General features: G+C 30.5%; 40 protein-coding genes, 2 pseudogenes and 1 riboswitch. Of the genes and pseudogenes, 35 read left to right on the top strand and 7 right to left on the bottom strand.

Going from position 1 to position 41,877, the window contains the following annotated elements:
* The first annotated feature begins 172 nt into the window (after nucleotides 1-172).
* Nucleotides 173-274, top strand: a riboswitch (purine riboswitch).
* A 441-nt stretch (nucleotides 275-715) separates the two neighbouring features.
* The 5 genes from FYJ33_RS12305 to FYJ33_RS12285 all read left to right on the top strand — a co-directional run bounded on the left by FYJ33_RS12305 (nucleotide 716) and on the right by FYJ33_RS12285 (nucleotide 3,936).
* Nucleotides 716-2,020 carry an NCS2 family permease gene (locus FYJ33_RS12305; protein WP_154532020.1) on the top strand — a complete coding sequence of 435 codons (1,305 nt, stop codon included), beginning with the start codon at nucleotides 716-718 and terminating at the stop codon, nucleotides 2,018-2,020.
* Nucleotides 2,021-2,292: 272 nt separating this feature from the next.
* Nucleotides 2,293-2,820: a phosphatase PAP2 family protein gene (locus FYJ33_RS12300; protein WP_154532019.1), complete on the top strand. Its 528-nt coding sequence runs from the start codon at nucleotides 2,293-2,295 to the stop codon at nucleotides 2,818-2,820.
* A 59-nt stretch (nucleotides 2,821-2,879) separates the two neighbouring features.
* Nucleotides 2,880-3,290, top strand: a complete 411-nt coding sequence (locus tag FYJ33_RS12295) for a nucleotidyltransferase family protein (RefSeq protein ID WP_277644195.1) — start codon at nucleotides 2,880-2,882, stop codon at nucleotides 3,288-3,290.
* A complete protein-coding gene (locus FYJ33_RS12290; protein WP_154532018.1) occupies nucleotides 3,287-3,724 on the top strand; it encodes a HepT-like ribonuclease domain-containing protein in 438 nt (145 codons plus the stop codon). The genes FYJ33_RS12295 and FYJ33_RS12290 overlap by 4 nt, the downstream gene beginning before the upstream one ends.
* An 11-nt stretch (nucleotides 3,725-3,735) precedes the next feature.
* Nucleotides 3,736-3,936 carry an NUDIX hydrolase gene (locus FYJ33_RS12285; RefSeq protein ID WP_235900841.1) on the top strand — a complete coding sequence of 67 codons (201 nt, stop codon included), beginning with the start codon at nucleotides 3,736-3,738 and terminating at the stop codon, nucleotides 3,934-3,936.
* 82 nt (nucleotides 3,937-4,018) lie between these two features.
* Here the strand turns inward: FYJ33_RS12285 and FYJ33_RS12280 are convergent, their stop codons facing one another.
* Nucleotides 4,019-5,179 carry an iron-containing alcohol dehydrogenase gene (locus FYJ33_RS12280; protein ID WP_154532016.1) on the bottom strand — a complete coding sequence of 387 codons (1,161 nt, stop codon included), beginning with the start codon at nucleotides 5,177-5,179 and terminating at the stop codon, nucleotides 4,019-4,021.
* Nucleotides 5,180-5,446: 267 nt separating this feature from the next.
* Between FYJ33_RS12280 and nrdJ the strand changes: the two genes are divergently transcribed.
* From nrdJ to FYJ33_RS12255, 5 genes are all read left to right on the top strand, one after another.
* Nucleotides 5,447-7,534, top strand: a complete 2,088-nt coding sequence (gene nrdJ / locus FYJ33_RS12275) for a ribonucleoside-triphosphate reductase, adenosylcobalamin-dependent (RefSeq protein WP_154532015.1) — start codon at nucleotides 5,447-5,449, stop codon at nucleotides 7,532-7,534.
* A 352-nt stretch (nucleotides 7,535-7,886) separates the two neighbouring features.
* Nucleotides 7,887-8,246: an alkaline phosphatase family protein gene (locus tag FYJ33_RS12270; protein WP_154532014.1), complete on the top strand. Its 360-nt coding sequence runs from the start codon at nucleotides 7,887-7,889 to the stop codon at nucleotides 8,244-8,246.
* A complete protein-coding gene (locus FYJ33_RS12265; protein ID WP_206046693.1) occupies nucleotides 8,243-9,061 on the top strand; it encodes a histidinol-phosphatase HisJ family protein in 819 nt (272 codons plus the stop codon). The genes FYJ33_RS12270 and FYJ33_RS12265 overlap by 4 nt, the downstream gene beginning before the upstream one ends.
* Before the next feature lie 108 nt (nucleotides 9,062-9,169).
* Complete coding sequence (locus FYJ33_RS12260; protein ID WP_154532012.1) at nucleotides 9,170-9,841, top strand: hypothetical protein; 672 nt, start codon at nucleotides 9,170-9,172, stop codon at nucleotides 9,839-9,841.
* Nucleotides 9,842-10,126: 285 nt separating this feature from the next.
* Nucleotides 10,127-10,612: a CinA family protein gene (locus tag FYJ33_RS12255; RefSeq protein WP_154532011.1), complete on the top strand. Its 486-nt coding sequence runs from the start codon at nucleotides 10,127-10,129 to the stop codon at nucleotides 10,610-10,612.
* 158 nt (nucleotides 10,613-10,770) lie between these two features.
* Here FYJ33_RS12255 and FYJ33_RS12250 read toward each other — a convergent pair whose 3' ends face one another.
* Nucleotides 10,771-10,956: a hypothetical protein gene (locus FYJ33_RS12250; protein WP_154532010.1), complete on the bottom strand. Its 186-nt coding sequence runs from the start codon at nucleotides 10,954-10,956 to the stop codon at nucleotides 10,771-10,773.
* Between the two features lie 217 nt (nucleotides 10,957-11,173).
* Entirely contained in the window at nucleotides 11,174-12,229 is a 1,056-nt protein-coding gene (gene cax, locus FYJ33_RS12245) for a calcium/proton exchanger (protein WP_154532009.1), read from the bottom strand.
* 195 nt (nucleotides 12,230-12,424) lie between these two features.
* Here cax and FYJ33_RS12240 point away from each other — a divergent pair, with 195 nt between their 5' ends.
* From FYJ33_RS12240 to FYJ33_RS12230, 3 genes are all read left to right on the top strand, one after another.
* Nucleotides 12,425-12,928 carry a COG2426 family protein gene (locus FYJ33_RS12240; RefSeq protein ID WP_154532008.1) on the top strand — a complete coding sequence of 168 codons (504 nt, stop codon included), beginning with the start codon at nucleotides 12,425-12,427 and terminating at the stop codon, nucleotides 12,926-12,928.
* Nucleotides 12,929-13,073: 145 nt separating this feature from the next.
* On the top strand, nucleotides 13,074-13,508 hold the full coding sequence (locus tag FYJ33_RS12235; protein ID WP_206046692.1) for an HD-GYP domain-containing protein: 435 nt from the start codon (nucleotides 13,074-13,076) through the stop codon (nucleotides 13,506-13,508).
* 142 nt (nucleotides 13,509-13,650) lie between these two features.
* Nucleotides 13,651-14,115, top strand: coding sequence for a hypothetical protein (locus tag FYJ33_RS12230; RefSeq protein WP_154532007.1), 465 nt, complete (start codon nucleotides 13,651-13,653; stop codon nucleotides 14,113-14,115).
* A gap of 172 nt (nucleotides 14,116-14,287) precedes the next feature.
* Here the strand turns inward: FYJ33_RS12230 and FYJ33_RS12225 are convergent, their stop codons facing one another.
* The gene (locus tag FYJ33_RS12225; protein WP_206046691.1) at nucleotides 14,288-15,112 is read right to left on the bottom strand and encodes an Rpn family recombination-promoting nuclease/putative transposase; all 825 of its coding nucleotides are present in this window, start codon (nucleotides 15,110-15,112) and stop codon (nucleotides 14,288-14,290) included.
* Nucleotides 15,113-15,238: 126 nt separating this feature from the next.
* Between FYJ33_RS12225 and FYJ33_RS12220 the strand changes: the two genes are divergently transcribed.
* The 12 genes from FYJ33_RS12220 to FYJ33_RS12165 all read left to right on the top strand — a co-directional run bounded on the left by FYJ33_RS12220 (nucleotide 15,239) and on the right by FYJ33_RS12165 (nucleotide 27,884).
* Complete coding sequence (locus tag FYJ33_RS12220) at nucleotides 15,239-15,526, top strand: hypothetical protein (protein ID WP_206046690.1); 288 nt, start codon at nucleotides 15,239-15,241, stop codon at nucleotides 15,524-15,526.
* 114 nt (nucleotides 15,527-15,640) lie between these two features.
* A complete protein-coding gene (locus tag FYJ33_RS12215; RefSeq protein WP_154532004.1) occupies nucleotides 15,641-16,996 on the top strand; it encodes a sucrose-specific PTS transporter subunit IIBC in 1,356 nt (451 codons plus the stop codon).
* A gap of 187 nt (nucleotides 16,997-17,183) precedes the next feature.
* On the top strand, nucleotides 17,184-18,182 hold the full coding sequence (locus FYJ33_RS12210; RefSeq protein ID WP_154532003.1) for a LacI family DNA-binding transcriptional regulator: 999 nt from the start codon (nucleotides 17,184-17,186) through the stop codon (nucleotides 18,180-18,182).
* 27 nt (nucleotides 18,183-18,209) lie between these two features.
* Nucleotides 18,210-18,371 (top strand): TetR/AcrR family transcriptional regulator, encoded by a 162-nt coding sequence (locus FYJ33_RS12205; protein ID WP_154532002.1) that lies wholly within the window; start codon nucleotides 18,210-18,212, stop codon nucleotides 18,369-18,371.
* Nucleotides 18,372-18,383: 12 nt separating this feature from the next.
* Nucleotides 18,384-18,578 (top strand): hypothetical protein, encoded by a 195-nt coding sequence (locus FYJ33_RS12200; protein WP_154532001.1) that lies wholly within the window; start codon nucleotides 18,384-18,386, stop codon nucleotides 18,576-18,578.
* Between the two features lie 119 nt (nucleotides 18,579-18,697).
* Nucleotides 18,698-19,267 carry an L-2-amino-thiazoline-4-carboxylic acid hydrolase gene (locus FYJ33_RS12195; protein ID WP_154532000.1) on the top strand — a complete coding sequence of 190 codons (570 nt, stop codon included), beginning with the start codon at nucleotides 18,698-18,700 and terminating at the stop codon, nucleotides 19,265-19,267.
* A gap of 158 nt (nucleotides 19,268-19,425) precedes the next feature.
* Nucleotides 19,426-21,681, top strand: a complete 2,256-nt coding sequence (locus FYJ33_RS12190; protein ID WP_154531999.1) for a DEAD/DEAH box helicase — start codon at nucleotides 19,426-19,428, stop codon at nucleotides 21,679-21,681.
* Between the two features lie 31 nt (nucleotides 21,682-21,712).
* Nucleotides 21,713-23,830: a Z1 domain-containing protein gene (locus FYJ33_RS12185; RefSeq protein ID WP_154531998.1), complete on the top strand. Its 2,118-nt coding sequence runs from the start codon at nucleotides 21,713-21,715 to the stop codon at nucleotides 23,828-23,830.
* Between the two features lie 23 nt (nucleotides 23,831-23,853).
* Nucleotides 23,854-25,785: a hypothetical protein gene (locus FYJ33_RS12180; protein WP_154531997.1), complete on the top strand. Its 1,932-nt coding sequence runs from the start codon at nucleotides 23,854-23,856 to the stop codon at nucleotides 25,783-25,785.
* Between the two features lie 3 nt (nucleotides 25,786-25,788).
* Nucleotides 25,789-26,643: a hypothetical protein gene (locus FYJ33_RS12175; RefSeq protein WP_154531996.1), complete on the top strand. Its 855-nt coding sequence runs from the start codon at nucleotides 25,789-25,791 to the stop codon at nucleotides 26,641-26,643.
* Nucleotides 26,633-27,394 carry a DUF6339 family protein gene (locus tag FYJ33_RS12170; protein ID WP_154531995.1) on the top strand — a complete coding sequence of 254 codons (762 nt, stop codon included), beginning with the start codon at nucleotides 26,633-26,635 and terminating at the stop codon, nucleotides 27,392-27,394. The genes FYJ33_RS12175 and FYJ33_RS12170 overlap by 11 nt, the downstream gene beginning before the upstream one ends.
* Before the next feature lie 97 nt (nucleotides 27,395-27,491).
* Nucleotides 27,492-27,884, top strand: coding sequence for a (deoxy)nucleoside triphosphate pyrophosphohydrolase (locus FYJ33_RS12165; protein ID WP_154531994.1), 393 nt, complete (start codon nucleotides 27,492-27,494; stop codon nucleotides 27,882-27,884).
* A 53-nt stretch (nucleotides 27,885-27,937) separates the two neighbouring features.
* Here the strand turns inward: FYJ33_RS12165 and FYJ33_RS12160 are convergent, their stop codons facing one another.
* Complete coding sequence (locus FYJ33_RS12160) at nucleotides 27,938-30,922, bottom strand: DUF3427 domain-containing protein (RefSeq protein ID WP_154531993.1); 2,985 nt, start codon at nucleotides 30,920-30,922, stop codon at nucleotides 27,938-27,940.
* Between the two features lie 212 nt (nucleotides 30,923-31,134).
* On the opposite strand from FYJ33_RS12160, the gene FYJ33_RS12155 reads away from it, so the two are divergent.
* The 10 genes and pseudogenes from FYJ33_RS12155 (at nucleotide 31,135) to FYJ33_RS12115 (ending at nucleotide 41,020) form a co-directional block, all read left to right on the top strand.
* Entirely contained in the window at nucleotides 31,135-32,811 is a 1,677-nt protein-coding gene (locus FYJ33_RS12155) for an SWIM zinc finger family protein (RefSeq protein WP_206046689.1), read from the top strand.
* Nucleotides 32,812-32,976: 165 nt separating this feature from the next.
* Nucleotides 32,977-33,111, top strand: a complete 135-nt coding sequence (locus FYJ33_RS16880) for a hypothetical protein (RefSeq protein ID WP_328598696.1) — start codon at nucleotides 32,977-32,979, stop codon at nucleotides 33,109-33,111.
* 18 nt (nucleotides 33,112-33,129) lie between these two features.
* Nucleotides 33,130-34,224, top strand: a complete 1,095-nt coding sequence (locus tag FYJ33_RS12150; RefSeq protein WP_328598697.1) for a BCCT family transporter — start codon at nucleotides 33,130-33,132, stop codon at nucleotides 34,222-34,224.
* A gap of 187 nt (nucleotides 34,225-34,411) precedes the next feature.
* Nucleotides 34,412-36,427: a putative bifunctional diguanylate cyclase/phosphodiesterase gene (locus FYJ33_RS12145; protein ID WP_154531991.1), complete on the top strand. Its 2,016-nt coding sequence runs from the start codon at nucleotides 34,412-34,414 to the stop codon at nucleotides 36,425-36,427.
* A 94-nt stretch (nucleotides 36,428-36,521) separates the two neighbouring features.
* Nucleotides 36,522-37,001 (top strand): S-ribosylhomocysteine lyase, encoded by a 480-nt coding sequence (locus tag FYJ33_RS12140; RefSeq protein ID WP_154531990.1) that lies wholly within the window; start codon nucleotides 36,522-36,524, stop codon nucleotides 36,999-37,001.
* A gap of 217 nt (nucleotides 37,002-37,218) precedes the next feature.
* A complete protein-coding gene (locus FYJ33_RS12135; protein ID WP_154531989.1) occupies nucleotides 37,219-38,163 on the top strand; it encodes an L-lactate dehydrogenase in 945 nt (314 codons plus the stop codon).
* Between the two features lie 635 nt (nucleotides 38,164-38,798).
* Nucleotides 38,799-39,386 carry a DUF1062 domain-containing protein gene (locus tag FYJ33_RS12130; protein ID WP_154531988.1) on the top strand — a complete coding sequence of 196 codons (588 nt, stop codon included), beginning with the start codon at nucleotides 38,799-38,801 and terminating at the stop codon, nucleotides 39,384-39,386.
* 307 nt (nucleotides 39,387-39,693) lie between these two features.
* Nucleotides 39,694-39,969, top strand: a complete 276-nt coding sequence (locus FYJ33_RS12125) for a CD3324 family protein (protein ID WP_154531987.1) — start codon at nucleotides 39,694-39,696, stop codon at nucleotides 39,967-39,969.
* A gap of 100 nt (nucleotides 39,970-40,069) precedes the next feature.
* Nucleotides 40,070-40,414 (top strand): annotated as a pseudogene (locus FYJ33_RS12120) (DUF6544 family protein); the annotation flags it as partial.
* Between the two features lie 183 nt (nucleotides 40,415-40,597).
* A complete protein-coding gene (locus tag FYJ33_RS12115; protein ID WP_154531985.1) occupies nucleotides 40,598-41,020 on the top strand; it encodes a YjdF family protein in 423 nt (140 codons plus the stop codon).
* Between the two features lie 267 nt (nucleotides 41,021-41,287).
* On the opposite strand, the gene FYJ33_RS12110 is transcribed toward FYJ33_RS12115, so the two are convergent.
* Together FYJ33_RS12110 and FYJ33_RS12105 are read right to left on the bottom strand one after the other, a co-directional pair.
* Nucleotides 41,288-41,638, bottom strand: coding sequence for an arsenate reductase family protein (locus FYJ33_RS12110; protein ID WP_154531984.1), 351 nt, complete (start codon nucleotides 41,636-41,638; stop codon nucleotides 41,288-41,290).
* 91 nt (nucleotides 41,639-41,729) lie between these two features.
* Nucleotides 41,730-41,877: pseudogene (locus FYJ33_RS12105) on the bottom strand (IS30 family transposase); the annotation flags it as partial.

Below are 41,877 nucleotides of genomic sequence, written 5' to 3'. Positions count from 1 at the left end.
ATTTATCATATACATAAAATAGATTTATAGGGAAGGGAAAAAATACAATTTATATGTAAAATAATGGATAATTAATAAAAAGTTTAAAAAGATATATTTTTGCCAACATTTACTTGACACAAACATTACTATAAAGTAACATGGACAAGTCAAAAAAAACATTGTATTATAGTCTATAACAAATCAAGACTATCGTATAACGCAGTCGATATGGGATTGCAGTTTCTACCAGGTTGCCATAAATAACCTGACTACGATGTGTTGTTCTCAGATGTCGTTTCATGGCAGATGAAAATTACATATCTAATATGATACAAAGAAGCTGATACAGAAATATAGTTAGTCAATATCATAAAATACCAAATAAGGACTTATAGATAAGAGAGTAGAATGAAGAGTGCAGAGATTCGGATGAAACTCCCTGAAGGGAGTTTCCAGCCAAGTTATAAGCAAACAAATACTCGAAATGACTGTTTAATCTTTGTAACTTCAGAGGTTTGGAGGCAGAACCTCCATTAAAATGAAGAAATTGGTGAGCATAGCGAACTAATTTCATCCTGTTCTCTTCTCTCTAATCGCTTATCTCTAATCTTATTAAATTCCAGTTTATGAAGAAGAGTTATATGTACTTAAAACAATATAATACGTAACAGCTAGCAATCAATTAACCTCATCATGCGATAAGCCTTGATTATTAAGGCATGGAGGAAAATAAATGAAGAAATTTTTATCTAACTACTTCAATTTCGATGAAAAAAATACTACTTTAAAAACAGAAATAATAGGTGGAATTACAACATTCCTTACAATGGCATATGCATTGTTTTTAATTCCAAGTGTATTATCTGAAACAGGAATGAATCAACAAAGTGTCTTTGTAGCTACAGGTCTTGCTGCGGTAATAGGTACTCTTATCATGGGTATATATGCAAAATTTCCAATGGTTCTTGCTCCTGGTGTAGGACTTAATGCATTTTTTGCATATAGCGTATGTCTTGGAATGAATATTCCATGGCAGACTGCAATAGCAGGCGTAATGGCTTCAGGAATAATATTTTTAGTAATTTCAATCACAGGACTTAGAGAAATAATAATTAAAGCTATACCACAGAACTTAAAGTTTGCTGTTAGTGCTGGTATAGGTTTATTTATAGCATTTGTAGGATTTAAAAATGCAGGTATTATCGTTAAAAGTGATGCTACATTTGTACAACTTGGTAATCTTACTGATCCTAATGTGTTACTTGCTGTATTTGGAATATTAGTTATCTCAATACTTATGGTAAGAGGGAAAAACACAGCAATATTTATAGGCATGGCTTTAACAATAGTTGTAGGTATGATTTTTGGAATAATACCAGTACCATCAAAAGTAATATCAATGATTCCATCAATGGCTCCGACTTTTGGAGTTTCAATCGCTAACATCAAAAATGTATTAACACCACAGATGATGCTTGTTGTATTTACATTCTTATTTATGGATTTCTTTGATACAGCAGGAACACTAGTAGCTGTTGGTTCAAAGGCAGGACTATTAAGGAAAGATGGATCAGTAGAAAATGGTTCAAAAGCATTGCTTGCTGACTCAGTTGCTACTTGCATTGGAGCAGTTTTTGGAACAACTAACACAACTTCATATGTTGAATCATTATCAGGAATAGCAGTAGGAGCAAGAACTGGACTATCAAGCGTTGTTGCAGGATTATTATTCTTAGCCTCTTTATTCTTTTCACCACTATTAGCAGTAGTAACTAATGCAGTAACAGCACCAGCTCTTATCATAGTAGGATCACTTATGTGTGCAAATCTTAAAGAAATAGAATGGGATAAGAGTGAAATAGCGATTCCATCATTCTTAACAGTGATATTAATGCCACTTACATACAGTATAGGTGAAGGAATAGCATGTGGATTCTTAACTTATGTAGTGCTTAATGTATTCAAAGGAAACTACAAAAAAATCCATCCAGTAATGTATGTATTAGCAGCACTATTCATAGTGTACTTTATAATATAATTAATAAAAGCAGCCTTAATTCAAATATATTTTCGAAGGGCTGCTTTTTAATTAATAACTAATAATTCATAGTGCATAATTAAGGATGAAACTCACGTTTGCGCGAGTTTCAAATAAGAAGGTTTGGAGGAGAATCCTCCCAATAAGCATAGAAAATAAACAAGCAAAATCTGTGACTGGTGACCTTTGCTCTGATTCATGTTTTATTTGTTGTTAAAAAGATGTTTTTTGGATATAATCTATATAAATAATAAATTGGAGGGGTTTAGTATATGGAAATGAATATTCTTCATGCACTTCAGGAACTTCACAATCCTGTGCTTGACAGTATCATGGTGTTTATAACGAGTCTTGGGAACGCGGGGGCAATATGGATTGTATTATCAATAATATTTATCTGCATTAAAAAGTATAGAAAATGCGGAATTACTATGGCAGTGGCTCTTTTGATATTTGGAATTTTCGGTAATGTAATTATGAAAAATGTGTTTGCAAGATCACGTCCTTGCTGGATAGATGATAGTGTAAAAATGCTTATAAAAATACCAAAGGATTATTCATTCCCTTCAGGTCATACAAGTGTGTCCTTTGCAGGAGCTTTCGCAATATTTTTATATTACAAGAAAGCAGGTATAGCAGCTTTTGTACTAGCATCGCTTATTGCTTTTTCACGTTTATATCTTTTTGTTCATTATCCAACAGATGTAGCGGCTGGAGTGCTGATAGGACTGCTTTGTGCAGCAGCGTCATTTTTTATAGTGAAGAAAATTTATGAGAGAAAATTTGAAATGGTAAAATAATATTTGTAAGTTAATCTATAATAATAATAAATTAAAATTTAACCATATGGGGTGTAAATGTGATATATGATAAGAATAAAATAATTGAACTTCTTAAATCTGACAAATGCAGTAAGATTTATGAAAATTATGGTATAAACTCTGTGATAATTTTTGGCAGCATAGTTACCGATGATTTTGAAGAATATTCTGATGTTGATATTGCTGTATTAAGCAGTCATAAAATTGGTCTTTCTGCAATCATGGATATAGAAGATTCGATAAGTAATCTAATAAATAGAGATGTAGATGTTGTTTTTTTAAATGGTGAAGATATAGATTTAAGATTTAAGGTTACTGTTTATGATTCTGGCATACTTATATATAACGATAAAAACGATGTATTCACTAAAGATTATAATAAAACTGATATTATATATAAAAATAATGAAGAATTTAGATATTTTAGGGAAAGAGATGTGATTGAATGATGAATACAGACAGACTGTATGATATAATTAAAAATATAAGAGAAACTCTATCTCTTATGGACAAGGCTATTAAAGTACTTAATGAGACTTCAGATGATGGTATGAGGGAGATAATCATGTCGTCTATAAAACAAAGTTTTCTTGAATATTTTATACTTATTGAAAATTACACATCCCTTTGTCTGAAGGAACTAAAACTTTATAAGATAAGTGATGATATGGATAAATCACTTATAAAACTATATCAAAATAATATATTTAGTGAAGATATCTATAACTTTTTAAATCAATATAGAAAGTATAGAAATAGAATTGCACATGTTTATAAGCAACCATCAACAGAAGAGATACTTACATTTATTAATGAAAACAGAGAGAATATAAATGAAGTTGTTGACATTATGATTTCAATGTATAAGGAAAAAATAAAATAGATGATTAGGGAATGGAAAATATGAAAGTTAATTTTTATGATTCAGTAGAAGATAAATTTTTAAAGTTTGCAGTAATAATAGCAAAGTATAATGGCAAATATGTATTCTGCAAACATAAAGAAAGAGATACATATGAAATACCAGATAAATTAACATATCCAGAAATACAGCCAAAACTTATGGAAGAGGCAAAGAAGAGAAACATACTATAGGTAAAAGGTCAAAAGTCACAGGTCACAGATAATGAAAAAACTGTGACCTGTGACCTTTTACTTATGATCTTATACAGTTGTATTATAGGCTCTCTTTTAAAATATTAATTACATCGTTCTTATTAAGTGGAACATATGCATATTGAAGTCCACCGAATTTTACTGCATCTTCTGCCATCTTTTCAAAATGAGTTTCATCTATATTAAGTTCTTTTAAAGTCATTGGAATTTTGCAGTCTTTGAAGAACTGTTCAGTCTTATCAATTGCTTCGTTGGCTACTGTAAATTTATCACCAGTATTTTGAATATGGAAGACATTCTCGCCATATTGGACAAACTTATCCACAGTCTTATCATTTAAAATATATCTCATCCATCTTGGTGTGATTATTGCAAGACCGACTCCGTGAGTGATATCATAAAAAGCACTTAATTCATGTTCAATAGGATGACAGCTCCAAGCCTGATTTTTTCCACAACCAGTAAGTCCGTTTAAAGCCAGTGAACTAGCCCACATAAGATTTGCACGAGCTTCGTAATTTTCAGGATCTTCTAATGCAACAGGGCAGTATTTTATACAAGCTTCTAAAAGACCTTCTGAAATTTTATCTTGAACAAATGTATCAATTTCAGTTGAAAAATAGTTTTCAATTACATGTGACATTATATCTGCTGTACCAGCTGCAGTTTGATATTTTGGTACTGTATAAAGGTACTCAGGATCAAGAATTGAAGCTTTTGGCAATATATATTGTGACTCTGTTCCTATTTTTTCGTTAGTTTTCATATTGGATATAACGGCATAAGGATCCATTTCTGAACCAGTAGCTGCAAGAGTAAGGATTGTTACTAATGGAAGAGCTGCTTTGATTTTAGAAGGATTAGTAACTATGTTCCAGGCATCACCTTCATAGCAAACACCAGCTGCAACAACTTTAGCACAGTCAATAGTACTTCCACCACCAGCTGCTAAAACAACATCTATATTATGTTCTCTGCATAATTTAATTCCTCTTTCCACAGTTTCTATACGTGGGTTAGGTTCAATACCACTAAGTTCAATTATAGTACAGTCTTTAAGAAGCTTATGAATACTATCATATATTCCATTTCTTTTTATGCTTCCTCCACCATAACATAAGAGAACATTTTTCCCATATCTTGAAATTAAATTAGGAAGATTTTTGATTTCACCTTTACCAAAAAACATTTCAGTAGGTGCATAAAAATTAAAGTTCTTCATTTATAATTACCCCTTTATAATTAATCTCAAACATATTATAACTCCAAATAATTTATTTTGCTTTAGAAGTTAAATAATAAAAAAATTTTTAATAAAATAAAATGTTAATGCAATGTTGAAAAATACACAATCAATACATTCACAATATCTAGTGTAAACGAAACAATAACAATACAAGATGTTGTATTTAAAGATGAAATGATTTAAAATAAATTTTATTGAGAAAAGATTTATACATACGATGATAGTGAGTTGGAGGAACAATAGATGGCCGGAATTTTATCAGATGAATTTTTAAATAAATATAGAGAAGAAGAAGCACCACTTAGCAGCATTGGTGAATTTGTATATCTAAGAACTTATTCAAGATATTTAAGTGATAAGAGAAGAAGAGAGACATGGTTTGAAACTGTACTTAGAACTACAGAATATAATGTTGGACTAGGTATTGATTTTAAAAAACAAAATAATTTAGAAATTGATATGGATGAGGAAAGAAAGGAAGCAGAAAGATTATTTGATAATCTTTATAACCTTAGAACTTTTACATCAGGAAGAACTTTATATATGGGTGGAACAGATATTGTCAAAGAATATCCACTTTCTAATTTTAACTGTAGCTTTACGATGATAGAAAGTTTTCATGATTTTGTAGATGTATTTTACTTACTTATGGTTGGATCAGGTGTAGGCATAAGAATTGACAAAAAAGTTATCAGCAAAATGGATAATGTAAGAAAAGTTAATCTTAGAAGCATTTATAATGCACAGGAAAAAGCTAATAAGAGTAAAGCTGAAATGGAACATACTGAGTTAATAGTTGATGGAGATGGGAATTCAGCAATTATTAAAGTTGGTGATAGTAAAGAAGGATGGTGTGAATCTTTAGAATATTACTTAGAAATAATTACTAAAGAAGAACACAAGCACGTTAAAAATGTGATGATTGATTATAGTTACGTCAGAGATAAAGGAGAAAGACTTGAAAGATTTGGTGGCAGAGCTTCTGGATATAAATCACTAGAAAGAATGTTTGAGAAAATTAATAAGGTAATACAAGAAACAGAAGAAGGAAGCCTTAAACCTCTTGATGTTCTTGATATTGCAACAATAATAAGTGAAAATGTTGTTTCAGGCGGGGTAAGAAGAAGTGCCATGATGGTTATCTGTGACGAAGATGATACAGATATTATTAATGCAAAGAGTAATCTTTATACAGTGGTTGATGGAAACTGGGTTGAAAACAAGGAAATTTCTCATAGAAAGATGAGTAACAATTCAGTGCTTTATAAGGAGAAGCCAACACTTGAAAAGATAAAAAGTATTCTCCATTCAATTAGAATTAATGGTGAACCAGGATTTATCAATGGCATGGAAGCAAAGAGAAGAAAGAGTGGCTTTAAAGGCTGTAACCCATGTGGAGAAATACTTTTAAAGTCACATGAATGTTGCAATCTGACTACTAACAATCTTTATGCTTTTGTTGATGATAACAATAATGTTGATTTAGAAAGACTTGAAAAAGTAATCAGACTTTCAACAAGAGTAGCACTGAGAATGACACTTGTAACTGTCGAGCTTGAATCATGGGATAAAGTAATGAAGGAAGACAGAATAATCGGGATTTCACTTACTGGCATGATGGATATGATGAATAAGACTAAAATGAATTATGCAGATCTTGCTGAACTTTTAAGAAAACTTAGAAGCTGTGTCAAAGATGAAGCAGAAAAGTACTGCAAAGAGCTTAAGATATCAGTACCCGAGCTTATGACTACAATTAAGCCAGAAGGAACACTTTCAACGTTGCCATGTGTAAGTTCAGGAATACATTTTTCACACTCAAACTATTATGTTAGAAGAGTAAGAGTATCAGTTAGTGATCCATTATTCAAAATGATAGATGAGCTTAAGTGCTATCCAATTTACAACGAAGTTGGCCAGACTGATGAAAACTGCACAACTAAGGTTATTGAATTCCCTGTTAAAGCACCGGAAGGAAGAACAAAGTATGATGTGGGAGCAATTGAACAGCTTGAATTGTACAAGATGTCAATGGAAAACTGGACTGATCACAACACTTCAATTACGGTACATGTAAGAGAAAATGAATGGGATGATGTGGCTAACTGGCTTTATAATAACTTTGACTATGTAGTAGGAATTACATTCTTGCCACTATATGAAGAAACTTATCCATTACTACCATACGAAGCTATTACTAAGGAAGAGTATGAAAAGAGAGTTTCAGAAATTAAACCAATGAATTATGATATACTTAAATTCTACGATAACGATGAAGAACACGAAATAATCGACAATGAATGTGCATCAGGAGTATGCCCGATACGATAAAAGTGATATGATTTTTAATATGTTTGAACATAATTAATTCTTTAAGAAAAGAGACTGCATAAATTAAATGATGCAGTCTCTTTTTGCGTATGCAGAGTGGTAAAAATGGGTTTGAAGTTGATACAAACAAAATAATAAAAAAATATAAGAAATTGAACTCTATTTAATTGTATGCAATTGAGTTGAATCAAATTAAATTGTGCACGATATATTGAAAAAAATAAAAAAGTTGTGTCACCATTGTTCAATGACATTTATTTGCAAAGAAAAATCTGAAAAAGGCTCGTCCACCAAGACACTATATGTAAAAAAGCTGTATAATATAGATATATAAGGAAAGAAGGGATAATATATGAGTAAGACTATATTTGTGCTACTTGATGGATGTACATATGATAGTGCACAAGAAAATCTGGGATTTTTAGAACACCTTATTGAAGGCGGTGTTGGGAGCAAGTTTAAGGTAAGGGGGGAGTTACCTTCATTATCAAGACCTATGTATGAGACTCTACTTACTGGATTGCCTGTTTGCAGTCACTTAGTTACAAACAATTTAGTTCAGAGATTGTCTTTAAAAGAAAATATTTTTACACTCTGCAGAAAAAATAATCTTAACACTGCAGCAGCTGCTTATCATTGGGTAAGTGAATTATATAATAAATCGCCGTTTAATCCGGCAACAGATAGAATTCAATGGGGGGAAGCATTTTGAGTAATTATATTTTTGACAGTCATGTTCATTCAAGAAATTCCTTTGATGGGGAGGAAAGCGTGGATACTTTATGCAGCTTTGCAGTTAATAATAATATAGATGGCATCTGCATAACTGATCACTGCGAAATTAATGAGTATGATGAAAGCTTTGAAAACAGCATAAGAAAATCTCATTCTGATGTGGAATGTGCTCAGAAGAAATATGAGGGCAGGCTCATTGTGAGAAAAGGAATTGAGCTGGCACAGCCACTGCAGAATATGGAAATAGCAGAGAAAGTTCTTAAGAAGTTTCCTTGTGATTTTATTATTGGTTCAATGCATAATCCAAAAGATGAACAGGACTATTACTATATTACAAAAGAAGAATACATGGACAAGCAAAGACTAGATTACCTGCTTACAAGATACTACGAAGAGTATTATGAAATGACAAGATGGGGCAAATTTGATGTTATTGGACATATTACATATCCTTTAAGATATATAGAAGGAGTTCATAAAATCAAAGTGGACATGACAAAGTACAATGAAATAATCTTTGAAATGCTGAAAGTGGCAGCACAAAGCGGTATTGGAATCGAAGTAAATGTATCCGGGTTCAGACAGCCTTATAATAAGCAGTTCCCAAACTTTGAACACATAAAAGCCTACAGGGATTTTGGTGGCGAGATAGTAACAATCGGTACTGATTCTCATAACAGCATCACTTTAGGATCATACTTTGAAAAAGGAGAAGAACTCTTAAAACAGGCAGGTTTTAAATATTACAGCTCATTTAAAGAGCATAAACCAGAAATGATAAAGCTAAAATAAATTAAATAAGAAATATATATGTAAATTGTTAACTTATTGATACTTTTTTATGATTCACTTTTTATATAATGTAAAAGCATACATAAATAGACAAAGGAGTAAAATGAAATGAAAAAAGCAATGATTTGTTTGATGTTATGTTCAGCACTATTTTTTGTTGGATGTAATGGAGAGAGCCAGAAAGAAAGTACTTCTAATAATTCTACAAAAGTAACGTCTTCTGAAAATACAAATAGTACTGAAGATCAGAATAATAAAGAAAATAAAGAAGGCGAAGAAAACAAAGAAAATGATTTAAACAGTAGCAGTAGTTCCAGCAACACTAAAACAGAAAAGACAACTGCAACAACAAAAAATAAGATAACAAGTACCTCTGGAAATAGTTCTGTACAAATAAAAGATAATAAAGCTGAAAGCATCTATTCAGAAGTTAAGTCTTATATTTTAAGTGAACAGAAGAAAAAACCAGAAGCAGAGAAGATAAAATGGAGCAAGGTATTTTTAGACAAAGTTGATTTCGCACCACTTTATGATAAGTATATTAAAGAAGGAGGAAATAAGAACAGTGTAGAGGATTTCGCTTTATATATATCTAAAAATGCACCAGTACAAAGTAACTGGAAGAACCTTTTTGAAGCTGATTTTGAACAGAAGTACGGACAGAAGGTAACTAAGATAAAGCATTTAGAAGGATATTTATACCAAGCATACATAAATATTGATGGTAAGGATGTACCGTACGTTGTTGTTAACTCAAGAACAGGATACTTCCATGGCTAAATATACAAAGTCACTCCTTTTTTATCTTTATAGTTTTCTGATAAAGAGGTTTGGAGACTTGTCTGCATTGGAGTTAACAATTAGGCATCGTAGAGAGCCTAATTGCTTCCTCACCTGTGACTTGTGACCTGATACCTATGAGCTTTACGAATAATTTATCTTTCCAAGATGTATTTTATGTTTGATAATTACTTGATTATAGTAGTTCTTTTTTTGCTATTTTAATTAATGCAATAGTTGTATTATAATGGTTTTATGTATCTTTAATGAAGGGAAGTTAGAACAATGAATAGTGAAGAAGTTATTAAAAAGATTATAGAGAAAAAAATCAGTATCACAACTATGGAAAGTTGCACTGGAGGATTTTTGATTAGCTGCATTACAGATGTTGAAGGAGCTTCTACTATAACTGAAGGTGGATTTGTAACTTATTCAAATGAGCAGAAGGAAAGAGTAGGTGTACCAAAAGAGACAATAAATACATATGGTGTTTACTCTAGTGAGACAGCTGAAAAGATGGCTGAGGTATGTAGAGAAAAGATGAACTGTCACATAGGAATTGGTGTAACTGGTACATTAAGCAATGTTGATCCTAATAATAGTGACAGTGTTCAGGGTGAAGTATATTTCTGTATCAAATATGATGATAAAACTGTTTCAAAAAAGATTACAGTTCCAATAGAGAGCAGGCATAAACAAAAGGAATTCATCAGAGATAATGTGTTCAACGAAATGGGTAAATTAATATACTCATTAAACGAGAATTTCTAGAATAGGTCACAGATATCAGGTCACAACAAAGGATATAATTAAATTTAGAAACTGTCCGCTAGAAAAGTTTCATCTTAATCTGTTACCTGTGACTTGTTACCTGTGACATCTATGATAAAATTAAGTTTATTATTAGTTACATACAGAGTAGAGATATATTAATTCTTCTTTAATTTCATTATCATATATGTTGGTGTTTCGATAAAGTTATCATATCTGCCTTTTTCGCTTTCTTTCCACTCTTCTGGTGGATAAGGTTCTTTCTTATAACTGTATGAATCTTCACCCTCTGTAAAATCTTCATAAGCTTTAGCCATCATGTCCCAATTTTTTTCTATGTTCACAATATAACCTCATTATTTTGTTTTTACTATTGACAAATTAGTTAGTATAATAGCACTAATTTGGAATAACAATGCTAGTTATACCTTAATTTTTAAAATAAGGGAATAATGAAGTTTCGTCCTATAGTAATCTAGGGGAAGCAAGACATATGAAGAAACAACATTAAGAGACTGTAAGGAACGACGTCGGCATTAGAATATGTCTTGCTGCCCTCTTTTATATTATAAAGAATCCAGCTGCAATAATTAGGTATACTGACATTAGCTGAATACCTTCAAGCCAGTTTGATTCACCATCACTGCATACTCTGTTTATTATTAGTACTGAAGCAATCAATGCAATAAGTTCAAATTGATTGAAAACTATACTCATTGGTTTGAAGAAAAGGCTGATAAATATTAAAACAGGAGCAACGAATAATATTATCTGCAGACTGGAACCTGTAGCTATTTCAAGTGCTACATCCATTTTATCTTTCATAGCCATAATTACAGCTGTACTATGTTCTGCGGCATTTCCTATGATAGGTATAAGAATTATTCCTACAAAGAATTCACTCCATCCTAAAGAAGCAGTAATAGGCTCGATACCGCTTACAAGAAATTCACTTTCAAAGGCAAGTATAACTGTAGCACAGACAAGAATTATGATGGACTTTTTCAAACTCCATTTTGGACCATGAGATTCTTCAATATTATTATGCTGCTCAGCTGTATATAAGTGTTTATGTGTACCAAATGAAAAGAATAAACTTAAGCCATAAATCAATATCATAATAACTGCAACAAAAATACTAAGACCCTCATATGTAGAGTTTACAAGTTCTTCTGGAAATGTATGCGTAAATAGTGCAGGAATACATAAACCAATAACAGCAAAAAGAAGCATATTTGAAGTCATTTCAGCAACTTTTCTATTAAATTTCTGCGTTTTGATTTTTAAACCACCAGCAAGCATAGCAGCGCCAGTTACAAGGAGGATATTGCCGATAACAGCACCGGCAATTGAAGATTTTACAACATCAAATAGACCTTTTTTTAATGCGAAGAAAGAAATAATAAGTTCTGTAGCATTACCAAAAGTACCATTTAAAAAACCACCGATTTTAGGACCAGCATAAAAAGAAATTTCTTCTGTGCCTTCCCCCATAAGTCCAGCAAGAGGGATAATTGACGCACAGGCAAGAATAAACATAATCGTACCTGAAGCACCCATAAATTTTGCAATAAAACTTATTGGAACAAAAATGAGTAAATATTTCAAGAATTTCATATATATCATAACCTCCTTTATGATTTGACACTGTATTATATTTTAACCAAATTTTAGATTAATATTAATTATAATAAAATGCAATAGGATCACTTGAAATATTTAAAACATTAATATATTGAGAAAATAGTGATATTATGAGAAAATAGTGGTATTATGAAAAATAAAGAAAAAATCAACAAAGGAGTATAAATTATGGCACAATCACTTATAAACTGGTTTACAAATGTATTAAGCTTTCTGCCACATGAAGTTGTTGTATTTATAATTTCAATGATTCCTATTCTTGAGTTAAGAGGAGGATTAGTTGCAGCAGCATTATTTCAAATACCGATGATAAAAGCTATAGCAATATGTATTATAGGAAACCTTATACCTGTACCATTTATATTATGGCTTATAACACCAATATTTAGGTGGATGAAGTCAACAAAGATATTTAGACCTATGGTTGAAAAGTTAGAAAAGAAATCAATGGAGAAAAGTGATAAGATACAAAAATATGAATTCTTAGGACTTGTTCTATTTGTTGGTATACCTCTTCCTGGAACTGGTGCTTGGACAGGTTCATTAATTGCAGCACTTCTTGAAATTAAACCAAAGAAAGCATTTTTAGCTGTCTGTACTGGACTTATACTAGCTACAGCAATTATGTGTTTTATTTCATATGGAATTCCATTTATAATTAAAATGCTGTAATTTAGATATTATTAAAAAAACTAATGATGCTAGGAATGTGATTTTTATTTTCTGTTTGCAGATAATTATGCTGCCAATAATAATTAAAATATACAGTAGAGTAATAAAAAAAGATATAAGAATATCAGCATTCATTTACCTGACGATGTTAACGTTAATTGCTTTTATAACTGAAATAGCACGAACAGGTCATGGATGTTTAATTGTTACAATACTTATTACAATTATTCTCAAGGTTATTTTTACAAAGGATGTGGAGAAGATACGAGTGGCTTCAATGATGCATGATATCGGTAAGCTTATGATACCTTCTGAGATACTTGACAAAAAAGGAAAACTAACTTTAGAAGAGTTCGATATTATAAAAACGCATGCTACTTTAGGTGAAGAAATATTACATAACACAAATGGAACAATAATGGAATGTGCCAAAGTCATAGCGCTTGATCATCACGAGAAGTGGGATGGCAAAGGCTATAATGGCAAAAAAGGCAGTAATATTTCTATAGAAGGAAGAATAGTAGCCGTAGCTGATGTTTATGATGCACTTGTTAGCAAACGAAGTTATAAGGAAGCATAGAAACTTACTACATTCATTCTCTACTGCATTAGAAAAGAAGATAGATTTCTGTAATACAGCTTATCACCATTGTAAATATACCTGCCAATGGCTTAGTACGTCCAACAATGCCCCATTCCAACAATAAAGGTGTGTTGTACTAATGCAAATCGAAGTAGATAAAAAAGTAATACAGGATAGATTAAAAGATTTTCAGCATATGAGTAATCTTGTAAACCCTTACTTTGAAAAAGAAAATATCCATTTATCATTTGCAGGTTATAGCAAGACATTAAGCTCTTATATAAATTGCGACAACTATGACATATATGGATTACACACATTGCTTAAAGATTTAAATTTTTGGGTTGAATACATGGGTGAGGTAGTTGCTATAAATCAATATTTATATCTGAAATATGAGAATATGTTCAAATATTATTCAGTTTTTGATTTATCACCTAAAAATCAAGTTAAATACAATGAAATTAAGCAAACATATGAAAGATTAAAGATATACACAAAGCTTTTAAGGATTCAATACAATATGTTTAAGTCATGTTCTTACAATGTATTGAAATTATATAACGAAAGCTCAAGAGCACTTATATATAGAAGTTCATTCTAAGAAAATGAGATGTGATTATTCTTTTCTGAACAAATAACCCTAGAACGATTTGAGGTAAAATTATTCTAGGGTTATTTTAAATGTCTATTTCTTTGCTTAATTTACCCATATATTCCTTATGACAACAAATAAGCCTAAGACGATACATTGAAGTATTATCTTAGGCTTATTTTTATAGTAATGTTTTAGCTTTTTCTATGACTGATTTACAATCATCACCCATTATTTTGAGAATTTCCTCTTCTGATTTTCCGGATTTAAGATACTTCATGATTTTGTAAAATTCATCATGACCCTCTTCACGACCTTCTTTCTTGCCGTCTTTAAAATTCTCATAAAACTTTTCCTGTACGCTCAAAAACTCCACCTCTAATTCTTTATTAGACTTTATTTCGAGTACTTTACGATGTATTTTTTGCACGAAGTCACAGCTATTATTAGCTGTCTCTTGATTTGAGCTACACAAATAATTAAGGAAATCACTTATATTTTTATCAACATTTTTATTTTCACCATTTGCATTTAACACTATTTTATGTATACCATCATTTAATTTAAGGTTTAGACTGTTTAATTCGCAAATATATTCAAAATCATATCTACTATAACCTTTATGAAATAAGTCAAATGGACAAATGAATATAATATAATCATTTCCTAAATTACTATAATCTTCACTCTTATCAAGAGATTGTACATCCATCGCACTTTGATAAAATCTCATTCTTGTAGGAATATTTCCTCTATCAGTATTTTGTATTTCTATATTATACTTATTATTATAGACATCTTTTACGTATACATCAAGCCTAACTCCTCTTGAGCCATACTGTGGACTTATCACCTCCTGCGTATTTACCATCTCAATTTCTTTAATTTCCATATTTAAGAGATATTCAAGAAACTCATGAACGATACTAATATCATTCATAACTTTTCCAAAAAGGAAATCATCATTTAGATTCAATTCTTGTAAACTCTTCCTTTTGTATGACATATTTTGTCCCTCCATAATTAGTGAATTTACTTGTTAAAGAACTATGAATATAGTTACAATATAAGTATATTCCATTATACGTAAAGTTTTTTAAAATATAGTTATAACAATGCTATAATGACAGCTATGAATAAGCTTAATGCGAAAAAGATTCTTTTTGGTGGTTCAATTACAGTTACAACTAAAAATCTGCTTACTGTAACAAGCAGAGATTATATCAGGGAACTTGTAGATAAAGGAGTTAAGGCTGTTACATTTGTTGAATATGTACCAATTAATGAATTAACCATGGACTTAGCTCCCTCTGATAAGGAACGTGAAATATTAAAAGAGAATATATCTGAACTTAGAAAAGAATTTGATGAAATTGTATTGAAAAAGAATATTTTTAATTTATATTTTCGCAGAATATGAGGTGAAAAAAATTTCTAAAGTATTAAAAAAAATATGTAAACGTATTGACAAAATATTGTGGAACTGGTATCATAAACTCACGAAAACGATTCAGAAAGTTAAGGAGGATTTGTTATGAAAGAACAAAGAGTGGCAAAAGAGATACTAGAACATATTGGTGGAAAAGAAAACATCAAATCAGTTGAACATTGCGCTACAAGGCTTAGACTGATACTAAAAGATAAAAGCTTGATTGATGAAAAAGCAATAGAAAATATTGATGGTGTAAAGGGACAGTTCTTTGCGGCAGCTCAGTATCAGATAATACTTGGTACTGGTTTCGTAAACAAGGTTTATGATGTTATAGTAGGGGGAGATCAAAACCTATCAAACAGCAGTGCAAAAGAAGATGCTTATTCAGATATGAATACACTTCAGAAGATATCAAGAACACTTGGAGATGTATTTGTACCTATAATACCAGTGCTTGTAGCAACTGGATTGTTCATGGGCGTAAGAGGACTATTAACAAACCTTGGCGTAACTATGGACAAGAATTTCTTAACTTTTACAGAAATACTAACTGATACAGCATTTGCATTTTTACCAGCATTAGTTGCATGGTCAACAATGAAGAAATTTGGTGGAACTCCTGTAATTGGTATAGTAATAGGACTTATGCTTGTTGCACCACAACTTCCAAATGCATATAACGTTGCGGCAGGAACAGCAAAACCAATACAGCTATCACTTTTAGGACTTAGTATTCCGGTAGTAGGATATCAGGGTTCAGTTCTTCCAGCATTAGTGCTTGGAATAATAGCAGCTAAGATAGAGAAATTCTTTAGAAAAGTTGTACCAGATGTTTTAGATCTTATAATAACACCGTTTATTACTTTACTTATCACTATGGTTTTAGGTTTATTAGTAGTGGGACCAATAATGCATAGCGCAGAAACAGGTATATTTGAAGCAATAAAATACTTTATGTCAATTCCTTATGGTATAGGTGGAGCACTAGTGGGTGGACTTCATCAGGTAATAGTTGTTACAGGTGTACACCATGCTTTAAACGCACTTGAAGTTGAACTTCTTGCTTCAACAAAAGTTAATCCATTCAATGCAATGATTACTTGTGGTATAGTAGCACAAGGTGCAGCAGCAGTTGCAGTAGCATTAAAAACTAAAGACAAGAAAAAGAGATCATTATATATATCATCAGCAGTTCCAGCTTTTCTTGGAATAACTGAACCAGCTATATTTGGTATTAATTTAAGATTCTTAAAACCATTTGTATTTGGATGTATCGGTGGAGCAGTAGGTGCAGGATTTGCAGGTGCACTTCACATGGCAGGAACAGGAATGGGAATTACAGCAATACCAGGAGTTCTTTTATACATTAACAATATAGGTGGATATCTATTGATTAACGGAGTAGCAATGGCAGTATCATTCTGCTTAACTTACTTCTTCTTCAAGACACAGGAATAAGAACAATGATCGATGATTGATTACTGATTAAAAGAATAACAGGTGGATTCTTCAAAAGATGAAGAGTCCTTTTTTTTATTGTTGCAGTAAGTAAGATGAAAGTATTCTAAGTGTTGAATCAAAATGTAAAAACACATATTATCCAACTTGTGCTATAATGTTGTTATTAGAGGAAGTGGAGGAAATTATGAAACAGAAAGTTACTATTCAGGATATTGCAAATATGGTCAATGTATCGAAAAGCAGTGTTTCTAGATATTTAAATAATGGATATGTTAGTGAAGCGACAGCAGAAAAGATTAGAGATGCTATAGAAAAGACTGGATTTGAAACTAATTTCTTTGCATCAAGACTAAAAACTAAAAGAAGCAGACTTATCGGTATAGTATTACCTAGAATTAACTCAGTAACTGTAGGATGTTTATTAACAGGAATAAGCAGTGTACTTGAAGAAAAGAATTATCAGAGCTTAATTCAGATAAGTAACCTTAGCATTGAAAAAGAAATAGAAAACATCAGAAGTCTTGCAAAACAAGGCGTTGATGGGATAATCGTAAACTCAATTGCTGTAACTAAGGAACATATAAAGGCAGTTAGTAATTTATCTGTACCTGTTATTTTTACTGGACAGAAAAACGATATCGTTAACTACATAAAGCTAGATGATTACAAGGCAGGCAGGATAATGGGACAATATTTAAAAAATAAAGGTCACAAAAAAGCTGTGTTTGTAGGTGTCAGTGAAAATGATAAAGCAGTTGGTGTTGACCGTAAAAAAGGCTTTATAGATGAGTTTACAAGAGATAATACTGGAAGTAGCGTAGAATTTGTTGAGACAGGATTTTCATTTGAAAATTCTTATGATAAAGCAGGTGAAGTTTTAAAATTAAATCCTACAGTTATCACCTGCGCTACAGATAATATCTGTCTTGGAGTGTTAAGATATTTTCATGAAAATAAGATTGAGGTACCTGAACGTGTTTCAATAGCAGGTTTTGGTGGATATGATATCGGCGCTGTATCTTATCCAGCACTTACTACTGTAGCATTTGATTATGAGCATATCGGCAGTAAGACTGCAGAAGGTTTATTAAAACTTATTGAAGAAGATATAGAGGAAATACAAGAAGAAGATCATGTTTCATTAAAAATTTTAGAAAGAGAAAGTGTGGCTAAAATAAAGTAAATACAACTAGATGAATGGAAAGTGACTATGAGAGAAAATAAAATAAGAAATGAAAGAAAAAGTGAAATAATGGATTATGCAATGAAATTATTTGCAGAAAGTGGCTATGAAAATACAACTATTGAACATATAGCAGAAGGATTAGATATGGATGTTGAGCTTTGCTATAAGTATTTTGAATCGAAATAGCATCTATATGATATGGTGCTGGAAACATACGTTGATATATGTAGTGAAGACATTATAAAGGTATTTGACAGCAAGCCTTCAATTGATGACTCCATGGTTACAGCAAAGTTTATTTTGCATGGTGAAATGTCACTTATTAATGATGATAAGTATGCTACAGATAATATTCAATATGTACAGAATATGATATGGAAGATTCTAAAATAAGCAGGATTTATAAATATATATTTATTAGCAAATAACCAGGGTATATGATGCCCTGGTATATTTTGGAATGTTCATTGAACGATATTCAATAATCCAATATAAAAGAAGGGGAGATATTAATGGAAGAGTTTCTTATTGATAAGTATGGTGAAAATAAAGGAAAAGAGTTATGGAGATTAACAAGTGATAAAGTTACAAAGTTAATGAACAAGACCAAGCTTGCTACTAGTAAAGATAGAAAAGATACCCTTAAGAATGTTATCTTTTCAAAACCTGCTTTATACTTAGTGTTACATGAAAAAGGCTTAAGTAAGGAAGAATCCTATGATGTAGTTTATGAATTTCTACATACAGTTGTGTGCGTAAAGAGTAAAAAGCAGTATCAGACTATGGAGAAAATCCCATGTTTCTTTACGATATTTAAAAAAATATTTATTAAAAAGACTACAACAAGTGATCTTTGGACAAGCAGTTTAAAGTGTTCAGGCAAAGATAGCTTTGAAGTTGATATTACTAGATGTTTGTGGCATGATGCATGCAGCGAAGCAGGATGCCCTGAGATTTGTAAGCTGTTCTGTGGTAATGATGATGAAAATTTTGGAGAACTACGAAAAATAAAATTCATAAGAAAAGGTACACTTGGAAGAGGCGATAAGATGTGCGATTTCATGTTTGAAAAGAGAAAATAAAATAGAAATTATTGATAAAGACTTCCGAAAAAGGGGGTCTTTTTTGTTATGTAAAAAGACAAATTAGAAGAATGTTATTAAATGCTAAATTGAAAAATAAATGTTATTATGTGATATAATTTAACTAAAAAGGAAGGAAACATAGATAGGGTGAGTAAATGAGAGACAACAAAAACACTAAAGAAATTCATTTGGCTTCTGGTGCAGAGGAAAGATTTTTAGATTTATTTATTGATGTATTTGGACCTGAAAAAACAGACAAGCTTCTTATACAATATGGAGTAAATGATATCTATGGAGGAAGACGTTATATTGATTTTGCAATTGTCACAGAGAATAATAAGGTGGCTGTTGAAATAGATGGGGAAGGTGTTCATGAGCCGGGAAAAGTTTCTCATGAAAAATATTATGATGATTTATTAAAACAGAATTCACTAATATATGATAACTGGAAGCTTTTCAGGTGGACAGACGGACAGCTTAAGAGATATCCTGACAAAGTTAAAGATGAAATGTACACATTCTTAAGTGATTATTTAGCTGAAAAATCAAGGAGTGATATTGAGAAAATTGAGCCTAAAGGTGTTACTTTTGAACTAAGAGATTATCAGGAAGATGCTATAAACAGCTTAAGGAAGTTAAGAAAAGAAGGAAATACAATAGCACTTCTATATCATGCAACAGGCATTGGCAAAACTGTAACGGCAGTTGAAGATGCCAAATCATATGGTAAGCGAACTTTATTTATAGCTCATACTAAGGAACTTGTAAAACAAGCTGCTATAAAGTTTAAGGAATTGTGGCCGGAAGTATCATGTGGCATTTATATGGGGGATTGTAAGGATAAAGAATCCTATGTAGTATGTGCATCTGTACAGAGCATAAGTAGTAATTTAGATGAATTCTCCAAGGATGACTTCAAATATATTGTTGTGGATGAAGCTCATCATGGGACAGCTGAGACATATAAGAAGATATTTGAATATTTTGATGCAGATTTCACTTTAGGACTTACAGCTACACCAGAAAGAGCTGATGGTGAGGACGTTTTAAAACTGTTTAAAAATATAGCTCATAAGGTTGATCTTGAAACAGCAGTAAAGAAGAATTATTTATCAGAAATAAGATGCATAAGAATCAAAACTGATATTGATATATCTAATGTAAGAATACATGGTATTAATTATGATCAGAAGGATTTAGAAAGTAAGTTATTTGTGCCTCAGAGAAATAATGTAATTGTTGATACTTATATTAAATATGTTAAGGGTAAGAGAACAGTTGTATTCTGTGCATCTGTACATAATGCAGAAGAAATTGCAATGTTATTTAGAGAAAATGGTGTTAGCGCTGAAGCTGTGTCAGGTTCATTAAAACAGCAGAAGAGAGATAAGATTCTTAATGATTATGAAGAAGGAAAGATTGAGGTTCTCTGTGCATGTGATTTATTAAATGAAGGATGGGATAGTCCTAAGACAGAAGTTTTATTTATGGCAAGACCTACAATGTCTAAAGTTATATATCTTCAGCAGCTTGGAAGAGGTACAAGAAAAGCAGAGGGTAAGGACTGCCTGCTTGTATTTGACTTTATAGATAATGCAAATATGTTCAATATGCCTTTGTCATGCCACAGAGTATTTAACCTAGAGAACTATGTTCCAGGAGCACTTATCTTAGGCCATGGTAATAGAAAGTTCAAGGAAGCAGATTTTTTAAGAAGAGGTGAAAAGCCAGTTGAACTTATAGATATGCCAGTAAATGTGCTTGATTACGAACATGTTGACCTATTTAATTGGAATGAAGAAGCTAAAAAGATGATTTCACAAAATGGTTTTGTAAGAATGGTAAATAAGCAGTCTGGAACAATAAGTAGCTATATAAAGAATGGTAAAATTAAGCCTGATCTTATAGTTCCATGTGGCAGCAAGTCATTCAACTATTTTAAAGAAGAAACAGTTAAATTTTATGCAGAGGAGTTTGGCTGGACTCTGATAACAAATGAAAATATTAAAGATATGTTTATCGAGTTTGTAAAGAAGATGGACATGGCATACTCATATAAGCCTGTGCTACTTAAAGCAATGCTAAGTGAATGTGATGAAAAAGGTGTTGCTGCAGTAGAAGATATTATTGATTACTTTATTGACTTCTATGGTGATAGAAAATCACGAGGACTACAGGCCGAAAAGAAGAAATCAATCTACAATAATGATGAAATAGATAGAAAAGCAATTCAAAAGAATATCTTCTCAAATCCATTTGGAAAGTATGAAGAAATGAACTTCATGGAAAGATGCAATGACATTGAATACGTGAGATTCAATAAATTTGTGTGGAAGAAGTTAAGTAGAGAAGAAAAAGTTGAAATAGATAGAATATGCGATGAAAAGTTAAGTAGCTATTATAGAGAGTAGATAAAGTCTACTTTTAAGGAGGATAAAATTAATGAAATTAGATTTAAACGGAGAATTTTTTAGCAGTAAGAAGGTAGAGTATAATGAAGCAACAAGGAATTGCATATGTGATGTGGTTTCAAAATTTGAGGAAATTCAGGATAAGCCGTTAATGATGCTTGGTAAAATACAGAGCGGTAAAACTCGATCATTTATTGGGGTGATTTCATTAGCATTCGATAATGATTATGATCTTGCTATAGTATTAACAAAAAACTCAAATGCTTTAGCAAAACAAACAACAGCAAGAATGAATCAGGAATTTAAACAATTTAAGGATGATGATTTAGTAGATGTTTATGACATTATGTGTATGCCACCTGATTTATCAAAATTTGAACTTGATAAGAAGTTAATAATAGTAGTGAAGAAAGAAAAAAACAATATACCTAAAATGCTTAATTTTATTAAAAAATACGCCTTTAATGTGGACAAGAAATGTTTAATTATTGATGATGAAGCAGATTTCTGTAGTATAGGATATGATAAAAATAAAGATACAGAGATATTTGATTTAAGAAAAATAGCATCACAGATAAATGAATTGAGATTAGAATTAACTTGTAAGTTTATACAGGTAACAGCCACTCCATATTCCCTATATTTACAACCAGAATCAATAAATTTAGGTGAAGGCGAAATTAAACCTATAAAACCTGCAAATACTGTGCTTGTACCTTATGGTGAAGGATATATTGGGGGAGAGTATTACTTCGATAGAGAAAAATATCCTTTAGGAGAGTATTTGTATTGTTCAATTGATAATAAGGAATTAGAAATTATAAAAACAAGTGATAGACGTAAGTTTAAGGAAGAAGATATTCTGACTAGTGATAAAATTCAAGGCTTAAGAAAAGCTGTAATTAATTTTATTATAGGAGGATGTATTAGAATAATACAAAATGGTGGGAGTCCAAAGGGTAAGAAAAATAAATTTAGTTTTATAATTCATACGGAGATAGCTAAAACAGCTCATACAAGACAAGAAAACATGATTAGTTTATTGCTTGAAAAATTAGAAGAGGAAACTAAGAAAGACTCTAACTTATTAAATCAATTTATAAACGAAGGATATGAATATTTTAAAGAATCAATAAATGCTTATGAATTTGAAATTCCAATTTTTGAAGAAGTAAAGAGTTGTGTTATAAGAGCAATTAAAGATCAATGGGTAAGTAAAGTAATTGTAAATTCAGAGAATGATATAAATGCATTACTAGATGATGATGGACAATTAAGACTTAGAACACCACTTAATATATTTATTGGGGGACAGATATTAGATAGAGGAATCACAATATCAAATCTTATAGGATTTTATTATGGTAGAAACCCACAAAAAATGCAGCAGGATACGGTATTACAGCATTCAAGAATGTACGGGTACAGAAGTAAAAATGATTTGTCTGTTACTAGATTTTATACTACAAAAGATTTATATAATCGTATGAAGAAAATAAATGAATTTGACTCAAAGTTAAGAGAAGATTTTGAGCAAGGAAAGTTAAATAAAGGTGTTATCTTTATTAGCAAAGACGAAGATGGAAGAGTAATTCCTTGTTCACCACAGAAAATATTAATTAGTAATACGCAGATTATCAAAGAATGGAAGACAACAACACCTGTGGGTTTCCAAACTGGTTGTAAAACCAATATAGAAAAGAATATTAGCAGAATTGATAGTATTCTTAAATATAGAAACAATGGAGAATTGAAGGGAATGTATAGAGTTTCAAAGGAAGAGGCTATTGAGATTATCCAACTAATATATAAAACTATTAAAATAGAAAATGATGAATGTATAGATGAAAAAGGTTTTATAGCGATAATAAATTATTTATCAAAAGAATATGTAAATGTGTACTGTGGAGTAGATAGAAACATAAGTAGGTTAAGAAAAACATCAAGGTATTATTCAGATATGCCATACAATAGAGATTATGATCTAAGATCAGCCAAAGAGATGGCAATAAGTGAGCCTACTCTTATGCTTATGAGGCAGAATGGTAGAAAAGAGAATGGTTGGAGAGATGCTGAGTTTTATTGGCCTGTTCTAGTAGCTCACAAAGATATTGATACTGCAGTTTATGCTGGTAAGTTACAAGGTTAAAAAAATAAGGAAAAGGTGTGACCATGGGGAAAATAAATGATAAGCTATGGAGATTTTCTGCTATTCCAGGGATAGAGGAATCTTCTTTTAATAAGGTTTTAGAAAAGTTCTATGATTTTGGGATAGCAGGACTAGTAAGAGAAAATGTTCAAAATTCTTTGGATGGGAAATTACCTGGTATTAATGAACCCGTCAAGATAACTATTAGGACTGGCAAAGTAAAAGATGAAGAAATCCCAGGACTAGGTGAAATCAAAGAAAGAATACTATGTTTAGAAGGACGAAATTCATATACTAGAGAAACAATAGACTATATGAAAAATAAAATGAATGTACAATTAGTGCCTTATATTTCATTTGAAGATGAGAATACTAAAGGATTAGCAGGTGCAAAAAATGGACAAAGTAATTCAGACAAAGATACATGGAGTGTTTATGCTTACAATAAAGGAGTGCATTCTGAAGATAGCGACGATGATCATGAAAAATCAAGAGGTGGTTCTCATGGTATAGGAAAAATTGCTTCTAATGCAGCTTCTGATTTATACATGATGTATTTTGCTAACTGCGATGAAGATGGAAATAGACATCTTGGAGGAACTGTTCAGTTAATTGAACATAAATATGAAGATAAATATTATAGATCAACAGGATATTTTACTAATATTAAGCAGCTAGATGATACTACTACGAAGTTTTATCCTTTTGAAAACAACTTTGGAGGTATCTTCTCAAAAGATACCAGAGGACTTAAAATTATAATTCCTTTTTTGAGAAGTCAGTTTAATGATGAAAAAGAAATAATCAAAAGTATATGTGATAATTTCTTTATAGCAGTTTTACAGAACAAGTTAATTGTAAATGTAAATGATAAGATTATTGATAAAACAACAATAGAAGATTACATATTAAATAATGAGTATTATGTACAGGAAACTTCTGAAATTAAAGAAGAATTTACTCCTCTTTATTTTACAACTTATAAAAATATAGTGCCAAGAGAACTCTCTATTAAAGATCGTGAAAATGAATATGAATTTATGCTGTATTTTAATTATGATGAAGAGATAACAAAGGGTAGAGTTGGAATAATAAGAACTATTGGTATGAAGATTGAGGATAAAAAGATAATTGGTAATGCTAATAAGCCATTTAACGCAGTGTTGATACCAAAATCTATTATAGAAGATTCATTTTTAAAGTCATTAGAAAATGAGTCTCATACAGAATTAACTTTTGAACATATTAAGGATCAAAAATTGCAGAAGAATGCTAAGAGATTTTTGAATAATCTAGCTAAAGAGATTGCCAAGGTCATAGAAGAAGAAATGAACAAGAATAATCCGACAGATGGAAAAATGAATACAAGTGATATTTTATATGTTATAGATAATCAGTTTAAACAACAGTTATCTAAATCAATTAATAGGGTTAAATTAAAAAGTGGCATTAAAGAAAAAGAAATAATTGAGATAACTACTAGAGCAAAAAAAGAAAAAACTGATTCTAAAAATAGTAAAGAAACTGAGCATAAGAAGAAAGAAAAGAAACAGAAAGCAGTAAAGAAAATTACAAAAGAAGATCCAACTACGAATACAGAAGATATTGAGAAAAATTCTGTGTTTAAAACAAAACCAGATGTTGTAGAAAGATTGATTATTAATAATCAAGAATATCTTAAATTTGATTTTACTGAAGCTAAAGAAGTTAAGAAGGCAACTTACTGTGATATCTCATTATCTGAAGTTGATGGTTCAGGAGATCAAAGCAAGGATACTTTTGATTTAAATGGTAATTATCAGTCTGTAATAGATAGAGCATCAGGTCGCGAACTTAAAGTGATAAAGAACAAAATTAAAGATGCTTCAATTAATAAAGGTATAGTCCAGCTACAGATAAGTACTAAAGAAAATTATAATAAAGCATTGAAATTTATCTATTATGTGGAGGTATAAAATATGATTTTTGATAAAGATGCAAATTTTCCATATCCAGTGCTATCTTATAAATCAGATAGTTACGAATATAATGATTTTATGCTGTCCATTAATCTTGACGAAAATACAATGAATTATAAGCTGTATATTAAGTATAATATAGAGTCGGATTTTATTAAGAAACTGTTACTTCATGGACAAGCTCAATTATTGTTGATTATTAAATCAAAAGATAATAGTTTCTATCCTATTGGGATAAAACAGAATTCTCTAGAAATACCTAAATCAAGACTTGCACTTAGCTCAAGGACAAGTATTCAATTGTTTATACAATCTAAAGAAGAAATAAATTTTGCTGATAATGAAGATTTAAATTCCTTTTATAGTGAATTTAAAGATGAAATAGTTGTGCCTAAGAATGCTCTTCTCGGCTATTCTAATACAGTAGTATTCGATGGAAGTATAAAGAAACCATTAGATCTTTTTGAAAAAAAAGTTGATGAAACTTTAAAGTCGGATATTAAAATACAATTATCAAGTGAAACTATAGTAATAGTGTATAAAAATAAAGAATTACAATTCGCCAATTCTTCATATGGGCAGGCACTTAATAATCCTTATGTTTATATGGGATTGCAGAAAGCACTTTATAGATTTATTCAAAACAATAGTGAAGAAAATGATGATGAAGTCGAAATTAATGAGATAGAGGTGCCTTATGATGCGTTAGACGTTAAACTGTATAATCTTATGAAGAGAAAGATGGTTGATGTAGTTAACTATGACAATATTGATGAAGTGATATATGCTATATCAGATAAAATATTAGACAAATATTCTTCTGCAGTTTGGAGGTTACAACAAAATGGAAATTAGGCTTTTAAAAAGCGGATACAAAAATAATGAGCAATTTTATAAAGATTTTCTTGAAGATAAGATTAAATATAATGATGAATACTTCTCAGATGAAATTATAGAATTGAAATCTGCTCCAGATTTTCCTATTTATATGGGTGTTGGTTATGAAAAGAATCGTGAGGAACTCTTTTTAAAGGCATTTGATGTTATTTCAAAAAACTATATAAATCTTGATAGGGATATTTATCTTAACGAAACATTCTGGCATTCTCTTATGTGCTGTGAAAAATCTAAATATATCATAGAAAAATATCCAAATGTTACTGAAAGTATAAACAATTTTAATAATATTGTACTTAAGAAATTTGATTGGGAAAATTACATATATAAATGTATTCTAGGTGCCCAGTATGTTGAGGATAATATTAAAGAAGATAGTGAAAAAAATAAATTTTATAAACTTATTGTAGAGAATCTTGATCTATATAATTACATGATAAAATATGAGATCTTCAGAAATGATAAGTTTATTATGAATATACTTGAAATTATAGATGAACTTGATTTGTCAAAAGTAATGAAGGCCAAGATTATTGGAAGAGATGATCTTGGTAAAGACGAACGTGTAGGTAGAAGAATAATTTATGAATTTAATAAAAGCTATCCAGTTATAATGGCACCTATGCTGGAAAAAGAAGAATTAAAGGAAATATTTCTAAGATTCTTATCTTATTATTATGATACAAATAAACTATATATAAAGCAGTAATTTAAATTATATAGTTACTATAATTTTAGTTTAAGATTTCTATTACTATGGTTCTAGATGTTGATAAATAGTATAATTATATAGAGGTGAGGTACATATGAAGATAATTGAGGTTGTTGCTGCTGTTATTAAGAAAGATGATAAATTCTTTATAACTCGTAGAGGTTATGGGGAGTTTATTGATATGTGGGAATTCCCGGGTGGAAAAATAGAACCTGGTGAAAAGAGAGAAGAGGCTCTTCATAGAGAAATTAAGGAAGAACTTGAACTTGATATAGAAAATCTAGAGTTTTTAACTACTGTTGATTATGATTACCCAAACTTTCATTTAACAATGCATTGCTATTTATGTAATATATCAGGTGGTACATTACATCTAAATGCGCATAATGGCGTTAAATGGGTTACTCTTGATGAAATAGATAATGAAAAATGGATTCCAGCAGATGTTGCAGTGGTAAATAGTATTAAAGAAAAATTTTTAAAATAATATGATTAAAAAAGGATTAAATTCACGCATAGAATTTAATCCTTTTTTAAGAGTTAAGATGTTATATATTCATAAATATCAGGCCTTACAGGTGTTAAAAGTTGATATTGTATTTCTACGGCAGTTTTTGTTGTATTTTTCATTGTAAACTCATGAGGTTCACCAACAGCCTTTATCTTTCCAATAAAGTAGAATTCTTTAGAGATTTTATCATCTTTATTTTTTCTTACAAATAAATAGATGCTTACATTATCTTTTTCTGCATTATATACTTGTGCTACATCATCAGATGAAGCTGTTCTTCCTGATTTAGATATAGCAATTAATTTTGATTCTGATATAAATCTATCTTCGTAATTAATTGTATCGTTGATATCCTCATGTTTATCATAGTTAACGAATATAGGATATGTTTTGGTTGTTTTATCAAATTTATATCCTCCAATATTAAGAGGAACTTCGCCTTTTTCCCATTCTAATATTCTGCAAACATCATCATAAGTATATTTTTGATAAAGTTCAAAGCATGTATTCATATATTTATTACTATAGTTTTTCTCATATCTAGATATTCCAAATTGAATAAGTTCAGAAACTATAGTTTTAAAATCATTATTTTTAAGAAGTTCATTAAAATTATCTGATACAGCATAATCATTTCTATCTTTCTTTAAAAAGACACATTTTGCATAAGTTTTTTTCCCTGAACCTGTAGGAAATTCATTAGTCATTACATTAACAACATTATTTTTAGTTAGTGTAGTAAAATCTATATTATATAATTCTTTTAAGTCTTTACTTAAGTGAGTCATTAAATTGTTGTTATTACCACTAAGTATTGATTTTAATAATATTAATTCATGAGGTCTTTTGCCTGAAGCTAATTTTCTTGATATAAATTCAAGAAATAACTTTTCTGTATCGTTTAGTTCAATAGTATAATCTTTTTCGTATTTTTTTAAGAAAACATAGTAAGATCCAAGTGACTTATTATCAAAAATTCTTAAAGGATCTATTGATTCATAGTCATCAAAGTCCTGAAGGTGTGGAATCCTACCTATTTTTAGTTTTAGATGCTTATAGCTTTCTTTGATCATTTTTATGTCATTAAAGTTGACTTTATCTATTGAATCAAAGATCTTCTTCTTTGAAATCTCATCAAAATTAATTGTAGAACAGCCAGGAATTACTCTTGAACCCTCTGATATATATTTTCTTAAAGTATCTTTGTTGAATGTTCTATCGCCAGAAAGGGCAACAGGAATTAAAAAGTTCTTATCGTAATTTCCTACAAAATCTATGACAACAACATATTCTTTTGAGTTATTCTTTCTAAGACCTCTACCAAGCTGTTGCACAAATATTATTGATGATTGAGTAGGTCTAAGCATTACTACTTGATTTACAGATGGAATATCAACACCTTCATTAAAAATGTCCACTGTGAATATATAATCGAGTGAGTTTTCCAATTCTTTCTGTTCCAGTCTTTCGATGGCTTCTTCTCTTTCTTTTTGAGAACTATCTCCTGTTAATGCAAGAGTATGATAACCACGTTGATTGAATAGGTCTGAAAGTTCATGTGCTTCATGCTTATCACTGCAAAATATTAGGCCTTGAACTCTGTCGCCACAGTATCCATAAAAGTTAATTTTATCGATAATATGATTTACTCTATCTTCAGATACGAGATATTTAAAATCGGATTTATCAGTAAGTAAGACACCATTAACATATATATCAGATACTGCAAAATAATGAAATGGACATAAAAGATCTTCTTCTAGAGCCTGTTTAAGTCTTATTTCGTAGGCAATATTATAATTGAACATTTTGAATATATCAAAATCATCACTTCTTTCAGGTGTGGCTGTCATTCCAAGAAGAAAGTCAGGTGTAAAGTATTCAACTATTTTTTGATATGTTGCTGCACCTGCTTTATGAACTTCATCAATGATTATGTAGTCAAACTCATCTTTTTTGAAATTGTGTAAGATATCATCTTTAGATAAAGTCTGTATAGTAGAGAAAACAATATCTCTGTTAATCTCTTTTCTGCTACCAGATAAAATACCCATGGTTTTTGAGTCACCAAACACATTTTTATAACTTTCTAAGGCTTGAAGTGCAATTTGTTCTCTATGAACTACAAATAAAGTTTTTTTAGGATTATAATTTCGAAGCTCAAATGCGGATAAATATGTTTTTCCTGTTCCTGTGGCTGATATAAGAAGCGCTTTATGCTCATTATTTTCATGAAGCTTTGATAGATTATTTATAGCAGCAATCTGCATTTTATTTGGTCTTAATTTGTACTGTTTTATACTTGGAACTTTTGATTTCTTGGTATATTCGATTTGCTTTTTATATATCTCTTCATAAGTTTTTATCCATTCAAGCGTTAACTCATTTGCGTCATTCCACAGTTTATTAAAATCTGTTATGACATCTTGCGTTAGTGAACCTTCATCTAATGAAGAAACTTTTAGATTCCATTCCTTGTTTTTTGTGAGCGCTGTTTGAGTTAAGTTTGAACTACCTACAATTACCTTATAATAATCAGCATATTTAAAGATATATCCTTTTGTGTGAAAGTTTTCTTTGTCATAAACTCTTACTTCAATATTTGAAAATGATAAAAGCTTCTTTAATGCTTTAGGTTCACTAAAGTTAAGATAATCAGTAGTTATAATTTTCCCCTTAATACCTTTATCATTTAATGATTTTAGAGTTTCTAGCAACGGTACAAGTCCACTAGATGTTATAAATGCAACTGAAATATAGAATTCTTCGCATTTTTTAAGTTCGCGAATGATTTCACTTAATACTTTTGTCCCTTTTAGGTAGTCATTAATAATAAGCTTTGGTGTTAAAGCTAAATTACCGTCTAAGTTTCTATTAATAAAGCCTTTTTCAGTAGCTCTAAGAATTTCATTTTTTATTGACGAATCATTATTAATAATTGTCTTTGCATCAATGTTTTTCAAATTTAGTGTAGTCAAACCCCGTAACACCTTCCCTATATAATATAAAGACATTATAACATAAAGCTATAACTATTTGAGCAATATATCAAATTGATACATACAATGTGCAAATTCGACATATGTGGAAACAGTTTGGGAAATATACTAATTGAAGTAAAGTGTTTTACCGTGATATAGATATACTTATAATTATTTGTTGATAGTTGTATAATATAGTTAAACTGGAATTGATTTAATATACAAAGAAAGCAGGTATGCATACTATGGAGTATTGGAAGGATTTGTTTCAAAGTATTATATTAGAGCGTGGCTTGGATTACTTTCAAAATGGAAATGTATCAGAGCTAAAAGTAACAGATACTGGCTATTCTGCAATTGTGGAGGGTAGTGAATCTTATGATGTTGAAATACGAATTAATAGAGGTTCAGTGACTGATATGTATTGTAGTTGTCCTTATGCTGAAGATGGTACATACTGCAAGCATATGGCGGCAGCTTTATTTGCTATAGATAATCTTAAGTATGATTCTATTAATCTAATGACAAAACAAGAGGTACGTGATCAGAAAGCACTTATAAAAGTTATAGATAAAATTCCTGAAAATGAGATTAGAAAGATTGTCCTTGATTTAGCTAATGAAAATGATTCACTGCGTAATTATTTTATGATTAAATATTCTGATAATGTGAGCGATGAAGTGATGACAAAGCTAAAAAATGAAGTTGATAAAATAGCTGTGAATAATTCTGATGGTTATGGCTATGTTAATTGGAGTAATGCCTCAGATTTTATTAATGAAATGGAGAATTTTCTTGATGAAAAAGTTGACATTCTTATTGAGAAAAATAGCTTAAAGGAGGCATTTGAACTTACAAATTATGTTTTTCATTGTGTTGGAAATACAGATATTGATGACTCTGATGACGAAACATCGTATATTGCTAATAGATGCTATGAGTATTGGAAACAGATTCTTTACAAAGCAGATGAAGCACAAAAACAATATATGCATAAATGGTTTGAGACCCATCAAGAGGATTACGTTACAGATTATCTAGGAGAATATATTGAGGGATTTTTGAAAGATGAATTTTGTGACGATAAATATATGAGAGAACAGCTTAAACAACTTGATAAAATCATTAAAAAATATGAAAATAAGACTGATTGTGGAAGTACATATTCTCCGTATTATGGATGTGAAAATGCTATTATAAAGCGTATAAATATTATGAAAGATTTGTGTTACTCTCAAGTTGAAATTGATAAATATAAAAAGAAGTATAGGAATTTCTCAGCAATTCGAGAATTAGAGATTGAAGAATATTTATCCAAAGAACAGTATGATAAAGCAATTGAAGTGCTTAAAGAAAGTAAGAACATAGATAAAGATAATTTTAATCTAGTTCTAAATTATAGTAGACAGCTGATTGAAATTTATAAAAGGACAGGTAATACATTAGAATATAAGAAGGAATTATGCTATCAGGTTTTTTCTTGTCAACAATTTGATTTAAAATATATCAAAATGCTGAAAGTAGCATGTAATAACGATGAATGGATTGAGTATAGAGAAAAAATATTAAATCTTAGACTAATAAATTCAGTAAGGTTTTCTTTCTTAGCATTAGAATCACTTTATGATAAGTTACTATATGAAATTATACATAGTGGTACAATAGATGATTTGGATCAGTATGAGAATGTTTTAAGTAAGGAACTGCCTGAAAGAACAAGAAATGTTTATATAAATTATGTAATAAAAGAAGCTGAAAGAGTTTGTGATAGACGCGGATATAAAAATTTGATGAGGTATTTGAAGAAAGTATCAAAATATGAGGGTGGGAAAATAGAAGTTGAGAAAATTGCCAATATATGGAAGATGCAATATAAAAGAAGACCTGCTATGATGGATGAACTTAAACAAGCCGGATTTTAGTTTTACTGTACGCCTATCTTTTTAACGATACTTCTTTGATTAAGATCTTCGTTAAAATAAAGATATTTGATATAGCACATATTTTGTTTGAAAGAAGGTATAAATTGACATTTAAAAGCGTTGAACTATAATTAGAAGGTAGCACTTCTTGGAACTAAGTACACAATGACTGAGGATTTTTATAAGGATAGAATAATTGATAACGGCATAGATGTTATGATTCTAAATAAGGATGATATTGAACTAGTTAATCGAGTTATTTACGATGAATTATGTGTTGGTAAGATTAACGAAGATTAAGAAAAGAAATATGTAAGAATAATTAATGATATGAAGGAAAAGGGAGCAGAAGGTGTAATCCTTGGCTGCACAGAAATTGGACTTCTGATTAAGCAGAGTGATTCATCTCTTCCTGTATTCGATACAACGGAGATACATGTTGCGTTTATGTTACTGTTATGCATTTTATTTATTGTGAAACCAGATTTGTCAAAAGCAGTTCTTGGTAAAATACGTTTTTTGCTTGGTGATACTTTTGGTGTGTATTATCTTGTTATAGGTCTTGGCATATTTCTTATATCTATATACGTGGCATTTTCAAGATATGGCAGTATTGTGCTGGGAAATCCTCATGAGAAACCTAAGTACTCATTTTTTGTCTGGGGTTCTATGATGTTCACTGCAGGTCTGGCAGCTGATATTTTGTTTTATTCATTTTCAGAATGGCTTTTGTATGCTGTTCACCCACACATTAAAGATCTTGGGAGTATTCAGGACTGGGCAAGTGTATATCCATTGTTTCACTGGAGTCTGATTCCCTGGGGATTTTATTTAATACTGGCTGTTTCTTTTGGTTTCATGCTTCATGTTCGTAAAAGAAAAAGACAGAAATATTCAGAAGCATGTCGCCCTATATTAGGAAAACATACGAATGGACTTCTTGGAAGGTTAATAGATCTATTGGCTGTATTTGCTCTACTGGCTGGAACTGCCACAATTTTTAGTCTTGCTACACCATTAATGGCAGGCATAATTAATGTTGTTTTTCATATTCAGTTAAGTCGTAATGCAGTTACAATAGTTATTCTTGTTGTGACATGTATGATATATACATATTCACTTGGTAAACAGATTTCTGGTGCTGCTAATTTTATTGCTTCTTATAATAAATCAGGTGATTTATATGGAGTGATAATTTCGATGATTAATACGATGCCTTGTGCTGCACTAGTTTTGATACTTTTGACAATAGCACTTGTATTTTCGGACAGTTCTATGAGTAATTTACAGTCTGTAAGCATTATAGCGGCATTTCCAATAGGCGTTGTAATTTTGCTTATAACTGTAAGCTTTTTAAAAGATGCACGAAACTATTTAGATAATGATAATAAATATTTTACTATAAGGGCTTGAAATATATTTTTCAAGCTTTTTTTAATAAGATAATTTAGAAAAGTGAGAATAAGCTAAAATATAAAGAACAAAATTATTAAGATAATAAATTATTCAAAAAAATGTTGAAAAAAGTAGAAAAAACAGGCATAATTTAATTGAGTGTATTTGAATATTTTTAGGAATCTTTTTTGTGTGGTGGCTATAATTGTTAAATGATTCTTTAAATAGTGATCAAAGCGATATGCAGAAATATTTTAGTCTTGCGCTGAATCAAAATGATATAACTGCTCGGACTATAAATTTATCGACTAAAACAGTGCATAATCTTAATTGCATAGATGATGTGATATATTATAAATCAGAGCTAGGGGATAATATTAATGTAAGAAATTATGGCTTAGTAAGTGAAAGAATATTTCCTGATGATATAGATACATCAACTATGTCATATATGTGTTTTAATATAACTAAAGAGAAGATTGAGGAAGTTTTTTCGAAAAAACGTGATTATGAAATTAAGATAGATGAACTACCAAATGATTTAGAAACTGGATTAAAATTGGCTTTTAAAGAGATAAGTTTATCAAAAGGAGAGATAAACGATTTTTCAATAGAGTCTCTTAAGAAGTCTTACAGTGAAGGAAAAAGAAAAATTTCTAAATCATATTGGGCAATGCTCAGAAAAACTAATGAAATGGTATGGATAAAAACTGAGTGTAGACTTATAGAACGTAAGGACACTGGTGAAATAATAGCTTACTTTTTTAATAGGGATTTGACTGACAAGAATATTTTAAATGGAGTAATAAATAAATTTTCTAATTTATATTTTGAATGTTTTGCTGCTATTTTTGTGAAAAATGGGAAAATAAGATTTATTGACAAGGAGAATGGAGTTATTCTTATGACAAGAACAGATATTGCTCTTTATGAAAAGCTTAGATATGCTTCAGAACATGATTCTCTTACTGGTCTTTTCAATAGAGAAAAGGTATTTAGTAATACACGAAAAATGATTGATGAACATCTTGAGATACAGTTTGCTTTTGTACAATTGGATATTGAAAGGTTTAAGTTGTATAACTCTGATTTTGGTGAAAAAGAAGGAAATAATCTTTTAAAATATGTTGCTAAAATAATTAAGGAAGTTGTATCAGATTATCCAATATGTACCTATGGACGAGTGAATGCCGATAAGTTTTGTTTCTGTATCCCATATGATGAGGATAAATTCTATAAAAAGCTTGAAAATGCAAATGAAAGGCTTAATAAGTACCGTCAGGATTACCTGCTTCATTTTAAGATGGGTGTGTGTATTATAACAGATTCATCTAAGAGCATGGAAGATATTAATGTTAAAGCGGCTCTTGCAGCTGAAAAGTGTCGCTATAATATAAAGCATTTCTATGAAGTATATGATGACGAAGAAGAAAAAATTCAAAGACGGGAAATGGAAATTATTCATGATATGCATACTGCAATAGATAAGAAACAGTTTACTGTTTTTCTACAGCCTAAAGTTAATTTATATAATGAAAAAGCATGTGGTGCAGAGGCACTTGTAAGATGGATACATCCTAAGAAAGGTATGATACCACCCAATATATTTATACCTGTTTTTGAGAAAAATGGATTTATAGCTGACCTTGATTATTATATGTGGGAGCAGGTTTGTATACTGTTGAGAAAGTGGATTGATGAAGGCAAAAAAATAAATCCAGTTTCAGTAAACGTATCACGCATAAGCCTTTATAATCCTAATCTTGTACATAAGCTTTTAAAACTTATTAATAAATATGGTATAGCACCGCAATATCTTCATTTAGAGATTACAGAAAGTGCATATATGACAAACCCCTCAATGATGCTAATGATTATTGAAGATTTGCATAAAGCTGGATTTACTATCCTGATGGACGATTTTGGGAGTGGGTATTCTTCGCTTAATGCATTGAAGGACTTTCCAATAGATATGCTGAAGATAGATATGAATTTTCTTCCAAGGGGAAGTATGGTTGAAAGAAGTAGGATAATTATTTCGTCAGTAATACATATGGCTAAAAGATTAGGAATTAAAGTTATAATGGAGGGTGTTGAAACTCAAGAACAGCGTGATTTCCTAAGAGATTTACAATGTGATTATATTCAAGGCTATTTTTATTCTAAACCGATTCCAGTTACAGAATATGAAGATAAATATATTAATTTGATGGACTTTTGAAATGAATAAATATATACTATAAATTATCAGAGTAAAGAAGTTATATACATACTGAATCAGTATCTGTGTAATATTAGAATAGGAGTGATAGAACATGGAAAAGATAGCAAGTTTCACAATTGATCATAATAAATTACTTCCTGGAATCTATGTTTCAAGACAGGACAATATAAACGGACAAATCATAACTACATTTGATATCCGTATGACTGCTCCAAACAGGGAGCCAGTTATGAATACTGCAGAAATGCATACAATAGAGCATTTAGCTGCAACTTATTTAAGAAACCACAAGGACTATAAGGACAAGACTGTATACTTTGGACCAATGGGATGCAGAACTGGTTTTTATTTGATATTAGCAGGAGACTTAAAGTCAAAAGACATAGTACCTCTAGTAACTGAACTTTACAGATTTATGTCTGAATTTGAAGGAGAAGTTCCAGGAGCAGCTGCTAAGGACTGCGGTAACTACCTAGATATGAATTTACCAATGGCACGTTTTATATCTAAGAAGTTCTTAACAGAAGTTCTTGAAAATATAACTGAAGAAAGACTTATATATCCAGAATAATTGATAAACTTCATAGTCTCAGATGAGATTATGAAGTTTATTTTTTATATTTCTATAAAAAAAGTCGATTAACTCTTGCATAATAAATTGCAAAGGTTTAATATATTAAATTAATAAGAACTATTTCGAATAATTAGAAATAATTCAATAATATTTAAATTTGTTAAGCAATAAGTAATAAAACTTAAAATAAAATATTATATTGGGGGTTATATAAATGAGTGTAAAATTAAGAAAAGTAGGAATTATAGGAGTTGGACATGTTGGGGCACATGTAGCTTTTAGCCTTGCAACTCAAGGAATAGTTGATGAGCTTGTACTGGTGGATATTAACAAGCAGAAGGTAGTAAGTGAGAGGCAGGACTTGATTGACAGTCTTAGTTATCTACCACATAGGATTAATGTAGTTAATGGTGAATATGAGGATCTTGCTGATTGTGATATTGTAGTTCTTAGTGCTGGAAAGATCACTGAAACTGGAAGCCGTCTTGATGAGGTACAGTACAGTGCTAATGTAGTTGATAGTTTTGCAGATAGAGTTGTGTCAGCTGGATTTAACGGTATATTTATAGTTATAACCAATCCTTGTGATGTAATAGCAAGATATCTTTGGGAAAAGACAGGATTCCCTAAGAACAGAGTATTTGCAACTGGTACTGGACTTGATAGCTGCAGATTCAAAACAGTACTGTCAAGAGAAACAGGTGTTGATCCTAAAGCAATTTCAGCATATACAATGGGTGAGCATGGCGATTCACAGATAGCCGCATGGTCAAATGTAGTTTTTGGTGCAAAACCTTTATCACAGCTTGAAAAAGAGGATCCTGACAGGTTTGGTAAGTTAGATAAACCTGCAATTTTAGATGAAGTTAAAAAGGCTGGCTGGGTAACATTTAAAGGAAAGCATGCTACTGAGTTTGGTATAGCTTCAACTCTTGCAAGACTAGTTTATGCAGTGTTCCATGATGAAAAAACAGTTCTTCCTGCAAGTACACTTCTTGAGGGTCAGTATGGTGAAAATGGAATTTTTGCAAGTACTCCATGTATAATCGGAAAAAATGGAGTTGAAGATGTTTATGAACTTAATCTTTCAGATGATGAACTTAAGGATTACAAGAATTCATGTGATGTAATAAGAACAACATATAACTTAATTAAGTAACTGATATTGTATAGTGGATAATCTAGTTATAAGCTAATATTAAAGAAAGTATAAATGATCTAGATAATGCACTTTACACCTATGAAAACTTAAATGATGATAACATGAAATCATTAGTTGGAAATAGTATTAGAATGAGTTTCTATATCTAAGAAAGAGATGTTATCTTCAATTCTGGAAGATCTAGAACATATAGTTCAATAAATATAGACCTCATAGTTTTTTATTAAGAGACTATGAGGTTTATTTTTTTATAACGGCATAGTAACATAAATTATAGAAAATATGAGCAGGAGGTATATGACATGACTGAACCTTTTACTATTGCGTAGCAGAAGCTGTCGCAATATTTATTTGAATTTCAGGAAATGGAGACATGTCTCCAAACCTTTTTTTAGAATAGCTTAATGATAAAAAAGAGTTTTAAAGAGGAATTCGTCCTGGTTTAAGCAGGCATTCCAAATCTCTGATTTGGCACGTTCCCTTATGCAATGGCTTTGGAACTTCTGAAAGAGAAGTTCAATCCGAAATTATACATTATAAACTATACAATATACATTCAATATTTAAAATAATTGTTATCGGCTTCTGCTGCATCCTAAAATTAATATATTTTAATCTAGGGGGAAGCAGAAATGAGCAGCAGTCAAAAATACGTATGGAATATAGTTGCGGAAAATTTACCGGTTGTTAAAAGAAATTGTCCAAAGTGTAAGTGTAAAACTAACTTTATTAATACAAAGAAATTCAGAGTTAATGCCAATAAAAATAATATTGATGTGTGGCTTATTCACCAGTGTGAAAAATGCAAGTCAACATGGAATATGACAATTTATGAAAGGATTAATCCATCTGATATAGATAGACAACTTTACGAAAAGTTCGCGGCTAATGATGAAGAACTAGCAGTACAATATGGTTTTGATTTAAGTGCTTATAGCAGAAACAAGGCTGAAGTTGTATTTGATGATGTAAATTATAGAGTAGAGAAAAACAAGGATATTGATTTCACTTGTAAAGATATTGAGATAACTATTAAGACTAATTGTGTACAGGATCTTAGAGTGGACAAGTTACTAGCAGATAATACTAAATTTACAAGAAGCAGAATCCAGAAGATGTGTAAAGATAGCAGTATCTATGTTGAGGGTGAAAAGAATGCTGCAAAACTTAAAGTAAAGAATGACATGATTATTCATATAGAAGATATCCCATTAATGTGATTTGTAGACATACTATAAAAATTTGGTATAATAGTTGTATAATATAACAAGAAGGAGGACACTATAATGACTGAACCTATATTTAATGCATAGCAGGAGCCTATGTATCGATTTGTAAACAAAGATATAGTATAACGAACTTAGTAAATACATTTAGAAAAATGAGAAGTTTTTCACTAATTATGAATGAAGATATCATAATAATGAATTATGGATGAAACTCCTTAGTGCAACTTCAATATAAGAGGACAAATTCCTACATTGGCTTTTGCTATTTCTAGACAGTAAATTTGTTTAGGAGGGCATTATGAGCTATAGAAAGGCACAGAAAGTTTTGCCACAGGAACTTATCGAACTTATACAAAATTATGTGGATGGGGAATGTATTTATATTCCTAGAAAGAATGAAAAGAGACAGCAGTGGGGAAGCAATACTTCCACTAAAGCTGAGTTAAATAAAAGAAATGAAAATATATTTAATGATTATCAGAATGGCATGAAGACAAGCGAGCTTGCAGAAAAGTATTTTCTGTCAGTTAAAAGCATTCAGAGAATTGTCTTACAGTGTAAGGTATTAGCATGATTATTTTCATTACAATAAGCCTGCATCAAAATCAGTGATGCAGGCTTATTTGTTTTAGAAAGTATTTAATAAAGGAATCTAACAGTACAATGTTACTTGGCTTGGTGAATTAATATTTATGCCATCTCAATTTTTAAATGGTACTGTTCAATTTGATGAGGTTAATAATAACTCAGTTAAAGTAACTGTAAAGGATCATAATCTTGTAGTTAGTGGGGTATATAATTTTGATGATAGAGGTATGGTAAGAAGCTTTTCTACAGATTTCAGAAGTATCACAAAAAATGATGGAACACTTGAAAGAAGAAAATGGTCTGCTGTATATGATAATTATACATCTAAAGATGGATTGGTTTTACCTGATAAACTTATGAGTACATGGCATTTTGATAATGAGGATTTAGCATATTTTATTGGCACAAATTTGCAGTATTCATTTAATTAAGAAATAAGTATATAATATAAAATAAGAGATAAAAACACAGTTTCTGCCGGTAGTCAGAACCAGCACTTATATTTTATATAAGAGATTAGTTCATATCTCTAATCTACTTTAATTTAGTGCTGCAGTAACCTGCCCTCCTGGGTTGTCCGTTCTCTGAAATTTATTTTTCAGGAGGAACTACATATGATTAAGGAAATTAAGCTTACAGTTATGTTTGAGAATCCATTCTGGATTGGTGTTTTTGAATGCCATGATGGTAACAGCTATAGTGTAAGTAAAGTAACATTTGGAGCAGAGCCTACAGATGTTGAGGTATTTGAGTTTATTAAAAGAAATTTTTATAAGCTTAAGCCAAAGGAAGTAAAACTTGATGGAGGCAAGAAAACTGCTGCAAAAAAGAAAAACCCTAAACGTGTTTTGCGAGAAATTAAAAAAGAAGCTAAAAATAAGGGGATTGGAACAAAAGCACAAAATGTTATTAAAGAGCAGTATGAAGAAAACAAGGCTGAAAGAAAAAGAGCCAGAAAAGAACGTAAAGAAGAAAGAGCACAGAGAATGTTTGAGTTAAAGCAACAGAAGAGAAAAGAAAAGCACAGAGGACACTAGATAAAATAAATGTATTATGTGTAATGCATTCTGTTCTATAAATCATTATTTGTAGTGCGGTGAATAACTAATAACGAACAGAGAATAGTTTATATATTTTAAGCTGACAATAAAGTTTCTGATTATGTAATTATGGAGGTTTGGAGCATATATCCTCTATTAAATAAAATTCATACGCGTAGCGCTACGAATTTTGTCCTTTACTATTCGTTTTTCTCTGTTCGCTATTTGTTGGTGAAGCAAATATTGCTAGAGTTAATAAGTATATTATTTGTCAGCCTTAATCCATTGATTCCAAATCTCAGGTTTATTACCTACTGTGGCTTCTTTGCCATTTCTAACGATAGGTGTTACATATAGTGAAGGGTTTTTAAGAAGAATTTCTTCACGTATTTGGGCGCCTCTTATTTTATCCATGTTTAACTTTTTATAGTCTTTAGATGACTTATTTATAAGGTATTCAAGGCCTACAGCTTTTTTTACACTTTGAAGTTCACCATGGCTTAGTGTTTTTTCTTTTAAATCTATAAACTGAAAGTTTATTCTTCTTTCTTTAAAGAATCTCTGAGCTTTTTTAGTATCATTACATTTCTTAGTGCCAAAAATCTGAATATTCATCTAGTTAATCATTCCTTACATAAAAATATACTTGATAAATTGCAATAACAAATTGAACTAATTTTATTTTTCCATTTGAACCCTTGAATTTTTAAGCTGCATAGATCTCATCGAGGTACTTTTCAAAAAGCTCCTCTGGAGTTCGGTAGTCTAAGATTTTACGTGGAAGAGTGTTCATCCATTCTTCAATAAACCCTATGTTATCAACACTATAATCAGATATACGCTTTCCCTTGGGG

The organism is Inconstantimicrobium porci (assembly GCF_009696465.1).
Lineage (GTDB): Bacteria > Bacillota > Clostridia > Clostridiales > Clostridiaceae > Inconstantimicrobium > Inconstantimicrobium porci.
This window is presented reverse-complemented; position numbering and strand designations above follow the sequence as displayed.

Bases quoted from the DNA above. Each gene is read 5' to 3' on its own strand.
- FYJ33_RS12160 (WP_154531993.1), bottom strand. From the start codon at position 30,922: ATGTCTTTATATTATATAGGGAAGGTGTTACGGGGTTTGACTACACTA.
- FYJ33_RS12135 (WP_154531989.1), top strand. From the start codon at position 37,219: ATGAGTGTAAAATTAAGAAAAGTAGGAATTATAGGAGTTGGACATGTT.
- nrdJ (WP_154532015.1), top strand. From the start codon at position 5,447: ATGGCCGGAATTTTATCAGATGAATTTTTAAATAAATATAGAGAAGAA.
- FYJ33_RS16880 (WP_328598696.1), top strand. From the start codon at position 32,977: ATGACTGAGGATTTTTATAAGGATAGAATAATTGATAACGGCATAGAT.
- FYJ33_RS12185 (WP_154531998.1), top strand. From the start codon at position 21,713: ATGAAATTAGATTTAAACGGAGAATTTTTTAGCAGTAAGAAGGTAGAG.
- FYJ33_RS12270 (WP_154532014.1), top strand. From the start codon at position 7,887: ATGAGTAAGACTATATTTGTGCTACTTGATGGATGTACATATGATAGT.
- FYJ33_RS12280 (WP_154532016.1), bottom strand. From the start codon at position 5,179: ATGAAGAACTTTAATTTTTATGCACCTACTGAAATGTTTTTTGGTAAA.
- FYJ33_RS12215 (WP_154532004.1), top strand. From the start codon at position 15,641: ATGAAAGAACAAAGAGTGGCAAAAGAGATACTAGAACATATTGGTGGA.
- FYJ33_RS12235 (WP_206046692.1), top strand. From the start codon at position 13,074: ATGTTAACGTTAATTGCTTTTATAACTGAAATAGCACGAACAGGTCAT.
- FYJ33_RS12140 (WP_154531990.1), top strand. From the start codon at position 36,522: ATGGAAAAGATAGCAAGTTTCACAATTGATCATAATAAATTACTTCCT.
- FYJ33_RS12175 (WP_154531996.1), top strand. From the start codon at position 25,789: ATGATTTTTGATAAAGATGCAAATTTTCCATATCCAGTGCTATCTTAT.
- FYJ33_RS12300 (WP_154532019.1), top strand. From the start codon at position 2,293: ATGGAAATGAATATTCTTCATGCACTTCAGGAACTTCACAATCCTGTG.
- FYJ33_RS12205 (WP_154532002.1), top strand. From the start codon at position 18,210: ATGAGAGAAAATAAAATAAGAAATGAAAGAAAAAGTGAAATAATGGAT.
- FYJ33_RS12170 (WP_154531995.1), top strand. From the start codon at position 26,633: ATGGAAATTAGGCTTTTAAAAAGCGGATACAAAAATAATGAGCAATTT.
- FYJ33_RS12290 (WP_154532018.1), top strand. From the start codon at position 3,287: ATGATGAATACAGACAGACTGTATGATATAATTAAAAATATAAGAGAA.
- FYJ33_RS12125 (WP_154531987.1), top strand. From the start codon at position 39,694: ATGAGCTATAGAAAGGCACAGAAAGTTTTGCCACAGGAACTTATCGAA.
- FYJ33_RS12225 (WP_206046691.1), bottom strand. From the start codon at position 15,112: ATGTCATACAAAAGGAAGAGTTTACAAGAATTGAATCTAAATGATGAT.
- FYJ33_RS12220 (WP_206046690.1), top strand. From the start codon at position 15,239: ATGAATAAGCTTAATGCGAAAAAGATTCTTTTTGGTGGTTCAATTACA.
- FYJ33_RS12305 (WP_154532020.1), top strand. From the start codon at position 716: ATGAAGAAATTTTTATCTAACTACTTCAATTTCGATGAAAAAAATACT.
- FYJ33_RS12165 (WP_154531994.1), top strand. From the start codon at position 27,492: ATGAAGATAATTGAGGTTGTTGCTGCTGTTATTAAGAAAGATGATAAA.
- FYJ33_RS12200 (WP_154532001.1), top strand. From the start codon at position 18,384: ATGGTGCTGGAAACATACGTTGATATATGTAGTGAAGACATTATAAAG.
- FYJ33_RS12110 (WP_154531984.1), bottom strand. From the start codon at position 41,638: ATGAATATTCAGATTTTTGGCACTAAGAAATGTAATGATACTAAAAAA.
- FYJ33_RS12285 (WP_235900841.1), top strand. From the start codon at position 3,736: ATGGAAAATATGAAAGTTAATTTTTATGATTCAGTAGAAGATAAATTT.
- FYJ33_RS12190 (WP_154531999.1), top strand. From the start codon at position 19,426: ATGAGAGACAACAAAAACACTAAAGAAATTCATTTGGCTTCTGGTGCA.
- FYJ33_RS12155 (WP_206046689.1), top strand. From the start codon at position 31,135: ATGGAGTATTGGAAGGATTTGTTTCAAAGTATTATATTAGAGCGTGGC.
- cax (WP_154532009.1), bottom strand. From the start codon at position 12,229: ATGAAATTCTTGAAATATTTACTCATTTTTGTTCCAATAAGTTTTATT.
- FYJ33_RS12180 (WP_154531997.1), top strand. From the start codon at position 23,854: ATGGGGAAAATAAATGATAAGCTATGGAGATTTTCTGCTATTCCAGGG.
- FYJ33_RS12240 (WP_154532008.1), top strand. From the start codon at position 12,425: ATGGCACAATCACTTATAAACTGGTTTACAAATGTATTAAGCTTTCTG.
- FYJ33_RS12130 (WP_154531988.1), top strand. From the start codon at position 38,799: ATGAGCAGCAGTCAAAAATACGTATGGAATATAGTTGCGGAAAATTTA.
- FYJ33_RS12260 (WP_154532012.1), top strand. From the start codon at position 9,170: ATGAAAAAAGCAATGATTTGTTTGATGTTATGTTCAGCACTATTTTTT.
- FYJ33_RS12195 (WP_154532000.1), top strand. From the start codon at position 18,698: ATGGAAGAGTTTCTTATTGATAAGTATGGTGAAAATAAAGGAAAAGAG.
- FYJ33_RS12255 (WP_154532011.1), top strand. From the start codon at position 10,127: ATGAATAGTGAAGAAGTTATTAAAAAGATTATAGAGAAAAAAATCAGT.
- FYJ33_RS12230 (WP_154532007.1), top strand. From the start codon at position 13,651: ATGCAAATCGAAGTAGATAAAAAAGTAATACAGGATAGATTAAAAGAT.
- FYJ33_RS12115 (WP_154531985.1), top strand. From the start codon at position 40,598: ATGATTAAGGAAATTAAGCTTACAGTTATGTTTGAGAATCCATTCTGG.
- FYJ33_RS12210 (WP_154532003.1), top strand. From the start codon at position 17,184: ATGAAACAGAAAGTTACTATTCAGGATATTGCAAATATGGTCAATGTA.